The sequence below is a fragment of the Paenibacillus polygoni genome (assembly GCF_030263935.1).
In the GTDB taxonomy this organism is placed as follows: domain Bacteria; phylum Bacillota; class Bacilli; order Paenibacillales; family Paenibacillaceae; genus Paenibacillus; species Paenibacillus polygoni.
On record NZ_CP127162.1, the window covers coordinates 992,844 to 1,050,514 of the forward strand.

Consider the following 57,671-nt stretch of genomic DNA (forward strand, 5'->3'; position numbering starts at 1 on the left):
TGCAGGGATTTAGGTTATGCTGCCTATAGATGAATTTACCAAAAGGCATGTCTTATTTAAATTTTTTCCAATCCATCGAACTATTCTCGAGCAGGTGTTCAAAATCGTTATCCAGGCGTTTTTGTTCTGCTTTTTTCTTCTCTTCTGCAATACGTTTGGCCTCTTCCTGACGAGCAGCTTCGGCTGCTTTGATCTCGGATGCCTGTGCGTTAAGCTTCCCAAGAACTTCTTCACTAAGCAAATCTTTTAGTGTGGCTGCACTTCCTTCTTGAGCAGAAGACCGCTGTGCAGACTGTGAAGGTCTGGATCCATTCTTTTTCTTCACCATGACGATCCCTCCATTTCGCTTCTGTAAAAAGTATAACAGGAATCGTAAGGTGTTGAAACTGATTCTTGGTTGAAATCTACACCCTTTCTTTACGAAAGCATAGTCTAAAAAAGAGAACAGAGGAATAGTTATAAGAAATAATGATAGCGCTTTCTTTAAATTGGTGTAAAATATAGAAACAACAAGAGAAGACAGAGTATACAGCTTATTTTGAATACCGATACTACGACTAATTAAACAGTGAAGGGGTCGTTGATATTGGAAGTGAATAATACACAGCTATTAAAAGGGTTAATGTGGGGCACCATTCTCAGTATACCGCTCTGGATCTCGATTATGGGTTGGGTTCGCATCTTGTTTTAAAAATATTTGTTTTCTCGTGTAACACATACATCACATGGTTTAAAAAAAGACCGGCAAGCATAGAGAAGGGGACGAACCCCATTCATGCCTGTCGGTCTTTTCCTTATTGAATCTTTTCCGGTTCCGGATAATCTACACCCAGCGTATCTACGGTTACTTTGGTCATAACCGGCGGATTTTCGGGCCGATCTTTTTTTACCGTTTTCAGATTTGCGATTTCATCAACCACATCCATACCTTCGATTACTTTACCAAAACTAGCATAAATATCATCCAAATGCGCGGAATCAGCTTGTACGATAAAGAACTGGGATCCTGCAGAATCCAGATCATTCCCACGAGCCATCGAAATGACGCCGCGGGTATGAAGCAGGTGGTTCTTCACTCCGTTACTTGTGAATTCACCTTTGATACTATAGCCGGGGCCGCCAGAACCCGTACCTTCCGGATCTCCGCCTTGAATCATAAAGTTTGGAATCACACGGTGAAAGATCGTACCGTCATAAAATCCGCTGTTAGCCAGCGAGATAAAATTGTTCACTGTATTAGGAGCTACCTCCGGATACAACTCTAAGACGATCTTTTTACCATTATCCAGTTCAATGGTTGCCACCGGATGCGAAGCATCTGCGTTTGGAATGCCAATGCCTCCGAATTCAAGCTCATCATTTTGCGCTTCATCTTGTCCACAACCCGCAAGTACAAGCAGAAGGGCGGAAACAATAAATAGAAGTTTGAAACCTTTTGATTTGACGAACATACAAGCTCCTCCTTGATTCATGTCGAATAGGATTATCATACCCCAAAACTGGACACACAGGAAAGAACCCTATCTGAATGGAAAGGGTTCTTTTCTCTCATTTTACTATTTTAGGAACAAAACAGTAACCAGATGTAAGATATTCGTTTATACTATTTAAAAGAATCATTTTCATCATACCTTTAAATAGTTACCAAGAAACTTTTAGAAACAAGCTCTGGTTTTAGGTTTGATCCGGATTTCCGACTCCATTAATGAGATCGGTTCCATGCATGGCATCAGGATCAGGAGATACGGGATCGATGGGACTGTCTTTTGCAATCTCATCTGCATCGGGTACAGCTGCAAGATCCGGCTCGGATGAACGAAGAAGCTCTTCATTTGGAGTATTAGCATCTGCTTCCCAGGTGTCATCTGCTGCAGAAATAGGACGCAGATCCTGCATAATCCCTTGCTCAGCTGTCTCTGCATCTGCTGGGTGCGTATCTTCGTCAAGACTGATCGTCTGCTCGGTATACGTATTCACATAATTCAGATCATCTTCTGGTATCATATCCATATTTTCAGTCTCTTGGTTTAACGTTTTATATCGATCATAAGCAAAATCGGCTTCGCTTGTTTTAGGTCTATTATCCATCAAGAATTCTCCTTTCTGATGCTGATGTTATATACTGTCCTTTTAGAACATAGGGAATACATATTTTACGAGGAAATACAGTAGTCCAAAGAAAATAATGATGTAAGCCGCATACTTGATGAAGGTGGATGCTACTAAACTTGAATCGGATTTTTTCTGAACATCTCTTCGTTCAACCTCTACATTCCGATGTGATTCATTCATTTTCGTCTCCTCCTTATCTTCTCATAACCTATGCTCATAGTTTGTTCTTGCCCATTCTTAAACCGATTTGAGGGAGCTTGAATCAGAGGAAGAACAGAGGTAATGATGTAAAGAGAAATATGTACGGAGAAAGGGAGAATTGATTAATGGAGTGGTTTACTTTTGGGAATATGGTAGAAACAATTCGAATTGGACAAAAAGCATCAACACCAGGTTTTTCAAGAACGGTCATTCGTACTCCTAGCGGTTTATATTGGACTGGCGGGATATGGAATGGGAAAATTGTGGAGATCAGAGATTATTTATTCTCAGACATCTGGACGATCTACGAAGATGAAGAGAGTCTGGTATGGGAAGAGTACAGAGAGCCTATGGAACGTAAGATTGTAGAAATGATTACGAATCAATATGAGGAAGAACGAGCCCAAAGACGAGAAGAGAAAAAAGCGAAATCTACTCAGACGTTATGGAAAAATAAAGATGTGTTTTAATCCTTGTAAGGTAAAGAAGAAAAGGAATTCATATAATAACTGAATTATTGAGGTGTGAATAATGAAGATTGTTCCTAGGGTATCGTTTGTCATCATCTTGTGTTTACTATCGGTACTCTTCATATTACCACCACCCGTCAGTCATGCAGCAGAGGAAGGTCAGTCCCGAAAGTTACCTTCTTGGGAGATGGCTTGGCCTCAGAATTGGACAGGTCATACGATAGATGAACTAACCTCTGGGGACGATGAGTGGACAACCATTCAAGCTGATTCCCCCATAGAACAACAGCTATCGTCCTCGCCGCATACTGCTTGGATCAGAATAAAGCTGCCCGAAGATATAAAAGATGATATGGCCATTTATTTTAAACGTATCTATGGTCAGCAGATTAGAGTCTATAAAGACGAACATATTTTGTATGAGCAAGGATCTCAGCATCAATTTAATAGAAATCCATTATTAATACCCTTACATAATCAAGATGCGGGGGGAACTATTGTTATCTGGACGCATAGTGATTATTTTAAGGTCGGTGTCGATCCGTCCATTTGGATCGGTTCTTCTGCGAGCCTGAATAAGAAATATGTGAGCGATGGGATAGATGAACTGGTCCTTGGGAGTATACTGCTCGTTTTGTCCGTTATTATCATCGCATTTTCGATGTTTATGTATAAGTTGAAATATAAGTTATGGCTTGGAATATCCGTACTCATTGGTTGTTTAGGATTCACCATCTCGATGAATTCCAGTACAATTTATACTTTTTATCCGGATATGACACAGCTATTTTACTATTCTTTTTTAATTTGTTTTGCCATAGAACTGCCTGTGCTTGCTTATTGCTTTGAACAAATATTTACTTCAGACGAGGCAAAACGAATCATACGCAAGCTGAGAAACTATCTAGTAGCTTATACCCTGTTTTATATATTCTGTACGGCAGCATGTCTGCTGTATCCAGAGATGTCCCTTTTTATGAGGTTTATAACAGGCCCTGTTTTTGGGGTGATTTATGTAATTGAACTGTTGGTCTTGCTATATGTGACGATCAAAGAGGCGATAAAAGGGGAAAAAGGGGCAACCTTGCTTTCCATTGGTTTTGGTATATTTGCACTCACCACCATAATAGAATGGTTTTTATATTATTCCGTACCTTGGTATGAGTTAGATCTATCGAAATGGACCATTTTTATTTTTGTCTGTTCGATTTTGACGGTGAAAGGCCAAAGGTTGCTTGGAAAGTATGAAGAAGTTGTGCGTTATACAGAGGAACTAGAGGCGGTTAGTAATGAACTGCAGCGTTCTGAAAAAATCAAAATCATCAGCGAACTCGCTGCCTCGGTTGCTCATGAAGTACGTAACCCGCTGCAGGTCACACGGGGATTTTTGCAGCTGATGAGCAAGCAGGATGATGACAAGAATAAAAAGTATGTAGGCATTGCATTAGATGAACTGGACAGAGCATCGGATATCATTAATGATTTCTTAACTTTTGCGAAGCCTGAATTTGATCATATTGCACTTATTAATCTATCGGAAGAGTTCAATCATATTGAAGGAGTCCTCATCCCGATGGCGAACCTCGAGGGAGGCATAATCATCATGGACATCCCAAATAACTTGTGGATCCGGGGCAATTCTTCCAAGTTCAAACAGGCTTTTATTAATATTATGAAGAATAGCATAGAGGCGCTGCAAGGCAGCGGAGAGGTGAGGGTTAAGGCTTATCTTGCAGGAACGGAAGTAGTCATTCATGTTCAGGATAATGGAATAGGTATGAACCAAGAGGAACTGGAGAGACTCGGTGAGCCTTACTTTTCTAATAAAACAAAAGGAACTGGACTTGGTATGATGGTGACCTTCCGGATTATTGAAGCGATGGACGGCACGATTGAATATAGCAGTGAAAAAGAAGTAGGAACAGAAGCAGTTATCCGCTTTCCTTCCGGCGTATAAAGGAGTAATAACAAGCTTAGTTCTACTTATTTTTCTTGCAATGGATAAAAAAGGGGTCTGTTCGTCCACAATAACAAGGTGTAAGTCATTATAAGCACCAGGAAGGTGGACAATACAAGATGAAGAAATATCTCGTTAGCATTCTATCTGCAGCATTGCTTGGATCTTTACTCATGGGACAGGGCAGTTATGTCATGGCGCAGCCTAACGTTGTACTTACGGAGACCGAGAAGCCGAATACGGCGGACTGTGGACGTACAGGTCATTACCTGTATTTTATGGAAGAGACAGCTACGATTTTAAAGATAGATACAAAGACGCTTGCGGCAGAGATGCAGCAAGGAAAGACCATTGCTGAGATTGCGAAAGCGAAAGGCATGACAAGCCAGCAGCTTGAAGAGCAATTAAAGCCAGCTGTGGAGAAGCGTGTTGATGAAGTAGTAAAAGCAGGCTGCTTAACCAAAGAACAAGCAGTTTCGATGAAAGAGTCGATAAGTGAAAGATTAAATAAAGTAATTCATACACCGATTGGTGAACTGAAACAGAAACATACCAGCCGCAGTAAAGGACAAAGTAAGATCAACCGAGAATCCATAGCGAAGTTTCTTGGAATGACGACAAATCAGCTTGATCAGGAACTGAAGCAAGGGAAGTCGTTAGCAGAGATTGCCCAGGCCAAAGGAATCAGTGAAAAGCAGCTTATTGATCATCTGAAGGAAGAATTGACTCCAGATCTAACGAAATTCATCCATCGTAAAATGCAAATGAATCCAAGACCTGGTCATGAAGCCATGTCTCCCGAAAAAAGCTAATAAGATTCTAATTTGCTTTAACAAATTTGCACAAAATAGAACGGCCTGTTCTCCATCTCCTTAAGGGGAGGGAAAGAACAGGTCGTTTTATTTATGCAATCATTTTGATTGATTAGATTTGCTTGACAGTATCCACTTCTGGATTTAGTATTTTTCCTTATACTGCTCCGCTTCTAATCATTATATGGTGCTTATCTATCTTATCAGTTTACTCGTGTGGTTTGAGGTAGGATACCTGATGGATATCGTGATAAGTAAAATTGCAGATTTCATAAGATCGATGAAATAGAATTAGCTCCACTTAAGTCTGTTCAGGAGCCAATGTTCTACACTATTATGGGGAGTAGGAGGCGGTATGGGATGTTTTACCGCAGAGTAGGGAGCAGCGGACTGAAGGTTAGTGAAATCAGTCTGGGAAGCTGGCTTACATATGGAGGATACGTGGAACGGGACAATGCCATTCTTGCCATTGAGGAGGCGTACGATCTAGGAGTCAATTTTTTCGATACGGCAAATGTATATGAACAAGGGGCTGCGGAGGAACTAATAGGGCAAAGCCTTGCTCCTTATCCAAGGCAATCGTACGTTCTTGCTACAAAAATGTATTTCCCGATGGGAGAGGGACCCAATGATCAAGGATTATCTCGCAAGCATATCATGGAACAAGCACATGCGAGTTTAAAACGTTTGGGACTCAGCTATATTGATATTCTCTACTGCCACCGGTTTGACCCGGAAACACCGCTGGAAGAGACATTGCGTGCGCTGGATGATCTGGTGACCCAAGGTAAAATTCTATATATCGGTGTAAGTGAATGGACGGCAGCTCAAATGGCAGAAGCCCACGCGATCGCAAGCAGATATCTGCTGGACCGAATTATCGTTAATCAGCCCATGTATAATATGTTTGAACGGTCTATTGAAGAGGAGATTATTCCCTTCGGCGAGGAAAAAGGAATCGGACAAGTCGTTTTTTCGCCCCTGGCTCAAGGTTTATTAACTGGGAAATATAATTCCGCCACAGAACTTCCTGAGAACAGCCGCGCGGCAAAGCTGGATTTTGTTCGTGACGGGATAACAGAAGATAAGATTGTAAAAGTAAAACACCTGGGCAGAATCGCTGAGGAACTCGGGATATCTATGCCCCAGCTGGCGATTGCCTGGATCTTACGACAAAAGAATGTGGCCAGTGCGCTGGTCGGAGCAAGCCGCCCGCAGCAAGTTGCGGAGAATGTCAAAGCTTCCGGCATCAAGCTATCAGCAGATGTACTGCAGCAGATCGAATATATCTTAAGTAAATAATTGAATCCATTTAGAATCGCTTACGTTCTTTTCATCAGGACTATAGGTAGGTCAAAATCGTGCAATCCATCATTAACGAGGAAAAGCCTCACTAGAGTTATACACCTGTGCATAACTCTAGTGAGGCTTTCTCTGTTTGTTTATTCTGTTAATGAATTGGTGACAGGTGTTTTCAAGCCAGGTTCGATCTTATCTTGCTTCGTCGTCGTGGCAGGTATTCTTCTCCGTCCAAGTCCCACCAAATAACGAGAAAATGGCAGACGAGACAGTCCATAACTAATGAGAAGAGAAACGATGACCGTTAGTGCGAAGGTAAGCAAAGTGAATCCAAGATGGTAACCTGCCAGTTGAAGCGGCCGTGTAAAGGACGAAATCCAGTAAATTACTAGTGCATGTACCAGATAACCACCAAAGGAATATCGGCCAACCCATGTAAAGAGTTTATAGAATGTGCTCTTCACCGATAGTAGATGCAAGATACCATAGATCAGAAACATTTGCGATAAGATGAGTACAAATGTCGTTGGTTTTAGATAACTAGAGATATTTAAATTCATTGTTTCTCCAGAACCCCGCAGTACATCATAGGCAAGATACACAAAGAGAAGGATGGATAGCAGTGCATTCCAAGGCAGTATTTTTACCATCACGCTCCGGAACCGATCAAGCATAAATGCACAAACAGCGCCAAGAATGAAATAAAAGATATACATAACAAAAATACTAGTACGATGGTTAAGCAAAGTCTGTCCTATTCCTGGGGCCACTGCCCACTGACCCATACGATAATAGGAGAGATATAGAAGATAGCCATAGGCAAGACCGCTAATCAGTAAGATCGCGAAGACGATTCTATTTTGTTGTTTGTGCTCCATTTCTTTCAGCCTGTTTCTGATCTGAATTGCGATCCTGCGGAACAATGGAAACAGCAGATAGAACTGAAATACCATAATAATAAACCATAGGTGATACCCAGCTTGTGGTGCAAACAACTCTCTAACCAGACTCTTCCAGGTTTCTGCATCCAGCCAATTGGTATACATCATCAATCGAACGGATATCCAGTATACCAATGTCCATAGAATAAACGGCACATAGATATCGCCAAACCGTTTACGAATGAAAGAAGGGTAGTGCAGTTTTTGCTCATAATTATAGAACAGAAGCACGGCGGATAGAAAAACAAAAGTCGGTGTTCCAAATCGCGTAAAATGGTATACGATCATGAGCATGATAGAATCCGCGGGGAGGATGTCTGCTCGGTAGATATATTCAGCCAGACTATGCTGCATGACGATTGCTAGAAAGGCAAGCCCCCTAAAAGGAGTCAGCTCCTCAATTCTTGGTTTTTTCAGGGTAATAAACCTCCAATCCGGGCAAAGAAAACTTGCCCATCTCCTTATAGTAATGAAGAAAGATTAAATTCATATGAAAAAGATTCCCCTTAAAGAAGTAACAATTTGCTGCGGTGAAAGCCCAGAGAAATAAATAGTTACAAAAAGGTAAAAATCAATACCGAACTTCTTGTAACTTTTAATAAACCGGTTCCAAAGGCGTTAGTAATTGTTTCCACTGACGTAAACAGATAAGTAATACATAGGTCTTAAGAACTATGTAAAATAATATTTGTATATCGTTAATTTTTGTTGGTATATCAGATTATGAGTTCATTTTTTTAAATAAAAAGTCTGTGAATATTTGGTTTATTATTAAAAAATACTCTATAATATTATAGGTATTAGGAACTATATTAGTAAAAATAAATTTGTTACTAAAGTCTGATGATGAAGTTTGGATCCTCGCCTAAAATGGGACAAGTCAATGGTCACTGAAGCCATTAGAATAGACAAAAACTTATGACTTCCAGGAGGATTACGACATGAAGGTTACAAAAAAGATACTTACTGCATCCATTGCGGCAGTCCTGTTACTTGGAACAGTGAACATGCCTGCTTTTGTAAATCAAGCCTACGCGGCAACGACAACATTAGAAGTGATCTACGGTGTTAACTTTAGAAAAGGACCAAGTACTTCTTCTGATGTTATTCGGATGCTTCAAAAGGGAGAAAAAGTTACATTAGTTAGTAAATACAGCTCAAGTTATTGGAAAGTAAAAGATTCCAATGGCGTGACGGGTTATATTTCTTCCTCTTCTAAATATACAAAAACAGTCAGCGGATCATCCCAAAGCGGAAGTAGCGACTCATCGAGCAGTTCATCCAGCAGCGCAACCGTGGAGAAAGTCATTTCTGCCGGTATGAAATATCTAGGTACACCATACAAGTATGGTGCAGACCGAAACAGTACGAAATATTTCGATTGTTCTTCCTTTGTAAGACGTGCTTTTATAGATGGTGCGGGTGTGACGCTCCCAACGGATTCCCGCAAACAAGCTACTTATGTAAAAAATAAAGGAAATACGAAGAGCAAAATCTCAAGTCTTAAACGTGGAGATCTGATGTTCTTCATGTCCTATAAAGGTTCAAGTTCATCTTCTTACTCAGGGGTCGATAAGAGTAAAGAGACCGTGACTCATGTAGCGATTTACCTTGGAGATAACAAAATGCTGCATACGTATTCCACTGACTCCGGCGGTGTTCGTGTTGATACGATTACAGGCAAACACTGGCAGTACCGTTTCCTATTCGGAGGAAGCGCACTATAACAATAAACCAAAAAGACAACTCTTCAAACAAAGAGTTGTCTTTTTTTATATAATTCTAGGTTCACTCATGATAAAGCCGCAAAATAATGTTTTGGTTGTAATTTCCGAAACCTTCACCATATAAGGTAAGTCCACCCACATGCTTAGCGTCGTCCGCCGTAGCAAGACGAAAAGTCCACTGATTTCGGTTCACCGGAATATCTGTAATGGTCACATCTGACATTCGCTGTCCATCAATAAAAGTACCCATAGGGGTGACTCTAATAATCTTCAAAAGTCCATATTGGTTCACATCATCGAGCCACCAATCTGGCGTAAATACACCCCGTCCATGTCCTGAATCACCAGGACTTGTCCAAGTTCCAAGTTTTACACCGTTTAGTGTAAAGCTGATATCAGACGGCCAGTTTGGATTCACGCCTGGTGCTTCTGAGCCGATCTCGAAGGAAAGTTCAATTTCGGTAAGTGAATGGCCTTGTAAAACGTAATTTGGGATCTTGTATTCTACAAACCCTTTGCCAAACCAAAGAATATGAGCATTCACTCGCTCGGGGTCAAGAAAATACCTGGGGTCATCGTATTGACCGATTACTTTTTCGGTAGTAGACAGCCCGCAAGTAGGATGAACTTCACATTCAGTATAATGACCAATCGGGATAGATACTTCTTGATATTTGCGAGAATTCTGCGCTTTCTGCGGCATTGCAATTTCGATCCAGTCAACAGAAAGGGAGTTGATTTTATGTGTGCCGCCATTTTTTCGAATCATCTTGGATTCTGTTATGCCGACTTCCTCGAGTTTCCGTACATGCATCGTAACAATGGCGCTGCTTAGGTTTAATTTTGCTGCAAGTTCTTTAATATTGAGCGGCTGCTCTGCAAGTAATTTAATAATGGATAGACGTACATTGCTAGCCAGCGCTTCATAGAGAGGAAGCCACTTTTCATCTGTATTTGCTCTAATCATTTCGATTCTCCCCTGAACGTTCAATAGTTAATATCCACTATTATAGAATTAGCATTCATATAAATCCAATGTTTTTTGAAAAAATAGATTTAAGAGGGTTGATTTTATAATATATTTGGATTTTAATATAAAGTAAGCGGTAACATTTTATAGTAGAATTAATTTTTTTATTAATTTAAAGAGGTGGTAAGCTCATGACAAACAAGGCGAAGATGGTTGTAGATAAAGATTTTACAATTGGGGAAGTAGATAAACGTATTTATGGATCTTTTATTGAACATTTAGGTCGTGCTGTATATGGCGGGATTTATGAACCTGGGCATGAAACGGCAGATGAGTCTGGATTTCGCGGGGATGTTCTTGGGTTAATTCAGGATCTTCAAGTACCGATTGTACGTTATCCAGGCGGGAATTTTGTGTCCGGGTATAACTGGGAAGATAGTGTAGGACCGAAAGAGGAACGGAAACATAGACTGGAGCTTGCTTGGAGAACAACAGAAACGAATGCGTTTGGATTTAATGAATTTGTGGATTGGGCGAAAAAAGCGAATACGGAAGTCATGATGGCAGTGAACTTGGGTACACGCGGGATAGATGCAGCACGCAATATTGTGGAGTACAGCAACCATAAATCAGGCTCGTATTATAGTGACCTGCGTATTAAACACGGGTACAAAGAGCCACATAATGTAAAGACCTGGTGTCTTGGTAATGAGATGGATGGACCGTGGCAGATTGGCCACAAAACAGCAGAGGAGTATGGCAGAATCGCCTTGGAATCTGCGAAAGTAATGAAACTCGTTGATCCTTCCATAGAACTTGTTGCCTGCGGCAGTTCAAGCATTCATATGCCGACATTCCCTGAATGGGAAGCAACGGTACTTGACCATACGTATGATCATGTAGAGTATCTTTCTTTGCATCAATATTATGGAAATCGGGAGCAAGATTCAGCTCAGTTCCTCGCGCGTTCCCTAGAAATGGATCAATTTATTGAAACGGTAACAGCAACTTGCGATTATATCAAAGCTAAAAAACGCAGTAAGAAAAAAATGTTCCTTTCTTTTGATGAATGGAATGTATGGTTCCACTCCAATGAAAATGACAGTAAGATCGAACCTTGGGGCGTTGCACCTCCTCAATTAGAAGACGTATATAACCATGAGGATGCACTGCTTGTAGGCTGTATGCTGATCAGTTTGCTGAAACATGCAGATCGTGTAAAAATGGCATGCCTCGCGCAGCTTGTTAATGTTATTGCTCCGATCATGACAGAGAATGGCGGCGCAGCATGGAAACAAACGATCTATTATCCGTATCTCCACACCTCCGTTTATGGCCGTGGTCAGGCACTTGTTCCGCTGATCCAATCATCGAAGTATGATACAAAAGAGATTACAGACGTTCCGTATCTGGAAGCAATCGCGATACATAACGAAGAGGCGGGAGAAGTCACGATCTTCGCTGTCAACCGTCATCTGGAAGAGTCGCTTCCTGTAGAAGTAGATTTGCGCAGTTTCGGTGACTGCCGTCTGATCGAGCACACAGTACTAGAGTCAGACGACCTGAAAGCTGTGAATACAGCAGCAAATCCGAACCGCGTGACTCCGCATACGAATGGTAATGCAGTAGTAGATGGAACAACGGTTACTTCACAATTGGCAAAAGCCAGCTGGAACGTGATCAGGCTCAAAGTGAGTGTATAAAAAGTACACAATCGTTACTTTTTAAATTTAAAACCTCTGCTCCGGGAAGCTCTCGGGACAGAGGTTTTTCTAATCCACAAAATGTATCGAATCAGACGCTAAGACTTGTTTACGTAATGATGAATCGCATCTCTTAGAAACTGGGCTGCGCCGGGGCCTGCCTTCTCATCATAATAAGAAGTAAACCGCTCATCTGCTACATACATATCGGCAAGGTTTTGATATGCCTCTTTGGAGAATTTGCTCCACGAATACATCAGCCACTGTTTATGTTTCTGAACTAGATGTTCTGCTTCTTCAGATGCGGGGTTATTTGTCGCAAAAGCTTGTTTTAGCAGACCGATGATCTCAACTTCAAGTGCCTGCATCTGGTTATAATCTTGTTCACTCATTCCTCTTAATTTGGCATTACTATCGTTTATTTCACGGTCTCCGTATTTCTCCCTGAGTTCCGCACCAAATTTTGTTTCATTTTTCCGAATTCGCTCGGCTTTTAGACCCTCAAATTTCTCTTTGTCCTGCATCTTTCTTCCTCCTTCTTTACTTTCAATGGTGAGCTTCACCGTATGGAGCAATTGTTCGAGATGGTCTCGTTTTCTAGTGAGTTTACTATAATGTGCTTTCAAAGCAGTTACCGGATCAAAATCAGGTTGTTCTAGGATCTTTCGGATATCATCCAGACTCACTTCCAGCTCACGATAGAATAAGATTTGCTGAAGCCGGTCCACCTCATGCTCTCCATAAATCCGATAGCCAGATGCATTGATTCTTGCTGGCGGCAGCAAGCCAATTTGATCGTAGTACCGAAGTGTGCGGCCGCTGACACCAGATAATTCCGCGAGTTGATGAACGGTATATTCCATGGATGCTCCTCCCTTACAGATCCCATCGTAAACGTATACGTAGCGTATAGGTCAATAACTAATTTACTGAGATTATAAAAATTTCGCTATGTAAAATAAGCTCCGCAGTACTCCCGATCGGAAGCAGCTGCGAAGCTTATCTTTAATCCGTATTTTGCTCAAGTATACAAATTAATTCTGTTTTTCATTCTTTTGTGCGGAGGGTTGTTTTTCAAATACTTCAGCCGCTTCTTCAGCAGAAAACTCAGTATCAAAAGCTCCTGGTTCAGGCATCTTATTCAGCTTCGTATTGCTAACCTCTGCTTTAGTTGGTTCATTACTGGATGAATTACGCATAGGAACACCTCCTTTATACCGAACATCAACAGTATTTTTCCAAACATGTCTCTATTCTATACCACAATTTACTGTGATCTAAGCAGAGGAGGGGAGAGAAGGTTACCGTTGCAAAGAAGACGTAGCGAAACCCTCAATTATATCTTTCAGCTGCTTACGAAGTGTGTGTTCGGTTGAACACTCAATTTCAATGACAGGCTCTGACGTAGGATCAGGCTGAATATTATGGATGCTGTAGAAATGCTCTTCAACATTTAGCAGTAACAACATCTGTTCTGGAGTCGGCATTTCTTTATCACCATAATGAAGAATGCTGAGATTATCTAGGTTTTTTCCTGATTTTATGAAAGCAGAACTCCAGGCCTGGATGAGTTGTTGTTCAGGTTCGGTTAAAGCCCATTCACTTACGAGAGTAGAGACATCTGTATCCGGCGTAATAGCAGTGAGTGCATTCCATCTAGATTCAGATATACGAAGTTTGGTTGCTTCTGCAGGAAGTAAACGTTCCTGACTGAGATAAAATCGATATAACTCTTCTTCCCATTCGGCAGGTTCTGTCCAAGTAAACAGATGAATTCGCTGATTTACGGCGAGATGGTACAAGTATTGACCATGCTGTTCTTCTTCTCCGGCATGAATCGTGAGTACTTTTTCTTGATCATTCCTAAGCGAATAGCTCCGGAGCATCCTGCGGCTTCTTGCAAAATGAATGAGCATTTCCAGCAGATCCGGCACGAATTCAATTTCCATCTCTTCTAAGCTGACAATAAGTCCTTTGGAAAGAAGACTATGAGAAGCAGCCTGAAGGATCAGTTCCCATTCACGCTCTGATAGTTCTCCGTACATCGGCTTCAGTAAGCCGGCAGCAACGTCTTCGGCTCCCATCGATGCGAGTGCAAAGCCAAACTCTTCTATGGATAACGTGATTAATGGTTTGTCCATAATTCCTCCTATAATTGGTTATGATGAAAGCTCAGCTCAGATCATTGGCAGATATGTAGTTGTTTGTGTTTGTTGTGTACTTATTTTATACTTGCCCCATTGTGGACAAGGCGAAGTGTTTTCAGTGTGCTGTTTAGTTCGTTAGTACTTAGTACATGGTAGGTGTTGATATCCACATGTTCTCTATTTTTTAGCTTCAGTCGATAGAAAGGAGGGACCGACTGCACCCACTTATTCATGGAAGATTCGTGAAGCTCTATTTTCTGAATTGAACTCCAAGGAATGAGGGTTCCGTCATTCAGCACGATATGGTTATGATCGTAAGAGAACAATGGTTTCTTAGAGAAACTAAAGCGCAACATCACTATGAGCTGAGGACCAACAAACCAGAAACCAATCAGCATACCACTGGCATAGTAAATGGTTTCAGCTATACCCAGGTTATCTCCAGTAAGGGCATATACGAGCAAAAAACAGCCGGAAATGATGATGAGAGCAGCCATTGCTTTTCCGAAAGCTAGTTTTCGTCGATAGGATATTGAATGCATGGGTTTAGCCTCCAGTTTCTTATGAGATGGGGTATTTTTATTCTATACTTGCCCCATTATGCACACGGCGAAGTGTTTTCAGTGTTCTTTTTAGTTCGTCAGTACTTAATACATGGTAGGTGTTGATATCCACCTGTTCTTTATTTTTCAGCTTCAATCGATAGAAAGGAGGTACCGACTGCACCCACTTATTCATGGAAGATTCGTGAAGCTCTATTTTCTGAATTGAACTCCAGGGAATGAGGGTTCCGTCATTTAGCGCGATATGGTTTTGATCATAAGAGAACAATGGCTTCTTAAAGAAGGTGAGGCTCAAAAGTCGAATGAGCTGAGGACCGAAAAACCAGAAACCAATCAGCATACCACTGGCATAGTAAATGGCTTCGCCTATACCCAGGTTATCTTCAGTAAGAGCATATACGAGCACAGAACAGCCGGAAATGAGAATGAGAGTTGACATTGCTTTTCCGAAAGCTAGTTTTCGCCGATAGGATATCGATTGCATGGGTCAACCTCCGGTCTTTGCGATAACTTCGTATTTTTGAATCATTTAAAGAAACCGCTAGCCCAGCGGATGGCACCTTCGGCTGCACTTGCCACATGTTTACCGGCGAATGACCCCACAGCACCTCCAACATAAGCGCCTACTGCCGTTCCTACCGGTCCAAATGCAGTTCCAAGGGTTCCGCCAACAAGGGCACCTGCGCCTGCAGCTGCTGATTTAATAACGACATTGGAGGCAGATACGGCAACGTCTGTTCCGGTGAGGGTTCCGCTCTTTATTTTCCCAGCAGTTTTGATACCTTCATCAAAAATATTGAGTCCTACGTTAATAGGGAAGAGTTTCTTGCTAATCATCTTTGGAATCGCTGAAATCTTCATTCCATACTGGCCTTTTTGTACTCCAGCTACCACATTACGAGTCCACTCTGGAAAACTGCTTGCTTTACTAAGACCCAGCCCGATTTTCCCTATTTTGAGGTTTCCAGCCCATTTATCGAATCCTTTCAATCCCTTCATAACAAGACCGGGCTGACGAAATTGCTTATCTATTCTTCTTGCCATATTTCTTAGGAAGGTGTCGGGGCCTTTTCCGGTTACCCATTTTGCATTATGGATGACTGCTCGGGTTGGATTTTTCGCACTCCGTTTGAATTCAACGGTCTTTGTTAAGACGAGTGTGCTCGCTAGTCCACTGTATAATGCAGTCCCAGCCATAGCTAGATTTCCGCGTAAACCATTGACGGTACTCCATGCACTCGAACCATTATCAAATGCATCCGAAAGGGTCTCTTTCGTTTGTTCTTGCCATGCGTCTTTGCTGTTTCCTTCTGTCCTAATTCCGGTATCTTGTGAACCATCTGCTTCCGCAAATTTAACGGAGATGGAATGAAGATCGGTACCAATTGAAGATACTCTAGAAGTAAATGTCTCCATCTGGGTACGAGCAGTCTGGAAGTCCTGATAAAATCGTTCCTGGGTTATGCCAGACCACTGGCTTTGCAGGGAGAGAATATTCGCATTTAGACTTGTAACCATGCTTTTACTGATCTCAGACGCTTGCGTAAATTGTTTGGAGATTTCGAGAATACGTTCTGGGGGGACCACAATTCTTGTCACTAACCATTCACCTCATCATAAATATTGAACAGAAGAAGGATACCATCAATATATGGTACATTTACCCAATAATTCTAATGTTAGAATCATCCGGTTGGCAACGGGAAATGGGTTTATTAGCAGAAAACAGGACTTAGGAAAGAGATAAGGTGTAAGCCCAAGGTTCCGTAATGTTTTCATTTACAAATAAAATAGCCCCAGAAGCATGGTAGCTGCTGAGGCATCTATGTTTACTATTTGCATACTTACGTACTTTCGTACGAATAAAGCAGAACTTACCCGGCATCATTTCGTGGCTTTTCCTTGAATATCGTTTCACGTCCCGCTTCTAGTGCATGTTGATATAAATCCTCATACGTTCCTCTCAGCTCCATTAGTTCTTTGTGGGTGCCGGATTCCACGATTCGGCCTTCTTGCATAACAAGAATGCGGTCTGCATGCATGATCGTCGATAATCGGTGAGCAATGACAATGGTAGTTCGCCCGGCAGCTACAGAAGAGAGCGCGCTTTGAACTAATTGTTCCGTATGGGAATCCAGATTTGCGGTTGCTTCGTCCAGTATGAGAATTCGCGGCTGGAACACAACGATACGAGCAAAAGAAATCAGCTGGCGTTCTCCGGCAGATAATCCGCTGCCTCTTTCAGATAGATGCGTATCATACCCGTCTGCTAAACGGCGAATCATGGAATCTGCCCCTACAAATTTGCAGGCTTCGATAACCTGCTCTTTCGGCACATCTTCTCGGAACAGCCGGATGTTGTCAATGATCGAGCCGGAGAAGAGAAAAGGGTCCTGCTGAATCAGCCCGACAATCCGGTGCAGCGTTTCCTGCGGCATTTTACGAATATCAACACCGTCAATCTCGATACTGCCTTCATTCACATCATAGAATCGATTCAGCAGACTGATGACCGTACTTTTACCTGCACCAGTTGTTCCAACAATGCCAATCATTTCACCCGCATGTATCGTAAGATTCAGGTTATGAATGATAGGCTGATTCTCAAGATAACCAAACGAGACATCGTTAAAATCAATCCGTCCGTTCACATCATCTGTTGTCAGGGTGACAGCATCGCTTACCTCCGGTTCTTTCACTCCGGGATCTGTACCGAGTATTGCCCAGATTCGTTCCATGGAGACTGTAGTGGACTGGAATGTATTCCACTGCATCGTAATTTGGTTGATCGGCTGGAAGAACTGACGAATATAACTGATGAATGCATAGAGTACGCCGACTTCCAGTGAAGAACCGAGAACTGCTTTACCGCCTAACCAGATCATAAGTACAAGGGCGATATTCCCTAGAATATCAAAGGTTCGGTTAAAAATGACGTTAGACCGAATCTGCCTTACATTAGCCGAAAAGTAATTTCCGTTCTGCTCGTTAAATTGTTTCATTTGTTCCTTTTCCTGATGATAAGCCTGAATGAGAAACATGCCGGATAAGTTCTCAGCGATAAAGGAAACCAGTCTCGACAAGCGGGTTCTTGCTTGCTGATAGGTTTCACGTAAATATTTGCGGAATAAGACGGCTACAAGAGCAATGAACGGAAGAACAGCTACAGAATATAGAGCAAGAGTCACGTCTAGCTGAAACATAAAAACAATAATCATCACAAGCATCATGCCATCTCGTATCAGACTGAGCAGTACCTGTGTAAAGAAAGAACTGATCGTTTCTGTATCACTCGACACATTGGTGACAAGGCTTCCGCTATGTTTGCGATCAAAAAAGGACATCGACATCTTCGTAATATGAGTGAACAGATCTTTACGGAGTGCAGCTACAATGTTTTGTCCTGCATACTGCAGCAGATTATTTTGAATATATGTGAATATAAAACTAATGACCGACAAGATAAGATACACAAGAGCAATTTGAATGAGAAAAGTTAGCCCCGTTCGGCCCAGTGCCAGATGGTCATCAATCGCGACTTTAATGAGATACGGCTGCGAAAGTTCGGCAGCAATCCCAAGCAAGGAGCAGATAAAAATGAGAACAAAAGTAAAACGGTGCGGCCTGCCATATCGTAATATGGAGCGGAATGCACTTGCTTTCTTTTTCTTATCTTCGTTCATATCCAGACGGCTATGAGGTTGTTTCTCTCTTATTATCGTATCAGACATGATGCAATCCCTCCTCCTGTATACGCGCAAGAGAAGCATACCTGCCTTCCAGGTTCATCAGTTCTTGATGCGTACCTTGCTCCATAATTCGTCCTTCTTCAAGAACGACAATCACGTCCGCATGTTTCACCGCACTGATTCGGTGCGAGATGATTAAGGTCGTTTTATGCTTACGATCTTTTTTTAATTGGTTTAGAATACCGGTTTCGGTTACGGCATCCACTGCGCTCATACTGTCATCTAGAATAAGTAAAGGTGAGTTTTTCATGAGTCCTCTAGCGAGACTTGTACGCTGCCTTTGCCCGCCTGACAAGGTGACACCTCGCTCGCCGAGTGGAGTTTCAAACGATTTAGGGAACTGAATGATATTATCGAATATCATCGCTTGTTTCGCAGGTTCCTCCACCTGACTAATTGTAGCCGTTCGATTGCTGAATGCGATATTGTCGCGAATCGTTGTGCTGAACAAGAATCCGTCTTGAGGTACGTAAGCTAATTTGGAGCGCAAACTTTCCAGTGTCAGACTGCGAACATCAGTCCCGCTGACTTTGATTGTGCCGGCAGGAGGTTCATAGATGCGGAGCAATAGTTTTACGAGTGTGCTTTTTCCACTGCCCGTTCGTCCCACGATGCCGGCGGTTTTTCCTGATGGGATAACGAGATTAATATCTTTAAGAGCAAACTCTTTACTGCCTGGATACTTGAAGGATAGTTCCTGAATTTGAATGTCTTCTACCTGCTTCAGCGGTTTTGCATCCGAAGTTTCCCGTACATCGGGAATTTCAGCGAGCAGGCTGTTGACACGTTCAAGAGAAGCACCGGACCTCTGCATCATATTAATCACATTCCCGATCTGCTGGAGAGGGCCCATATTCATACGCAAGTACAGGGTCAGAGCTACAAAACTACCAAGACTGATCGTATTCTGAATCGTCATGTATCCGCCTACCACAATAGATACTACGAGCGAAAATGCTCCGAGCAGCGGAAGCAGTGCCTGGAAAAGAGACGAGAGACGTACCAGCTTCAGCTGTTTATCCCTTATGGCATCTACAGAAGCACCAAAACGGATCCGAGAGATTTCTTCCGTTGCAAACGTTTTGGTAACACGAATCCCGCCAAGCTGTTCTTCTGCTGATTCTGTCATTGATGCAAGCGCTTCCTGAACAGCTTTTGACCTTTTGCGAATACGTGGTCCGAAGTACACTACTAGAAAAGGAATGGCCAGTAGAGGACCTACACTAATCGCAATGAGTGTAAATGGAATTCCGCTAATCATCATCATGACTACACAAGACAGCAGCAGGAATACTGCATTCGTTGTCTGATTAATGCCGTTAGATATCGCTTCCCGGACGGAAGTGACATCATTCATTACATAGCTGAGAAGCTTGCCTGTGCCTTGTTTTGCAAAATATTTGTCACTCAGCTCTGAAAATTTACCGAAAAGTTTCTGCCGGGTAATGAACTCAAATCTTCTGCCGAGCCGCATAATCATAAACTGTCCAAGTCCGAATAAAGCATTGTAGGAGACTGCAATAATGAGCAGCAGCAAGCTATAGCGAATGATTTTATCCATGGTGAGCGTTTGTCTTTGCAGTTCGTCTGTAAATTGACCTACCACACGAGGGAGCAGGGCCTGATCAACATTGGAGATAATGATTAGCAGAATGGCACTAAGGTAGGAAAGCCAGTGAGACTGTACATAGTTACGAAGTAAACTTCGATCATTCACGGATCACTCATCTCCTTATCAGTGTTTGCGGACACAAAAGGGCAGGACGCTGGTCTGTTAAAAAAGCGTCGTGCCCTTTCTAATGTATGTATTTTGATGAACATTATAATCTTATTTTTAAGTAAATTCACCTTAATGTCAAACCATTTCATGGTCAAAAAACAGCTTTTATGAAAGAAGACCGAAGCGGAAAAAAGATTGTAATGAGATTTATCGTCATTGGGAAATATAGAAGTAGTCTTACAGATTGGATGTTAGCATGAAACAAATTTCAGAATTTTCTCGTTTAGAGAATAGAACATATACGAACCATTTTCATATTACCTCTAGTTGCTTTAATCAGGAAATCGTTTCACGCGAGGAAGTTAAAGGTTTATAAATGATGGAGGTAGGTTACGATGAAACGTTTAACCGTGAAAACTTCAGTTGCAGCTTTAAGTTTGTCCCTTGTTTTTGGAGGGATGTCAGCTTATGCTTTTGACGATGTTACATTAGATACACAGGTTCAGATGCTTCAGTCGCTTCGCGATCAAGGGATTGTAAAAGGAGTGTCTTCGAATAAGTTCAATCCCGCAGGCACTTTATCAGAAGCACAAGGTATTCAGATGATTGTGAATGCATTTGATCTGAGCGCAGGAAACGAGACGACAGAGCCGGGAAACCCGAAATGGTATCATGCAGCTTATGATGCAGCAATGGCAGAGGGATTGTCTATACCGGAAATGAGAGACGCAGAAGAGGCTCTTACGAGAGAAGTATTTGCAAACCTCCTATTCGAAGGAATAAACACGACAGGTGAATACCCTGTGATCTTACTTTACAACCACATCGAAGATGAGCAAGAGATCAGACCTGAGTATACATCTTCGATTCAGAATTTACTGAATATGAAGGTAATCAGCCTGGATGATAAGGAACAATTTAGACCTCGTGATACACTCACTCGGATGGAGGCGGCAGAAATGGTCTATGAGGCGAGAGAGTTTATCGATCGATATGGAAAGGGCGGCTCCTCCGATGAAACACCGGGAACTGTGCCAGGAAGCGGTCAGCAGGCAATGGTACCCGAGGTATCCTCCCAAACGATAGACGAGAAGACGGTGAAAGTAAAAATCAGTCTGGAACTCCCTAACCCTGGCTATGGACTTGAGATTAAAGATGTAGAACTTAGTAAGAATGGAAAAGCGATCATCAAGTATGAGATTATTCAACCTGATCCTAACAAAATGTATCCGCAGGTCATTACAGAACGTTCTGCGGAGACGAATATCCCTTCAGGATATACGCCGGAAGTGGCGCCTTTTTCATAACGTTCCGGAATTCGGGCGCTCTGGAATTCCGTCTGACTGTTTCGTTGTTTTGCTTCGCAAAGCCAAAGGCACTGTCAGATGGAATTCCTCCGCTGGCAGGGTAATATAAGAAAACGGGGTTTCTCTGTTTGATGCGACCCCAAAAGACGTCTTCTGTTCACATGTCTTAGACAAAGGGCGTCTTTTTATGTTGCCTTTTTTTCGAGGAACAGGAACATATGCCTATCGGAACCATGTATCCACACCAGTTACACCTACTATATATAACTAATAGTTACAGGCTTGTCTCTTGTCCATACCTTAATTTATATAGACCATAGTTATGTGGATTTCAATTTTAAATAAGCTAACATTTTATAGTATGGTTAATGGTAAAATTAAACAATATAAACAGGAGGGGAGTAAATAACTTTGCTGAAGCTAAAGTTCATCGGTACCATACTTATTATTGCTGTAATACTGTGTGCATGCTCAAAGGATATATCTAATCCATCGGAAACAACAATAACAAAACAAGTGGAAGGAACTTCTTTGCACGTGGAGCCAATCGATTTATTCGCCGGAGAAGCACGAAAGTTCCAGCCTTTTCTTGGCACGATGTCGGGTGCGGTGAAATTTAAGTATAACGGAAGCAAAAATGATATTACTGCTACAATTGAACTTTGGGAAAACGGGACGAAAACGAAGACATACAGTTCAATTAGCACCACAATGCAGGATTCACTAGAGAAGACAAAGGACTATGAAGGCGAATTTATCGCATCGATTAAGACAGTTTCAATTGAAGGCAGTAAACCGCTGTATGAAATTACCTCAGCTTTTGCAAATAAAAATGGTACGTCATCAGCGGTTACTTATATCGATCGTGATAGTAGTCTTAATGGAAGCAATACGATCCAACTAAATCAAACCCTGGATGTTGAAGATAATGAAGCGGTTTCCGTATGGGGGATGCAGGCTACAGACAAGAATGAGTGGGAAACCGTCGATTTTACCCCTGAGCGTTTAAAAACCGCAAGATGGGCTTTGATATTTAAGTTATCTGTAAACTGACGATTAACGAACGAAAAACAATAGTTGAACACAGAAGGGAGCAACTTGCCAATAGGCAGCTGCTCCTTTTTAGTTATGAAAACCAGCAGGATCGTGTAGCAATTCACTTGTCTGGAAGGAATTTACTTATTGGAGGCGAATAGCTATGAATTAGTTATCTGAAAACAGGAGAGATGGTAAGTATGAGGAGCAAGCCAGTTGTGTTAGTGATGGGTGTCTTCCATTTTCGATATGTAGATGACATCCTTGAACCCTATCGTCAGAAAGAAATTCAAGAATTGTCACAGCGGATAGCGGAGTTTCGTCCTACGAAGGTGTGTGTGGAGGAAGTTCTAGAGCGAAATGACGAGCTTAATGAGGAATACCAGAAATTTCTTTCAGGCGATTCAGAACCACTGGCAAACGAGATTCAGCAATTAGGATATCGTATTGCTCGTGATCTAGGACACGAGCAAATTTATGCGACTGATTACATGCATCTGGATCAAGCAGATAAAGACTTATTGGAACATGGCTTTGAAGAAGTAGAAAAAAAACAGCCTGAGCTATACAACGAATCAAACGAGTGGGCGGAACGACTACATAAGATGTTCAAACCCGGAACAGTGCTGGAAATGATCCGTAGTCATAACGATGATGAGATAAATGCTTTCGATCATCAATACTATATTCGGTACAGAGCACGTTTCGGTGAATACCCAGATTATATCGGAAGCTTCTGGTTACGTTGGTGGTACAGGAGAAACTTAATTATTTATTCCAACATTGCTAGATTGGCTACAGAAGATGATCGGATTCTTGTCATTTATGGAAACAGCCATAATTATTTACTTAAGCAATTCATCCGTGAGAGTGGATTATTTGAATTGGAACACATTGATAGGTATCTGAACTAAGATAAATTCGACCTTACAACTATCGGAATCTATGTTTGTTCAGTTAACGAAAAAACAATAGTAGAAAACAGAAGGGAGCAGCTTGCCAGTTGGCAGTTACTCCCTTTTAAGTTATGCAAACCGGCAGAGGCAGATTAGTGCAACAAATGTATCTGACATGCGTTTGTAATATTGAATGCTAAACATTGGAGGTCTTACCTTAGAAGGAGGGATTCGGCATATGGATATATCAAAGAAAAACAAAATGATATATGTTTTAATTTTATTTATTTTGATAACAATGATGGGGATTTATTTTTCAAAAAGTACAAATAAACTTTATGGAAATGATAAAGAATCCATACAAGAAGTGATTAAATCTATTGAGGGTTATGAAGATGAATCAGTTGAGATTTTGGAGCTTAAAGATATTAATGATGCAAGGATAGTTGCTTTTTTATCAAATAATAGTCCAGCATATATTGAATTTTCTAAAAACCAAAAAGGCAATTATGAATGGAGACATATTGAAAAACATGCTGGTCAATCATTTACTACATTCTTAATTCGCACATCCGATCATGTATCACGAAATTTAAAATTTATGATAGTGACTAATCAGGAAAATAATATTGCGAAAATGGAATTAGAGGTAAATGAACAAGTAATTGAACAAAAGTTAAGTATAAATCAGAAGTCTGTTACTTGGATTGATCTACCTAGGGATGGTACCCTTGCATTTAAATATAAATATTTTGATAAGGTCGGTAATCTTCTTACTGATAATTAATTACAAAGGCAGCCGATTGCATTGATCGATTGCTTTTTGTAATTAAGCTAAAAGAGCAGAAGAGTAGTAATTTTGTACAACTAACTGTAAAGCGTTAGTTCGATCACAGCAGGGAGCTGCTTACCACTTGGCAACTGCTCTCTTTTATTATGCAAATGGGCAGGATAGTTTAACAAAAAGAACAGGATACCGAAGCACCTGCTCTTTAATAATGTTATTCAACTATCGTGACAATTACTTGAATAATTCGATTCTGAATCTGACCATCGTCTGTTTGGAAAATCTCCACAGAAAAAGCGCCTCTGGATTACACTGACCAACCCTCTGTCCCTGGGCCTACTCAGCCCTATTGGACGCCGCAGGACTCCGGCTGATTACTATTCAAGGAAGCATGTGTCAATTGCGACGAGCCGTCCGCTCTATGCCATCAGCGATTACTCTATACAGTTGGTGCGGAATTTCGTGTCCCATACCGTCCACCAACATTAGCTCGGCCCCAGGGATGGCAGTAGCCGTGTCTTCGCCACACGCCGGTAGAATCAGGGGATCGTCTACCCCATGAATGACAAGTACTGGTACTTTTATGGTCGCAAGCCGCGGACGACGGTCACCGGCGACAGCCATAGCAGCAATTTGTCGTCCGACACTGCCTGGATCGTAGTCTCGCTGGATTTCCTCCAGAATGAGCGCCCGATAAGAATCCTCTTCAAACGGATAACCGGTGCCGGCGATGCGTTTGGCAAAAGAGAGTTTTTGCGCCAAAAATCCTGCTTCATCCTCAAATGGATTCGGCGCCGGTTTAGTCATCATCGCCATAATTTCTGGGGAAGTTTGCGGAAGAGCAGGATTACCGGTACTGGACATAATGGATGTGAGTGATAAAACCCGTTCAGGGTACTCACTGGCTATAATCTGGGCGATCATTCCGCCCATCGACCTGCCAACGAAATGTGCTCGGTCAATTGATAGGGCGTCGAGCAGTCCAATAGCGTCTTTGGACATGTCATATAGAGTGTAAGGGATGTCTGGTCGCTGTCCCGACATGAGAGCAGTCGCCAGTGCGTTGAAATCCAGTGTCGGATAATGGCTAAAGTGCGTCGAGCAACCTACGTCGCGATTGTCAAAGCGGATTACACGAAAGCTCTTCGCTGCTAATATCCGACAAAACGAATCCGACCATCGGATCATCTGGGTTCCAAGCCCGGCGATAAGGATAATAGCCTCGTCATTTTCGTTACCGAAACTGTCATAGGCCAAATCGATGTTGTTGACTTTCAGGATGTTCATAATAATGTTCTTCTCCTTTATTTTGCTATCGGAAGTTCTGTCATAGGTAGAAGGCGTGAATCTTCGATCGCTGCAGTGCGATGCCCGATACCGGCCATGTACTCTTGATGACTTGAAAAAGCAAGAAACGACTGCGCGCTACTCTGGCGGATAATCATGACAAGGTCCCATCTTTCATCTTCGGGCCCGATAAGAAACTCTCCGCCATCGCCAAGAAACATGATTTCACCTCCGCTTTCATGGAGAAATGGGAGGGTGTGCTCGATATAGCGGTTGAAAGCTTCGGCACCGCTGATTGGGACCTCCGGTGTTAGTTCAGGATTGGCTGTGTAATCGGCAACATCACGAAAACGCATCAGGTTCAACATAACGACGCTGCCCTCAATGCCTCGCTGTATAAACCTCTTGCCGGCGTGTTGTGATGGTTCGATATAGCGAATAGATTTAAACTCTGTCATAGTGAAGCTCCTTTCGTAGTTTCCTTTTTATTCCGAAATAAATTCTATACCTCTACACATGCTTTCTTTTATAAGTCCCCTTCAGGGAATGCATTAGAGGCTAATTTTTTGATATGGTTTCTGATATCAGGTGTCCAGTCATCGATGAAGTGGTAAAAACGATCCAAATCACCAGCATACAGTGCACGCAGAGCTTCTTCATATTGATGGAAGTTCCCAGCCATAGCTGTCATAAAGTTATATGTTGCTTCTTGTGACTCTCGTAACTTACTCTGTTTTCCTCCAGCACGGCGAGCCTCACCAACGAGTCTTCGTAATGTTACCGATGCTCCTCCAGGTTGACTCTTTAGCCATTCCCAATCCCGTGGCAATAAAGTAACCTCACCGGATACAACTCCCAGCTTAGGTCGACCGACCCGCCGTGTAGGTTGATGATTCATTTCGGTACCGGACAAGTCACCAAACTGTTCTCCTAATCGTAAAAGCACGTCATCTGTCTTCCCACGAAAATCAACATCTATTTGTTTCCCCGTGATATCGTCAAATATAAGCAGCTGTGTGAGGTCCCTGTCATCCAGAGCATTCTTCACTGTAGAAACAACGTCCCGTAACGTACCACTGGCGACGACTCTCACACTCAAAAATGCCGTACAGTAAACGCTCGTTTTACCATCTCTCATTCTGTACATCCTCCTTTGAATACTTCAATAATTTTACCCGGGTAAAAATGAGAAGTCAATATTACCCGGGTAGAATATATTTTGTTGTTTGTTATGGAGGGATTAAATGCAAAAGACGCGGCCTAAGAGAAACCGCGCTGTTGAGGTGTTTGCTTTATGTTGTACATGCAGTGTTTTGTCGCAAAACTGCCCCGTTAATTGTGCAACTAAAAAACGGCTGTCGCACCTACCACTATTCAACTAACGGAAAAACGTTAGTGAAAACAAAAGGGAGTATCTTGCCAGTTGGCAGCTGCTCCCTTTTTGCTAATCAGCAGAATAATTGTACAACTCAAATGATAAAACAGTTTACAAATCCAATTCAAAATGGTTACAATACATGAAAATCGTAGGGGGCATAAGTGTGAAAAGAATTGGGTGCTTTCATGCACATTATTCAAATATTGAACACGTTGAAAAAGCTCTAAATATTTTTGATGTAGAATTAATTCATTTTGTAGATCCAGGTCTTGACCGAATAAAAATGGATGCTGATTTCACAAAAGAAATTATTGAAAAGAAAGTTATTGAGACACTTGATTGGATAACAAATTGCCATGTAGATGCTATCTTAATTACATGTACTTTTTTCACTTCAATATTTAATGAAGAATTTCATTATTATCCGATTCCTATAATAAAAATTGACGAGCCATTGTTCGAAGATTATCTGTAAAATGAATCAGCCAATAATAGTTACATTTACGAATCCGAACACTGTTGATGGAACGATGAATCAATTATTATCCTACTCCAGAATGAAGGGTAAAGAGATTGAAGTTAAGTCTTCCCTTCTGGAGAATACCTTTGATTTAATCATGCATGGGAAAAAAAATGAGTACATAGAATCTGTCTCAAATGGATTGATAAATATTATTGAGGAAAATCCAAAGAAAAGCGTGGTTGCAGCCCAGCTTTCTATGGTACCAGCCGCACAGTTAACCGAGAAGAAAACAGATATTCCCGTTAGGAACCATCTAGAGTCTCTGTCTAGATATATGAAGGAAGTTTTAGCCCTCGTACCAAAGACTTAGTTTATTGAACTAACGGAAAAACAATAGTTGAACACATAAGGGAGCAGCTTGCCAGTTGGCAACTGCTCCTTTTTAGTTATGCAAACCAGCAGGTTAGTTTATCAAGAGAGTCTGGTAAAGTTTGATTATTACTGTATTTAACCTTTGTCGGTCTAACTAAATTAGATTATAGTATAAAAATGGAAAATTATTAGGGTTGGGGTATAGGTGAATTCATTATAAAGGGAGTAAGAACATGGAAAATACAAATCTTTTGATGGATGCACACAGTCAGATGGAAAGTGAGCGTATTCTATTACGTCCCGTTTCAATTGAGGATGCGGAGGATATGTACGAACATACATCTGATGAAGAAACTACGCGATACATTTATGATCGACATGTAGATTTAAACCAAACAAAGAAGCTAATAGAGAATTATTTTTTAAAAGAGCCAATTGGTAAATATGCAATTGTATTAAAAGAGACCAATAAAATGATGGGTACGATTGAGTTCAGAGTGCATGAATGGAACAAAAGTGGAGAATTAGGTTATATACTAAGCAGGTTTTATTGGGGTAATGGTTACATGAATGAAGCCGCAAACTTAATACTAGAACTTGCCTTCCATGTTTTAGGTTTAGAGCGGGTATTTTCAGAATCCGATGTAAAGAATGAGGCCTCAAGTAGAATGATGAAACGTTTAGGGATGCAGTATGAAGGGACTCTTCGGAGAAACCACATGGTAAGAGGCGTACTTACTGATAGTGTTCATTATTCTATATTAAAAGAGGAATATGTAAAATAAGGGCATTTTAACTTAGCGGTCTTAACCTATATTGTGGACAGAATCTGTTATATAAAAAAAATTCCGTATTCCTGTCCTGAAATTGAAAGATGAATAATTGAAGTAACGAAAAAACATTAATTGATAATAGCAAGGAGCAGTTTGCCGGTTGGCAGCTGCTCTTTCCTTTTTACTAACTTCGTTTACCTGCCAAAAATATTTATATTTCTAAAGCTAAAAGTGGTTACTCAAAGTCTAATAAGAGAATGAAGAAAATTATAGAAAATGAAGCCATTCTGATCTTTTTAAAGAAGGGAGGAATTTAGAACATGAATGAATGGCATAAAGAAATAAAAAAAGCCCAGCGAGGAGATAAAAATTCATTTTTAGCATTATTTCAGAGCTATCAAAACGATATTTATAGACTTGCTTACATTAATGTGAAAAATGAAGAAGAAGCCTTGGACATTGTACAAGAAACAGCATACCGTTCTTTTAAGTCAATAAAGACACTAAAGGAACCTAAGTACTTTAAAACATGGTTAATGAAGATAGCCATATCCTGTTCAATAGATTTACTTCGTAAAAAGAATAAACTAGTTCCTATAGAGCCTCAAATCATAAATGAAAGTATTACTTCTGAGGTAACACTAGATACCAATATCTTACTTAGCCTGACACTAGAGGATTTGATTGATGAACTCGATGTATCTGAGAAAAATGTTGTCCTATTACGTTTTTATCAAGATTATACCTTCAAAGAGATATCTAACATTTTGGAAATCCCCATAGGCTCAGCAAAAACAATCCTATACAGGGCGTTAAATAAAATGAAAAAGAGTCTTAAGGAGGTGCATTCGGTATGAAACATTTTAAAGATGAAATTGATAACATAAAAATACCCGATTCTATGAACGACAGAGTAAGGGTTGGAGTAGAAATGGCCGAAAATGAAAGGAAGAAAAGAAAGAAATCTAGGCAGGCTATATCATTAGCAGTAGCAGCTTCCATTGTAATTATCATTGGATCAGTAGGAGCCTTAAACGAGACGTTTGCCTCCGCAGTAAAGGGTTACTTCTCAGATATTAAAAAATGGGACGGCACGGTTACAGGGACTGAGTTTAATCAGGCTTCTAACGATATAAAGGTAACCTCAGGGAAGATCAGTAAAGAACAAGGTAGCGTCATTATTCCCATTGAGGTAGAAATCCTGAACAAAATGCAGGCACCCTATGCACTTATTGAAGTGCTCTCAGTTGGTCAATTTGAGATTAAAGATTCAGAAGGGAAATTACTCGATCCTACATCCATTAGATTTGTTTCTAATGCAGATATCCCCGCCGATTATACGATCTCTAATGAGGAAAATCTGCTTGAAGAAGTGAAATCAGAAAATGATAAAAAACGAATATTTAAAGCGGATTTAGTTATTCCATCTCAGGATAATATAGAAGTAATCATCTCAAGTTTTCAAGGACAAGCTAAAGCAGATGCTCCTATAAGGATAACTGGAGATTGGAGAATTAACGTATCAACTAATTAGATCCAGTGACTACTAAGGAGAAATTGACGAGGCCTTGTGGATCATTAATGACGCTCAGGCGAGGAGAAATCAAGATAAACAAATTGCGCTGCGTGCAGTGAGCATGTTAGAAAACACAGATAAGTCAAAAGGGGAACAGAACGAAAGCCTCTTACCTGAGCGTTTTACAATAAAAGAAATCGCACAAAATACGGGCATACCGGCTTCGGCCATCCGTTATTGGAATCAAATTGAACTCCTTGAGGTAGAACGTAATCAAACAAACGGATACCGGTTGTTTAATGCAGAGGCGTTAAAGCAAATCGTTCTCATCAAGACTCTCAGGAACTCAGGTTATAACATTCCGACAATAAAGAAACTGCTGTGTGAGGTGAGGGAACAGAATGTCAGCCTCGCGATTCAAATCGCGAAATCGGCTTTGGAGGAGATGAACAATACGCTGCGTAAGCAGCTTATCGGTATGCATTATCTATATAAACTTCTAAGGGAACTGGACCATATAAGGTAAGCATTGAATTTCATTTAGTAAGGAGTGAGCAAATGAAAGGGAATTGGACTTCAACTGAAAAAACAGTTGTTTTCGGAGGATTACTTCTTGCGGGACTATTTATTGGATCAGGGCTATTTTTCTACTTAGGTATCAAGTTTAATTTCATAAGATTAAATTAGTTTCTGGGTTTTAATGGGAGGTCAGCTGAAGAATGATGTAGAAGTAAGGGGTAGAGAATGGGAGGTGGCAAATGAGTTTTAAAATCTTTGAGAACGAAATGCCGGATATCTATTCCTTGGCTTATCATGCTGAACGTGTAATGGAGACAGATCACATCATTGCTTTACATCATCTGAAAGAGATAGGACAGTTACTTGTTACAAAGATTCTCGAAAATGAGAATGTTAAAGAGGATGATTCTGAACCTTTTAATGATCTATCTGCTTTAATGGAAATCGACATCCTGCCAATTCCGATGGTCACTATGCTGAAAAAGTTAGCGTACTTGGACACTAGAGAAAGCTCTATTTTTATTGAAACCAATAAAGTAAAAACACTGATGCTAGAAATGTATGATCTGACAGCTTGGTATTATAAAACCTTCGTAAACGACCAATTTGTATCGCCTCCATTGCTGCTTGAACCCCAAATAGGAACAGTGGCTGTTCCATCCGAACATGAACGAGAGACAAAACCTAACTTGATACAATCCATAGTTCACATCGACAACAAAAAGGTTGAAGGAGTATGGGAAAGTATACAGGAAGATCGGATAGGTATCGAATATGAATCAGGAGAGACATACCATGGGCAAATCAGGAATGGACTCAGGTGTGGGACCGGGGTTTATCGCTGGTCAGATGGGTCTAAGTATGAAGGACAATGGTTTAATGATATGGAATATGGGTTTGGCGTTAAGGAATACGCTAATGGTGATCGTTACGGTGGAGAGTGGAAAGATGGGATGTTTAACGGAAAAGGTTCTTATGAATGGAATGATGGCACGGTTTATGAGGGTGGCTGGGAAGATAACTTAGAACATGGGTATGGGACCAAAACTCATCGGGATGGTTACACACAAAAAGGATTTTGGACACGTGGTGAGTTCGTCTTCACTAAAAATCAATTGAATCAAAGTAAGCCTTAAAATAACAACCTTTTACATAGTAATAGCGTCTATACTACATGTAAAGTCACCCAAAACACTATGGAGGTTGATTTATATGAAATGGAAATCATTTTTTCTCACTTGTTTTGCCGTGTTTTTTATGGTGCCAACCGTACAAGCAGCTACATCAATATCGGTAGTTGTTAATGATAGACCTTTAGAAACAGACGTTGCCCCTTTTATTAAAAATGGAACTACTTTTGTGCCGTTAAGAACGATTGAGCAGCTGGAAGGAATCTCGATCAAAAGCTGGAACAACAAAACCAAAACACTGGTGATTGCCCATCCGACCAAGTCCATGACATTTAGTGTAAAACCAAATCAGTCGGAGTCGATGCTAATTAAAGATAATCGGGTTATGGTTCCGATTCGATTTATTGCTGAGAATTTCAACAGTGATGTAGCTTGGGACGCAAATACAAAAACGGTCCAAGTAGCAAAGTTAAATGAAAAGACAAAAGCTGATTTGAATTCAGATGATATAACAAAGGCTCGCCTTGCTGCGATTACGATTCCGAGAATTACTACGTTAAAAGAACTCACTGGAGGTCAGAGCAGTGCAGGATCTTTCAAATTACTCTTTCCTGAAGGAGAGTCCAAAGCTTTTTTTTGGATTGATAATGGGATTGCCGAGTATTTTGAAGTTAAAGGAAATGCGGCTTGGCTTACATGGAGTGGTATAATTGGAGGAAATGAAAATAAATTTTGGATAACGAACAGCGGTATATCAAGTGAAGTGGGGCAACGACCTAAGATCAAGGATCGGATGTTTTTCTATTATATTTCTACGCATGCAGGACAATCCCAGTATGGATACCTACCCAGTACCGGAAAAGAGACGATACTTGGAACTAAAGACATGAGTAAGTTAGATGATCTATTTCCCATCCTAGAAGAAATCGAAGCAGATCAGATGAAAAAGACAGAATGAAAAAAAAGAAGCACGGATGTGGTAAACTGTCCTTTACAAGGGGTTTATGAATCTGGTGCTTCTTTTATTGTTACTATAGACAATGTAGGGCGAGAATAATATAAACATAAGCTTGAGAAGAGAAATAATAAGTTAAAGGTGATCAAATATGATACTACATAAAGGTGAAGTGCTATTTCGGCAGGGGGATATGACGCCTCTTTATCATCTCAAATCAGGTATGCTTAAAATCATAAGAATTCAGGAGGATGGCGGCGCATTCCTTGTGAATATTATCGTTCCCGGGGAGATGTTCCCTCATCATAGTTTAATTAGTCCTGGTCCTAGTTTTGGCTCAGCCTTGGCTTTATCTACTTGTGAAATCGAAGTGATTCCGGCTGCAGAGTGGTATCACTCTCTGGCAGTACATCCAGAGAAATACCGGGAGGTAGCTCTAAAGCTTCAAGAGAAACTTCGTATGATGCAGCAGCGAATCGATCAAGTGACCGAAACTGAACCTGCCGAGCGTCTGCGCAAACTCCGTTCATGGATGGAAACGTATATTGCACCTGAAAAAATGACCGATCTCCTAACCCAAGCAGAAATTGGTCAGTTGATCGGTCTTCGTAGAGAGACGGTAAACCGCCTCTTGCGTTCAGGTGAATTTAATTAAATCTAAACCGGTGGTTATAGGGCTTCTTTTGGACCGAAGAATTCATAGTGCAAGTCTTCTTCACGAACACCCCAGCTGATCAAGCTGTCCCGAATACTCTTCATAAAGGAGAGTGGACCACAGAAATAGAAATGTGCGTCCGTTGTAGGTACAATTTCTTGCAGCCAAGCTTGATCAATATGGCCTGTTTTACTGTAACCCGTATCTTCAGGGAGCGGGTTGCTGTAACAGAAGTGGGTAGTCACGTGTTCGCTTACGTCTTCCAGTTGTTTCACTTCTGAGCCCATTGCGTGTACTTTTCCATTATGAGCTGCATGAATAAAGGTGACTTGGCGGTTTGGCTGCTGCTTCACAACCGTATTCATCATACTCATGAGCGGAGTAACTCCGATTCCTCCGCCGATAAAGACGACAGGACGATCATCGTTAAGTTCTAATTTGAATTCACCAGCTGGAGCAGACAGTAGAAGTTTGTCTCCTTCTTTGATTACGTTATGAAGGTAATTAGACACTTTACCATCTGGTGTATTCAAAGCCCCATTTTCACGCTTCACACTAATACGATAGTAAGGTTCATGTGGTGCAGCGGACAAGCTGTACTGACGAATCTGTGTGTAGGTTTCCCCAGGAACCTGAACTTTTACACTCACATATTGTCCTGGCGTAAAGGAAGCAATTGCTCCTCCATCGGATGGAATGAGATAGAAGGAACGAATAAGTTCGTTTTCTTCCACGATTTTATTTATGGTAAAGGAACGGAATCCAGTCCAGCCGCCTTCTTGACCTTCCGCTTTTTCATACATTTCTTTTTCGATATCAATAAACACACTTGCGATAACTCCATATGCGTTATTCCAAGCATGAATGATCTCATCTGTTGCTGCATCTCCAAGCACTTCTTTAATAGCCAGTAGTAAATATTTTCCTACAATCGGGTAATGTTCAGGGAGTACGCCGAGACTGCGGTGTTTCTGAGCTACCTCTTTAACTGCAGGAAGAACAACTTCCAGCTGATCAATATATTTGGCTGCTGCATAGACCATATTAGCGAGAGCAGCTTGTTGTTTCCCTTTTTTCTGATTGGCGTGGTTGAAGATGTTTAATAATTCTGGATGGTGCTCAAACAGCATTTTATAAAAACATGTAGTAATGTCTTTTCCGTGTACTTCAAGAACAGGTACCGTTGATTTAATAATGGAAATATCGTGACTGCTTAACATATGTAAAAACCTCTTTTCTTCCTGCTTTATTATTGATATCTCCAGTATAAAAGAGGAAATACGTTTCAATTGTGATTCAGATCACAAATTTTATGAACAGATTGCATCCTTTTTTCATTGACATTCGTATATGGAATATTCTGTGTACTTGGCAAAGAGGATATTTGATTTCAGATATTGTTTAAAGGCTTCATTTTTCAGAAGAGAGTGTCTTCTCATGCATTCATACAAAGTACAGGATAGCATATACACCTCTGCAATATCGGGTAATGAGAAAGAGAAACTAACTTTGAGGTATCTAATCGATTGTTTATAGTAGAGAAAATTATTCAGATGGGAGGGCAGCTGCATATGGAGAACAATGGTGGAAAAGATCTTTTATATCTTCTTATTTTTGTCGTGATTAGTTTCTTTGCAGTCATTATTATGTTTCCTTACGGACTTGCTTTGATCGTAGGTATCATTCTATTTTTCCTGTATAAAATGGTGACACTCTTAATAGAGATTAGAAATAAACTGGATCCTAAAGTGAAGCAAGCAGAGGATACACTCGAATAAAAAATAAAAACGCCGGGAAGGACAATGAAGTGCACCCCTTAGAATAGACATTGGAAAAACCCCTGGGTTAACCGATGAAATTCTAGGGGGTGTATTTTTTATGGCAATGAAAGGTCAAAAGTTTAAGACATATTCTGAGGAACTCAAGATGGAGGCAATCCGTTTGCACGTAGAGGAAAAATGGACGTATCGGCAAATCAACGATCATTTAGGAATTCAAGATCAGGGCCGAATGAAACGTTGGATGCGTAAATACCGTGAACAAGGTGAGTTTGGTCTGTTGGATCAACGAGGAAGACGAAAAGAGTATTTAGATCAGGAGCGATATGTCCAGCAGCTGAAACGGGAGAATGCCACGCTAAAAAAGTATTTGAAAATCTGGATGCAGGAGGGAAAGAACAAAGCTTCAGGCTCATCGAACAAACGGCGACCACCGGCCAAATAGCAGAACATTGCCAACTTCTTGGCGTCTCTAGAAGCGGCTACTATGCATATGTAAAGCGGAAGAAGAACGACCGAGATGCCGAGGCTAAACAACTCATCCGTACGGTGTACAAACGCTATGAAGGGAAATATGGCTACCGACAGATCCAGCTATTCTTGTGGCAGGATGAAGGTGTATGGATGAACCACAAGAAGGTACTACGCCTGATGCAAAACATGGGTCTTCAAGCCAGTATTCGCCGGAAACGTCGATTTAACGCGACATACCAGGCAGCCGAGCGTGTTGCTGATAATCTGCTTAAGCGTAATTTCACGGCTGAAAAACCAAACCAGAAATGGGTGACGGATGTGACCCAATACCGAGTAGGCGAGCGCTGGTTGTATCTCTCGGCAGTGAAAGATCTATTTAATAACGAGATTGTAGCCTACCAACTTAGTGAGCGTAATGATAATGAGCTGGTACTTCAAACGTTCGCAAAAGCCTTTTCCAAGCAAAAAGACGTGACCGGACTAGTCGTTCACAGCGACCAAGGGTTCCAGTACACGTCTCATGCTTACCACGACATGCTGCCAAAGGTTGGCGCCCAAATCAGCATGTCTCGCCGAGGCAATTGCCTAGACAACGCCTCTATGGAGAGTTTCTTCTCGCATCTCAAAACGGAAGGACTCTACCCTTATGATATACGAAATCTTGCAGAGGCACAAAGGCGAATGGAGAAATACATCCGTTTTTATAACCGAAGGCGGCCACAACGGAAACTAAAAAAACTGACGCCGGTAGAGTACCGACGCCAGTTTACCGCCTAGGGTCTTTTTTCAATGTCTACAAAATGGGGTCTTGACCAACAAACCTCCGCGGCGTTTCTATTTATACAGTACGATCCGTCCAAGTGGCGAGTTTCTTGTCAGATGGAAGCAGGAAGGTTAAGAAGCCCAGCAGCGGCATAAAGCTGCACACCTGCATGACCGGACTGATGCCTGCCGCATCGATCCAGTTCCCCAGCACAAGCGCACCAAGTCCCCCAAGTCCAAAAGCAAGACCCGTAATCATCCCAGAGACGGTTCCGATTTTACCTGGCACGAGCATCTGTGCATAGACTACGGTGATCGAAAAGCTGGATAACATAATAAAGCCGATGATGGACAGAAGTACGCCCGTCCAGAAGAGATTAGCATAAGGAAGCAGTAAGGACAGCGGTGCAGCAAAAGCCATGGAAGCAAAGATCATATTTCGTTTACCAAAACGGTCGGCAAGCGGTCCTCCAAAGAAAGTTCCGAGTGCACCGGCTCCAAGGAACAAGAAGATATAGATCTGTGCATCTTGAGTAGACAGCGAGAAGGTATCTTTCAGGAAAAAGGCATAGTAACTTCCGATGGAAGATACATACCAAGAACGAACGAATACTAAGATAATCAGGATGAAAAAGGCATATAGGATGTTCTTTTTCACCGCAGGATTCATGACGCCGTCTGCTGCTTTTTTCCTAGCGTATCCACCGCTTTTCAGCGTTTGTCCGTACCATCTAGCAATAAAAATCTGTACTGCAATTCCCACCGCAGCAAGAGCTGCGAAACCGATAGAACCCATCAGTCCAAAGGGGATAAATACCCATCTCGTGAGGAGTGGAGCAAGAGACTGACCTGCATTACCGCCTACCTGAAAAATAGACTGAGCTAATCCCCGGCGATTTCCTGCAGCCATGTGAGAGACTTTAGAACCTTCCGGGTGAAAAGCGGCTGATCCCAGACCGACAAGAATAACGGACATCATGACGGCCATGTAACTGTCGGCAAAGGCAAGAAAAATCATACCTGAGCAGGTAAAGCCCATCCCAATAGGCAAGAGGGCGGGAGTGGGCCTCTTATCGGAAAAATAACCGACTACCGGCTGCATAATGGATGCAGTTATATTTAGTGCAAAAGCAATCCAGCCCATCTGGCTGTAACTGATGCCCATGGAGTCTTGCAGTACAGGGAAAATCGCAGGAATAACCGACTGAACCGAGTCATTAAGCAGATGAACGAGACCGATCGCAATCAGAATCCGGTAGATTGTCTGAGAACCGGCATCAGGACGAGGAAGCGGCCGAGAAGCAGAACCGGTCTTCGTCAGTGAATTGAGTGACATGTAAGGTCTCCTTTTCCTATGTAATTCAGTAAAAACGGAACTGCTAACAAACTAAAAACAGTAGATCTCTACATCATATGACATCATTTACTTATCAAGCAATCCCTATATTGGAGGAAAAAAGGAAAAAGAGGTGCCTCACTTCGTAGTGAAACGACCTCTTACCTCCGTTTGCTTGCAATCTTAACAGATTAGCGATTATCAATATTTTCAGGATACATATCATGTTGGAACAAACGCTGAGTCGCAAGTTCCTCATATTTTGTACCTGGACGACCATAGTTGCAGTAAGGGTCAATCGAGATTCCGCCTCTTGGCGTAAATTTACCCCATACTTCAATGTAACGCGGGTCCATCAGTTTAATTAGATCATTCATAATGATGTTAACAACATCTTCATGGAAATCTCCGTGGTTTCGGAAACTGAACAAATACAGTTTGAGTGATTTACTTTCCACCATTTTAATGTCAGGAATATAGCTGATGTGGATCGTTGCAAAGTCAGGCTGTCCTGTAATCGGGCATAGGCTTGTAAATTCTGGAGTGTTGAATTTCACAAAGTAATCCCGGTAAGGATGCTTGTTATCGAAAGTTTCCAAAATGCTTGGATCATATTCAAATTTATACTTAGTTCCTTGGTTGCCTAGTAGTGTAATATCTTGTAGTTCATCGGATTGACGTCCAGCCATGTTCATATCTCCTTCATACATCTTAATATTTTATATTTATACGCCGCGTTTATTTCCCCATACCAGCGTATGGAGCTGCGGCAAGACACGTACATCGTTCATATCAGAGAGATTCATCGTCTGATCAATGAGCCATTCATAACGGTGGAGAAGAGAAGACGCAAGATTCTCTGTATCTCCCGTGCCTACGTCTGGATTCCCGGTCTGCAAATACATAGCAACCCCAGGATAACGACGATGGACTTCTCTCGCGTAAGCGAGATCCTGCTCATCGAAGATGACAACTTTCAGACTGTAGGCTTTATCCGAAGGTCGATCCGCGAGGCGCTTCACTATATCATCTAAGGTATCCCAGTTTGTGTTCATACCAGAGCTTGGAGGCTTTGGTGAGATCGTTACTTCATTAATATCCATAAGCCAATCCTGCCAGCGTGACCCTTGAGTCTCTACTGCTGTGCGGATTCCGCGCTCCTGAAGCAGTTCTACAAGGGAACCGATCTGAGGCAAGATGGCAGGGTTACCGCCAGAGATTGTGACATGCGAGAACCTATCTCCTCCGATGGAAGTAAGCTCTTGCCAAATCTCTTCTTGACTCATTTGACGAATCTGATCTTTTGCAGTGCCATCCCACGTAAAAGCAGAATCACACCAAGAGCAGCGGTAGTCGCAGCCAGCGGTACGAACGAACATCGTTTTCTGACCGATCACCATGCCTTCCCCTTGTACGGTAGGTCCAAAGATTTCGAGGACAGGAATGGGACGCGTATTACTCATCAATCATCCACTCCCGTCTTACTTCTGCGTAGCTGGTAGGTGTCTCATAGAGACGCACAAATTCAGTACGTCCGCTGTTAATTTGGGAGCAGTAAGGTTCGCTTTGCAGAGCCGCTTCCATCTGTTCATAGATCCACACGACCATATTCTCTGCGGTGGTATTCATCAGCGGTAAGGTTTCGTTCAAGTATTGATGGTCAAGATAACCTTCAATTTGCGTTTTCCAGATTTCTTTTACATCGCCAAAATCAACGGTAAGTCCTGTCTCACCGGGAATGCCGCTAATTCCAAATACGACTTTATAGGTGTGACCATGCAAGTTTTTGCATTTGCCTTCATAGCAGTGCAGATGGTGCGCAGCATCAAAAGTAAATTCCTTGCTGATAAGGACCCGTTTACGGTGATAGCGCAGCTGCTCCTTTTGAATATCTTCTCCGATGCGTTGCAACTTCTCTACAATCCGAAAAGTACCGGGCTCAGGTCTCATTGCTTTTCACCGCCTGTAGCAGTAGAAGAAGGTTTTTGATCACGTTCAGCAGTATATTCGTCAAGACCTGCTTTACGAAGTTTACATGCAGGGCATTCGCCGCAGCCGTCGCCCATAATCCCGTTATAGCAAGTAAGCGTACGCTCACGTACAAATTCAAATGCACCGAGTTCATCCGCCATTGCCCAAGTCTCCGCCTTGTTCAGCCACATGAGAGGGGTATGAAGAACAAAATCATAGTCCATTGCCAGGTTTAAAGTGACATTCAGTGATTTTACAAATACGTCACGGCAGTCTGGATATCCGCTAAAGTCAGTCTCACATACACCGGTAATAATGTGACGTGCGCCTTTTTGTTTGGCAAGAACAGCTGCAAAGCTTAGGAACAAGTGGTTTCTTCCATCAACGAATGTGCTTGGCAGTTCGCCTTCTTCTTGTGAAATCTCAATATCACTGCGAGTGAGGGCATTCGGTGCAAGTTGATTGAGCAGGCTCATATCAAGAACCGTTTGCTCCACACCGAGTTCACGAGCGATATCAGCAGCCACTTCAATCTCCTGTTTATGGCGCTGTCCATAATCAAAAGTGACAACTTCCACTTCAGCAAAATGTTTCTTTGCCCAGAACAGGCAAGTCGTGCTATCTTGTCCGCCGCTGAATACGACGATTGCTTTTTCATTTGTAAACATAAAAAAACCTCTCTATCTTCTAGGATTAGTAAACACGAACGAATCGCGTTTCATCAGCGGAAGAAAAGAGAAGTTCCTTACTCGATCAACAAAAAAACAGGCCGCTACCAAATGGAAGGGCACTTATATAGATTGACAAGGCATCATTTACGAACACGAAAATGAGCAACCAGCCACTTTATGAAAGAAAATAAAGCTGCTGACTGCACAGAGAAGGTAAATAGCCTGCTTATTAGACAATCTGTATAGTTTTTTATAGAGGGAGTTCGCGAACCTCTCCCATGGAAATCAGATATCCCGCATGATGATCCATGGATTTATATTTGTAGTTGTCGTTAGTTTTTATCGTACTCGTAGTATTATAGCAGAAAATAGGCACAATAGAAGACCTTTTACTTAATCAATACATTTCCAAAAGGTAACACTTCGCGCAAAATTCGTTTAAAAAGCCCCTCGTCATTGTTTATATCACTCTCCAGTTTCCGATTTTCTCGGCCCGCCTGAAACAGAACCGTACCTCGCCCGGTCATCTTCCAGTGGTAGTTCATATGCTGACTCGCTAGGTGGTTTCCATATACGGTGAGTTCCAGTTTTGCATTTTCCGGATAAGCGATGACACTGCTCGCATCCACATAGAGCGGGGCAGTGGGATGAAGTTCTTGTTCACAGACTTGACCTTGCGTGAGAATACCGATCACTCCGTTACCCGAAAATTTCATTTTAATTGCATCTCTGGTGATCAGCATATTCTTGACCTTAAGAATTTTTGTCTGCATTTGAATCCCTTCACTATAGAAGAATAAATGCCGGAAGTCGTACAGCAGATCACTTTCTTTTTCAAGTTTGATCGATTTCATGCTGAACCCAGGGGGCAGGGCAGTGACAAACTGGCATGGACCGCTAATCTCGGACTTTATCAGCTTATGTTTACGGTACATTCCGCTAATATTCATGAGACGATCATTTCTGCCCGTACCGGACCCGCGGTAAGCAACAATCTGCTGTGGATGAAGTACATGGATTTTGTCTCCTTCTGCTAAAGAAAAAGTAACAGCTTGTCCGGTAACCATAGAAGCTTCATGTCCTTGAGATATTTGCATTTTTTGTTCTGTTCCTTTCTAGAAATAGAGAAGCCTGGATGTAAACTATAATCTTGAATGTCTTTGCATACGATAACGAATGATACGGACAAGCACGAAGTAGAAAAGAATAAGGCCGATAGCTGTTATTACCGTCGTCGTTACTCTTTTTTGTGTCTTCATTCGTTGTTCTTCTGCTTTTTGCAGCTGACTAACCATGGAAGTAAGGCTTTCATTTTGCTCCATGAGATACTGATTCTGTGCGATCAATTCTTCATTATGAGCCTGGAATGATTCTATATTTTCTTTGGCGCTGCTCAGTTCTGTCATCGTCTGTTCATAGCTCTGCTGTAATTTATTTACTTCCTCCGGCAGATTTGAAAACTGTTCAACTCCGTTATATACATTTTCCCAAAACCCGGCCTGAGCCCGCTCATCTGAAACCATGAGAAGCAGACTGTACATGACTAGTGTCATGAGTAGAAGCTGCCGCTTTTTTATCATAGATCCACCACCTTATATATCCTATTAAACTAAAATAAAGAAAGAATAGTAGGGAATACTGTTATTTTATACGTTCATATGTTTTTTATTGTTTCATATAATGCCTTTTTTGTGGATATATAATATATCAAAAATAAAATAATTTATATGTTTAAACGTACTTCAAATAGGTTAATTAGAAGAAAAAGGTCTTAATTCGGGAAAAAATGAACTGTGGTTGTCATATATAAGGAGGAAATATAGAAATGGAAAGCAGAGTAGATAAAAAAGTGTATAAAACAATTCGTGTTACGGTTAATGAAAAACCAGTTGGAAAAGCATTAGTTATGGACGGGGTCACTTACGCTCCGATTAATAAAAATAAAAGAACCGTAGAAATGAAACGTCGTTAATATCAAAATGCTTCATAATGAGCAACATCGGATAGGAAAGAACGGTCAGATCGGAAACGGGTATAGGATTCAAATTCCCCGTGTTCGGTTTTTTATTATGAAAAAAGATAGGGTGAAAAACACAGATCTGTGAGATTTGTGTTTTTTTGTCATATAAGGTCGAAAAATAACGAATGGATGGTGTAAAGACACAAAAATTTGCAACTATTTGTATAAGAACATATGTTCCCTGACAATCAGTTGTCTTTTTATCCTGCTAGTATTTAAGTAAAGCAACTGAGGGGAGAGATTGTAGTGAGTTCATCTTTGGATGTATTTTATACTTGGAACCGCGAAGCTATTCCCGTTTCTGGCGAAAATTCACTGTTTTTGCTGATTGAATGGCGCAGTGGACCACCGGCCAAGAGACAACTGAAAACACAGCCTAAACTGTTATTCCGTGAAGTGGAATTGCTAATTAAACCTGAGAAGGACATGCAGATTAAAACGGTTCATGGGGTGAGGGCAAAGGAATCGGACGCTGGCTGGGTAATTGGTCTTGGTAACGCATATAAAGGAAAAACAAAATCTTTCTTATTAGAATTTGAGGTAAGTTCTCAATCTCCAGGGAAAAAACCGGCATGTTCCGCCTATTGGAGTGCACTGAAGACTAAGCAAGACCAACGGATTTTACTGCGAAGAGAACAAATAAATTTGCTTGTATCTACCCACTTTGGGGTAATTGGAAGAGAACCAGACCCACGGGTACAGAAATATGTAATACTCAGTCAATCCACTGTAATTATGAAGCAGAGCCTCAGGGCATTTGAAAGAGGCAGAAGTGAAGAAGGAAAAGAGATTATAAAAAGACATACCGATGGATTATTGATTCAAGCTGCACGGACGGGCGATGTAGAGTATTATCGAGAGGCTCATATTCTGAGTCGATTATGCCTTTATTATGAACAGACTCATGAGAAATCTTGTTATGATCCCGTGGATGTGGAAGAAGAGCAGAATCTCGGTTTTCAAGTATCTTATGGCAAGGATTATTATGATAAAGAAGCAAAATAAGCAACAAGATTGCTGTTTAGGTATCCGTATTATTCAGTACTTAGCAGATAGCATCTAGATTAATAACGGAATATACATAATGAAAACAAGCGTAATAACCGATATAAGTCCAAAGAACTACTAATCTGTTAACATCGAATTAGTTCTTTTTAACTATAGTATTATTATAGGGGGCATCGCATGACAGAGCGACTCATACGATTGATGCGTATTATTACCTTGGTGCAGGCAAAGCCTGGAATTCTAGCAAGAGAGTTAGCAGAACGTTGCGAAACATCAGAGCGTACAATTTACCGGGATATGGATGCACTTAGTGCCATGCATATTCCGGTTGTAAATATGGGGCACGGACGTGGATATCAGTTTATTAGCAGATTTGCACTTTATCCCCTGAATTGGTCAGAGGAAGAAACGACAGCCTTTGCAAAACTGGCAGATGTTATGGATGAAGTCAAACCATTGTTACCTTCTGCTTTTGAAAGTGCCTATGAGAAAGTGATGGCCGTAAGTCTAAAGAAGAAAACAGAACGAGTCGAATGGGCTGAACAATTTGCCGAAGTCATTCGGCTTGGAAAAGCAGAGGAACACTGGCAGGATGAAAGGGACAACAAAGTCATTGTCAGTATTATACAAGCTTCTTTGTCACAGAATACAATCCAGGCTGTCTATGATTCGCCGATTAAGGGCGTTGAAGGGTTTGTTAGTATAGAGCAATCTAATCGAAAACTAACAATCGATCCGTATCATTTAGTACCGAAGGGAAATCATTTTTATGTAATCGGATATTGTCATAATACAGAAAGAGTAGAGTCATTTCGAATGAGCTGCTTTCTTGAAGCGGAGATCATGCCTCAGACCTTCCGGAGAGAAATATATGCCCAAAACATCTCCATGAAAGACACATTTTCTGTCAATGCAGGGGTGGAACGAACCTTGTTTAAAGTGAGGTTTTATAAGGAAGCTGTGGAGAAGATGAAACGAAGTGAGTTTCTGGTAAAGCCTAAATATATACATGAACCAGATGGCAATATGATACTGGAAGTCATGGTGAATAACAGTGAAGAATTTATGGACTGGCTTATGCCTTATGGACCTGCTGCCGAAATACTCGAGCCCCCGTATTACCGAGATCAATTACGAGAGAGGCTCAAGAATTGGCTTTGTTTCTATCAAGAGGAGTAACCCGTTTCGTATTAGGAATCAGATGGTCTAAGCAAGTTGGCAAGATCTCCAAAGGGATTATGTTTATCATCATCTCCGCTCGAATATACAAGTTTGGATTTTGTTCCTTCTTCGTCGGCGGCACTGTTCTCCGCAAGCTTCAAGTGTTCAAAGTGATGAATAAATATTTTCGCTGTATTGATGGCGTCATCAAGAGCGCGATGCTGGGTGCCGTCAAATGGAATACCACACATCGTAAGAGCCTGACTTAGTCCAAGCTGGCGGGAGCCGCCTTCTTTACGAAGTGCTCTTGAGATTTGTTTTTGGATATCATTATGGTTCCTGATCCAGTCCACTTTTACCTGGTGCGTACGGCAGTGAGATAAGAATTTACTCTTGTCGTCTGGTCCCCAGGAACAGAGATAATAGGTATCTGGCAACCATTCGATAAATTGCTGAACGGCTTCGGGAAATAGAGGAGCTGCATCAATATCTTTCTGCGTAATACCGGTGAATTGGATCGTATCTGTGGATAAAACGGATTTGTTGGAAGGCCGTACATAGGTATGAAATGAATCAACAACCCCTAGCTTTCCTTCATCATCCATCGGGGCAACCTTCACTGCTCCGATATCAATAATTTCGGAAGAATACCGAGTACTGCGGCTTACCGTAAATTCAAGATCGTAGATAATGTAATTCATCAGAAATAACTCCTTTCTCTATTTTTTTGAATTCATGTGAATCAAAGAAAATGATTCATTTACAGGCTTATTTTAAGATTCTCAGATCTATTGTACTATATTACTTGTTAGATGTTAGACTGTCAGCGTATTTTCTATCAATTTCTTGGCAAGAATATTGCCTATCTAATTCTATAGATTTTGTGTTAATGTAGCGATTGACTTTTATGGCATGATCCAGTAATATTTTCGAAAAATGTGAAACAGCGACGATCAAGGACATAGTATAGGATGGCGACAAATTTCATAAGAGAATGAGATCCCGCAGGCTGAAAGGTCTCTGAAATTTGAACTTATACTCCTACCTTGGAGCTGCAAGTGAATCTGTAGAAGATTTCATTTGCCGGGTTAGGCACGTTATGCCGTAGAGAAGACCATTCTTTTGTATGTTGACACGTGAAGCTGGGTAACCGTTTACGTATTCCACTGCAGAGGAATGACTTAAATTAGGGTGGTACCACGACATTTTCGTCCCTTGACGAAAGTGTCTTTTTTTATTTTACATTCTAATAGGAGGAGGGGATAATCATGCGTCAGAGTCAGTTGTTTATTCCAACACTGAGAGAAGCACCTGCAGAAGCGGAAGCGCGAAGTCACCAAATCTTGCTGAGGTCAGGTATGATTCGGCAAACGGCATCCGGTATCTACAGTCTTTTACCGTTAGGCAGAAGGGTCCTTCATAAAATAGAACAAATCGTTCGAGAAGAAATGGATGCCATTATGGCTCAGGAAACGCTGCTTCCCTCGCTGCAACCGATAGAGCTATGGGAGGAATCAGGTCGAAATCGTGATTATGGACCGGAGCTGATGAGATTATCTGATCGGCATGACAGATCATTTGCCCTTGGGCCTACTCACGAAGAAGTAATTACCGCACTAATCCGTGATGAAGTTCATAGTTATCGTCAGCTGCCGCTTACACTATATCAGATTAGTACGAAGTATCGAGATGAACGAAGACCTCGTTTTGGTGTACTGCGCGGCCGCGAGTTTCTTATGAAAGACGCCTATTCTTTTTCCGCTAATTGGGAGGAGCTTGACCGAGTATACGAAGATATGACTCAGGCATATACAAGGATCTTTACTCGGGTAGGACTTCACTTCACGAAAGTAGAAGCAGATGCAGGAACGATTGGAGGAAGCGGCGAAACACATGAATTTATGGCGCTTGCGGACATTGGTGAAGATACAATTGTGACTTGTACCTCATGTGACTATGCAGCGAATCTGGAGAAGGCGACTTTTAAAACCGATGTAGATGCTGGAAGAGCGGAGACGTTTACTGGGGTGTCCGAATCTAAGAAGTCAAAGGTTCATACCCCAGACACGAAGACTATACAGCAAGTTGCTTCATATCTAGATCTCGAACCTCAGAATATCATCAAAACCCTGCTGTATGAGGCAGATGGGGTCCCGGTTGCAGTACTGATTCGGGGAGATCATGAGGTGAATGAGATTAAGTTGCAGCATGCACTTAAAGTAGAGCAACTGGAGATGTTAGATCAAGAAAAACATAAGGATCTACAGCTTCCTGTGGGATACCTCGGACCATACGATCTTTCTATGAGAATCATTGCCGACTATGCTGTTACTTCGATGGATCTTGCGGTGACTGGGGCGAATGAAGTGGATCATCACTATATTCAAGTGCAGCCTGGTCAAGATTTCACATGGGATGTAGCGGCCGATATCCGGAATGCCGTAGAGGGCGATTTATGTTCTTCATGCGGTTCTGCGCTTACGTTCGATCGTGGAATTGAAGTCGGGCATGTATTCAAACTGGGTACAAAATATAGTGATGCGATGGGGGCGACCTTCCTTAATCAGACAGGGACTCCTCAAAAACCGATTATGGGCTGCTATGGCATTGGGATTTCTCGGCTGCTTGGAACGATTGCTGAGCAATATTCGGCAGATGGTAAGATGAGCTGGCCAGTCGCTGTTGCTCCCTACCATGTGCATCTCATTCCGATATCTGTAAAGGATGAGATACAGATGGCACTCGTTCACGAACTTGAAAGTTCGCTGACTGCCCTTGGCGTGGAGGTGCTCGTAGATGATCGAAATGAGCGTCCGGGCGTGAAGTTCAAAGACGCTGATTTAATTGGGCTGCCGATACGAGTTATTGTAGGAAGAGATGCAGCAGACAGACAAGTCGAATGCAGTTGGCCAGTGAACTCCCAAGATGCAGAGAACACAGAACTGTCTAGTTCTAAGCACATGTCTGTGGAAGAAATGCTTGAGGCAGTGAAAATGCATATTTTCCCAAAAGCAGACTAGTCAAAATGATTAATATACTATATTCTATTAAAAAAGGGTTTGACCTCAGCATATAACGATTTGTCCTAAAGCATAGGGCCTTGATTTCAATCAAGGCCCTTTTTTGTGTCTTTTTAGGGTGGTTGTGTAAATATAGCAGGTATTTCTGAAGCTGTTTTTTAATTTTTAACATGCTGAGAGATAGAAAAAAGGGAGGTCTCAAAACACAAGGAAAAATATGTATTTAAATACGTTAAAAGGTAAGTGTTGCGAACCGATAAAAAGAATAAGGAAAAATGATACAAAGTATAAAAATGAGAAGATAGGGAGTTAAAAAGCATGAAAAAGTTAGTTTTATCGATGTTGTTAGGGTCTTTGGTATTTGCTTCGATACCTGTTGGTGGTGTAGAAGCGGCAGGTACTACATCCGTAGAAGTATTATTAAATACAAAGAAAATGAGTTTCCCTGATGCCAAACCTTTTCAGGATTCACAGGGAAGTGTAATGGTTCCAATTCGATTTGTATCTGAAGCGTTAGGTGCAAAGGTGAGTTACAGCAAAAGTGGAAAAATGACTGTGGTTGGAGTTACCAATAAAGATCATACGGTGAACATGACCGTGGGACAAACCACCGCTTTGATTGATGGAACAAAGAAAAGTTATGGTACCAAAATTATATTGAAGCAAAATCGGACCTTTGTCCCCTTACGATTGGTGAGTGAAGGGTTGGGGCAGAAAGTGGAATGGGATAAGGTAGGACGCTGGGTTTGGATTGGACAAAAGAATTTTAGGAGTACGGATGACAAGGAATTTAAACTAAAATCCATGAACGAACTCAAAACTTATTTTGCTAAGACGTCTAACCGACTTGAGAATATGTATGGAGAGAAGTTTGAGGGAGTTAAAGTCATAATTAGAAACCAACTGCCTATTCAATTAGGTGATGGTCAAGTTATTTATAGTATTGACTTAGTGAAAATCAATGGAAAAGAATATATAAAGATTCGAAGTACAGAGAGAGGAACACCTATTGATTTTCTAACAAAAAGTGACTTTGTTAAGGGGCGTTTTAGTTTAGATAGTTTATTCGAGAATAACGGAGATTCAACGGCTAACAACTATTATCCAGTAATTAGTAATTCCGATAAGTTTCAAAATGGAACTTATGTATCATCTGTTGATCCTACTAAGTTTAAGTTCAAGAATGTAGATTATATTACTTTCGCTACAAGTAAACCAAGAGAATATATCGTAGCAATTGCCAATCCGTTCAAGTAGGGAGATCTAAGGACTCTATGCTAAAAAAAACAATTAGTTCATTACTTAGTATCGTTTTCATTCTGTCTTCTGTACTTCTGATTAGGACTGAAACAGCTGATGCTATAGGGTCTACAAGGCTACTTCAAGACCCTGATAATCCCAATGTGTATTATTTTGTAGGCATGGTTTATTTTGAAGTATGGAAAAATCAAGCGGGAGAGTGGACAAATAATAAAAGACCAAACCAGAGATATGATATTGACGGATCTGATTATACATTTACATTTAACTCCAACCAGAAAATTAAAGATATACAGGTAAGTAAATTTAACTTTGGTTGGAAATACGCACAAGATACTTTTGACGCTTCTAGGACTGGTGAGCTTGCGAAAAATAATATTGAATACTATCAAAGAGCAACTTCTTCAAGTTATAGCTTTACATCACCTGTTGTCTGGTCAGGTAAAGGAACGAACACAGGTGTCGTTCCTATATATGTTCAGAGCGGGTTACTCACAGCAACACTTGAGCCTGTAGACAGAAGATTAGAAGAAGAACTTGAGAATGATGCACATTTTGCTTCTAACGTGGAAGGATGGCGTTACTTCTTCCCAACCCTTTTCCGAATCGAACTAGAACCTGAAGAAGGTAAAGCAATCATAAAACATTACACTACCACGGGTAAGTCTCTTGATGGAGTGTCTGGTTTCAAGAATCGTGAAGAGAAGATAGAGAAAGATAAAGCTTATAACTTTCCTCATACGACAGGGACGGCAGATTATCCATACATAGGTTATAAGAAAAGTACCGTTGCTTCACCAAGTGGAGGTGACATTCTACCAGGGGATCCTCCTAAATTGACTTATGATGCAAGTTTCCCAATCTACTATGTGAATTTCTATTACGAACCAAAAATAGATCCGCCACCGTCACCGCCCTCTGATCCAAGTGGAGGTGGAGTCTGCACTTATAATATAAATTCACCATCTCAAGTGGCTTCGCCTGTATCCTCTTTCATGGAGCCGGGTGCACAAGGACATATACTCGCGGATAACAACGCAAATGGTAGACAGTTTGATGCAACGCTTGGTATTCCAACGTCGGAGAACCTATACGCAAATACGTGGGCTATGAACTATTTGTATAGGCATACCTTTGGTCAGCAGAAAGGGAAAATCACGTATACCTGTAACGTAGAAGCAACTTACGTCTTAAAGTGGAAGGAAAAACAACCTGATAAAGTAGATGAAAAAGGCAATAAGACGCCGCAGCCTGATATAGATAAAACGGATACGGAAGTGAAAAGCTATCCTTTTTCTTTTACACGAGATTACTCATACTGGAAGATCGATAATCTTGAAGTCTATCAGATCAATGAAGCCACAATGAGTAACTATGCTTTACCAGGTGGAAACGTAACCTTACGCCCCAAAGGGTACAGTCCTCCATCTCTACATATGGAGCATGCTGAAGAGGTAGAGGAGCATGTGACACCAAAAGAAACGGGCGATATCCGTTTTACACCGGAAATCGTTGATCAAGGGGGATATTCTAGGCCTTCTTCTCCTGATGATACAGCGAAGATAAAGGCGTTAGCTGAAGGCCAAACCAAACCTCCTGATGTGAAAAATGATGCCCTGCAGTTTTCTTATGGCGGCAGTACTACCACAGTAATGGACGGAAGCAAAGTCTCACAGAATGGACCGACTCCTTCGAAAATACCGAATCCATCTAAGATGGGATCGTTTAAGGAAACGGGAGAACAGGTACTTTTCCAAGACCGGTTACTGGTCAGCCGTTCTTTAATGAATCAAGCGAATACGGCTTCTTCTGGAAGCATTCAGTATGGCTTGCTCCCTACTACGGTAGGCGGCAGTGGTGATAAGACGTATCCCGTATCTCCAATCAACACAGTTACTGTCCATACTCCTGTTGTGAACTACTCTTCTGTAACAGATGATCAGGAGCATAACCAAAAGACAAAACCAAATGCGGATCGAGCTGCTTTTATCTTAGACCGACCATTTAAAGTACGAATGCCTACAAGTGGACAGCATGTCAATTACCCTGGATATGGTGATCGTGATTATGCGAAGTATGTAAGAAGTAAGGAAGTCTACTTTCCCTTTGATGTGTACAGCGGCGATCAGCGGACTTTCTATCCAAAGAATACTTGGATTCCTGTCCCGGTAACTCAGCTCGAAATGGAGTTTTTCCTGCCGGTGTGGGTAGATGAAAATGACTATACAGTATGGTTCCGTACCATCGCCGAGAACGCACCCGCTGATTTTAGCCATCAGCGAGATGCGAATACGAATCTTGCCCATCATGTTGCCACAGATTCAGCAGAAGTTGAAGTCATTGGGCGGTTATATGATTTTCATATTACAGACATTGCAGATTATGAATGGGAGAATGTATTCCGTAGCAGCCTAGGAAGTGATGTACCTTCCGGTTTTAGCTACTGGACCGGACTGAAAGGGATTGACGGAGCAGCAAGAGGCAATAAACTGCCTTATGTCCTGCCTGTGAGACCCGGAAGCCATCCGGTCCCAAGTTATGGGAATGTAGCTGTGAACACAGGATATCATTTCAAGTTTGATGTAAAGACCAAAGGGAATATGTTTTCATCCGCCGATGGAATACGAATTACACCTGCCTTTTATTATGTAGCCGAGGATGGTACAAAGAGACAGGAAGTTGATCTGTATTACAGTAAAGGTAACAAACACTTTATACGGATTGGTTCGGAGCAAGATGAAGAGAAAAGATTCGTTGTACTAAATACACGTTTGCGTAACGTACCTCTCACGGAAATGGCGGATACGGCAGCTTATCGTTATGCAAAAGAATTATCTGATGCCGATCGTCACCAGACTCCAAAAGATATCTACACAGCGCAGTATGTAACAGGAACCGCCAAAACCCCTGCTTGGTCGGGCCGGTATTCCTGGATGTTATTATCCCGTGATATGCGTACGTTCATGGGTCCAAAAAACAAACTGCCTGAAGGTGTGGATACGTATAGGGCGAGTGCTTCGATCCAGCATTGGTATGGCGAATATAGCTTGCCAGCAGATGTAGTAGCGGTGAAGAAAGGAACTTCACTAGAAAAGTATGCAAGAGCTAAAATGCTAGATGACCAATCCGATGTACTTCTGAACAATGGGTATATCATTGTTAACTTCAATATGGAGAGTATCCAGAATGGAGACACTGCAAATCCTCACTTGCAATACATTCACTCTCCGCTAATGAACCAGTGGAGGTTAGAAGGATATGAGCGTGGGTTTGTGACGCCTAGAGGGTATACATTTTCATCATTGGATGGAGATGTGCTGTATTATAATAGCGATCTTTCGAGCCGAGATGATTTCTCCTCTGAAGTTCCTCATTAGTTGAAGATGAGAAGGTACTAGTTAGCATTCGTTGCCAAAATAAAGCACCAAAAAGGCCCTGCATTTGCAGGGCCTTTTTGAGCATGCTGTGTTAAACTTCTAACGATACACTTATGATATTTTTCGCCTTACTTATGTGGTACCATTCAAAATCTTGCTTACAAACTGTTACTAATTGACTACTTTTTTGTCTAAAACTTACATATGGACTTGCCTACGAGCTACATAATCGCGACTTCTTAACTATATTATCGGTTATATGCTGAAAATATTAATAGATTAGTGAAATTATTTTAGAAAAAACAGGGTACAAGCATGACTTTTGATCTATATTTTGATATTAAGACGCAACAGGGAGCTTTAATGTCTGTCCTGGATAGATCCAGTGTGCATTTTTAAGTTTATTGAGTTGTTGAAGGGTCTGCCAAGTGGTGTTGTATTTAAGGGAAATGGAATACAAGGTGTCCCCTGATTTTACAACATATACGGATGGCTTTTCTGCAACAGGTTTAGACGGTTTGCTTGGTGTAGCTGGTTTTTCGGGTGTAACAGGAACCACGGGTGCTGGTTTTTCTTCTGCTGGCGGAGCAATAACCGGTGCTGTCCCTTCTGAGATTCGGCCGTCTGTCGTAACCGTTCCTTTACCTAACTTTTGCAAATGTGTAATTAATGCTTCATCCAGAGAGCCGTACATTCCTGCTTGGCTATATTTCTTGAACATATCGTATTCATCGCCGCCGATGGACGTAAAATCATTGGTTGCCAGGGAATAAACGGCATTCGGATCAATTGCTTTTCCGCCAACCATCACGGAGTGAACCCGGCTTCCAGCTTCTTTTGAAGGGTCGATTTTAAAAGTGAAGCCGGAGATTTGCGGGAATCCGCCGCTTGCTTCGGGATAACTTTTTACCCCATTTTCCAAGGCTGCAATGAGGTCTTCGCCTTTGACGTTTAAAGTGACAATCTGGTTGCCAAAAGGAAGCACGGTAATCACTTCGCCTTTAGTCACTTCCCCTTTTTCAATGGAAGCACGAATACCGCCGCCGTTCGTTAAGGCTACATCCGCACCTGATACATCACGAAGGGCATCTGCAATGAGGTCTCCTAGATTGGTTTCCCCAGTGCGTACTTTCTCACGACTACCTTCCAGATCAGTTGAGATGTTTGCTACCACTTCGTCTAGAATCGGCGCTTGTTCTTTGGTGATGGAATCAACTAGAGCAGCTACTTTTTCATTAGGAGCAATTCCTGCAGCTTCTTTTTCATCAATGAGGGAGGCTTTTTTCTTAACTACATCACCGCCGTCAACCCATAGATCTACAACTCCAACATATTTAGTGTATTCACCGGCACTGGCAATTAATGTCCCATTATCCGCCACAATGCCATCTTCGAGCGTTGTGTGGCTATGACCGTCGATATAAACATCGATTCCATCGACTTCTTTTACCACATCAAACGTATTATCTGTATCCGAGTCATCCTGCCCGATATGAGCAAGTGCAACGATCACATCTACTTTGTTACGAAGTTCATCAACGTATTTTTGCATTTCATCCGATGGATCGGTGAACTGAATACCTTCTACGTTTTTCGGATTTGTTTTATAAGCAGTTTCCGGTGTAGTGAGGGCAATAATTCCGAGTTTCACCCCATCCACTTCTTTAATGATATATGGATCAAAAAGGCCTGTGTTATTCTTTTTCTTCACGTTGGCACTAATCATAGGAAAATTGAGTTCTTTACTCAGCTTCACTAGATGCTCCCATCCATAATTGAACTCATGGTTACCGGGAACGATGGCATCATAGCCCATTTCATTCATGACTTTCACGATACTTTCTCCGCTTACGAGCGTAGCGAAGGTTGTTCCGTGAATTGCGTCACCGCCATCCAGAAAAAGCGTGTTTGGGTTATCCTTACGGTACTTATCCGCAATTCCTGCTACTTTGGCATAACCCATGATGGGAGAATCTTCTACCGCCCTAGCGTGTGTATCATTTGTATGCAGGATGGTGATGTGAGTTCCTTTCTGTTCAGATGCGGAAGCCGTGCCTGAGGTTACAACCGCAGCATTAGCTAAACCCACTGTACTGAAAAATAATGCGGACATAGCAATCATCGAAAATGTCTTTTTCCATGTAAACATATCGTTTCAACCCTCCCAATTTTTATCTCAAGCACATTTTACCAAATAACTATAAAGAATAGTTTGTTTTTTTAATCAATTTTTGAATGAATGGAAGGTTACACCATAAGAGATAAGAAGTAGAATATATATAGTATGGACTGTTTTGAATACGAGTTAACGTAAAATAAATATTTTAATGAAAGGAAAATTACAATTATGATTAGAGGATTGTTTGAAACACATCTGCATGTACGGGATCTAGCACGCTCTGCTGCATTTTATGAAGATCAGGTTGGACTAGAACTCGCCCATACGGATCGCCGGGGAGCCCGGTTTTACTGGATTGGCGGAAAAGGAAATGCCATGCTTGGTTTATGGAAGAGGGAACCTCATGAGATTGTTAGGCAGCATTTTGCTTTTGAGGTGCCGCTGTCTAAATTTACAGAAACGATCGATACGCTCACCCAAAAAGGAGTGATTCTCGATAATTTTGTAGGCGACAAGACCGGAAGACCTTACGTGTTTGGCTGGATGCCAGCTGTCTCTATGTTTGCAGAAGACCCCGATGGTCATTCGATTGAGTGGTTGTCCATGCTTCCAGGAGAAGCGAGACCAGAACCTGGCGTAATCCCTTGGGAAGAGTGGAATAAATTATAATTTAAAAAAGGGTATGTAAATACTCATGAACACACATGGGGTGAGATAAAATAAATAAGAGCGCGCGTCTATTTTTAAGACGGGTGCTTTTTTCAATATAAAAGTGAGCTCTGTAGTCATTCTGTCATAGGACCGCTCTTTTCAAGTTGTTATTCACGAAGATAAATTACTTATAAGTTTAACTTATATAATAGAAGAAACACGTTTTTTTTGAGGGGATAAAATCTGATTTTTCGTGATAAAGTTGAAAAATTAAAAATATCTATGAAAATCTTACACAAGGGATAGACGAGTGCAAATGATTTCAGTAGAGTGGGTAAAAAGAAAAGATAAACCAGTGGATTGGATGCCCTGAAATAACGGAGGAAATCATATGGACAAATTACGTGAACACAGACAATATGCAGAAATAGATAAACTCGAAGGTTCGCGGGCTACTTACGAAAGAGACTATTCCCGCTTAATTCATTCACCGACGTTTCGCCGGTTACAAGGGAAATCCCAGGTGTTCGGTGCAGGCACAGGTGACTATTATCGCACAAGGCTTACTCATTCACTTGAGGTGGCGCAGATTGCAAGGGAAGCGGCCCGAAGTCTGCTGCGGAAATATCCCGATGCGGAGCTTGGAAGGGCAGATAACCCAGGGCTCGTTATCGATCCTGAAGTCGTAGAATGTGCTTCGATAGCTCATGATTTTGGCCATCCGCCCTTTGGTCATAAAGGAGAAGAAGTTCTCGATAATATTCTGACGAACCTGGTTCAGGAGAAAACGCAGTCCATTGTGGATGTAAATAAAACAGGCAAGGCATCACCAAACCAAGTGCAAAAAGTAACTGAAGCCATGCGCAGAAAATATGAGCACTTTGAAGGAAATGCACACAATTTTAGGCTCATGATGTTCCTTGAAAAGAGAGAAAACATAGATGGACTCAATCTGTCGGATGCGGTGCTGCTTGGAGTTAATAAGTACCCTTATCCCGGCATAGAGAACAAGAAGGGGATGTACTGGCATGAGTGGCAATACATCAGCGATATTCGCAGTGAGTGGAAAATTCCGAAAGGGCAAAAGACACTAGAAGCCCAGCTTATGGACCTCTGTGATGATATTGCTTACTCGGCTCATGATTTAGAAGATGGCATTAAGGCAGGAAAAATCGAAGTTCACGAACACTTTTTGCATGACCCGCACATTAAACGGCTTATTGTTGATAAGATCATGACGCTTGATGATGCATTCTGGTTGGGGTGGACAAAAGAAGCCATTGAACCAAAAGTAGAAGAGGTACTGAATAGTTTCCTTCGAATATGGGAAGAGAAGATCCCCGGCTGTGACCATGATTTTTCTCGTACCCGCCGGGAAGTAAAAGCGTATTGGGTGAGTCTGTTTGTCAGTTCCTTAGGGATTATTGATACCGGAGACTGGAAAAAGGTTACCTTTGTCAAGGAAGGAAAAGAGGATCTTGATCTGCTCCGTACAGTGAGTGTGCTGAAAAGCTTTGCGTGGGTAACGATGATCAAAGATCTTAGAGTTCAGCGTCTGCAAAAAAGAAGTGAATGGATTCTTCGGCGCTTATGGTATGCATTTAACGATCCTGCAACTTCAAAATCGATCATTCCATCGGATTGGCTGCAAAGGTTTGAAAAAGACCAAGCCCGCCCCAATCCAATATGGACATGGGAACACATGATTATCGATTATATTGCAGGGATGACAGATGCTTTTGCTGAGAAAATATACAATGAATTATACGGTCTAAAAGTTGGCTCAATCTATGATCTAGATTAAATAATGTAAAAAAGACTATTCATAGGGATATACTTGGTGTATATTGGATACAACCTCCATATAAGAGAAAAAGAGGGGCTAAATAAATTTCATGGAAACAGGTGTACGGTGCAAATAGGCAGCCGTACTTAATAGGGAAGACCGGTGAGATACCGGCGCGGTCCCGCCACTGTAACAGAGATGCGGCATGCATAGGCCACTGGTTCTTGAAGAACTGGGAAGGCGCATAGCTTACGAATCTTTCTCTGGAGCCAGGAGACCTGCCTGTTTTGACAACACTGCTGTACCTACGGAAGATAGGAAGGTGTTAAGATGGCTGCCTGTCTGATCAAGACCCAGGGGCGTCTTTACCCTAGTTAAGTAAGGAAACAGCAACGTTTTTACGTTACATGTGCAGACATCCGAGTTCTGCATTTCGTAAATAAAGACGGAACCGTTCTCTAGGGAAGACGTCCCTTTTTGCCATTTCTAACAAAGCCGAAAATGAAATGAATTCATCATAATATACCCATACGGAGGTAAGGAAATGAGTCAATGGATCAGTAGTAACCTAGGGTATCCAAGAATTGGTGCCAATCGCGAATGGAAGAAAGCACTCGAATCTTTTTGGGCAGGGAAAGTAAGCGAATCTGATTTTCTTGCGGAATTAAAAGGAATTCGCCTTGGACATTTGCGACTACAACAAGAGAAAGGAATCAATCTGATTCCCGTAGGCGATTTCTCACTTTATGATCATGTCCTTGATACAAGTACAATGTTTGGCATTGTTCCAAAGCGCTATGGGTACGAAGGCGGAGAGGTATCTTTGGATACTT

Annotated in this window: 58 protein-coding genes and 2 riboswitches (1 of these 60 only partly in view); of the genes, 31 read left to right on the forward strand and 27 right to left on the reverse strand. The window is 41.6% G+C overall.

The window, feature by feature from the left end:
- Window positions 1-52 precede the first annotated feature (52 nt).
- The 4 genes from QPK24_RS04745 to QPK24_RS04760 form a co-directional block, all read right to left on the reverse strand.
- Window positions 53-328, reverse strand: a complete 276-nt coding sequence (locus QPK24_RS04745; protein WP_285746582.1) for a YqkE family protein — start codon at window positions 326-328, stop codon at window positions 53-55.
- A gap of 466 nt (window positions 329-794) precedes the next feature.
- Window positions 795-1,451 (reverse strand): peptidylprolyl isomerase, encoded by a 657-nt coding sequence (locus tag QPK24_RS04750; RefSeq protein ID WP_285746584.1) that lies wholly within the window; start codon window positions 1,449-1,451, stop codon window positions 795-797.
- A 223-nt stretch (window positions 1,452-1,674) separates the two neighbouring features.
- Window positions 1,675-2,088: a hypothetical protein gene (locus tag QPK24_RS04755; protein WP_285746586.1), complete on the reverse strand. Its 414-nt coding sequence runs from the start codon at window positions 2,086-2,088 to the stop codon at window positions 1,675-1,677.
- Between the two features lie 42 nt (window positions 2,089-2,130).
- Window positions 2,131-2,292: a hypothetical protein gene (locus QPK24_RS04760; RefSeq protein ID WP_201450680.1), complete on the reverse strand. Its 162-nt coding sequence runs from the start codon at window positions 2,290-2,292 to the stop codon at window positions 2,131-2,133.
- A 146-nt stretch (window positions 2,293-2,438) separates the two neighbouring features.
- Here QPK24_RS04760 and QPK24_RS04765 point away from each other — a divergent pair, with 146 nt between their 5' ends.
- The 4 genes from QPK24_RS04765 (at window position 2,439) to QPK24_RS04780 (ending at window position 6,854) form a co-directional block, all read left to right on the forward strand.
- Window positions 2,439-2,783, forward strand: a complete 345-nt coding sequence (locus QPK24_RS04765) for a hypothetical protein (protein ID WP_285746589.1) — start codon at window positions 2,439-2,441, stop codon at window positions 2,781-2,783.
- A gap of 61 nt (window positions 2,784-2,844) precedes the next feature.
- The gene (locus QPK24_RS04770) at window positions 2,845-4,740 is read left to right on the forward strand and encodes a sensor histidine kinase (RefSeq protein ID WP_285746591.1); all 1,896 of its coding nucleotides are present in this window, start codon (window positions 2,845-2,847) and stop codon (window positions 4,738-4,740) included.
- A 119-nt stretch (window positions 4,741-4,859) separates the two neighbouring features.
- Window positions 4,860-5,552 carry a hypothetical protein gene (locus QPK24_RS04775; protein WP_285746593.1) on the forward strand — a complete coding sequence of 231 codons (693 nt, stop codon included), beginning with the start codon at window positions 4,860-4,862 and terminating at the stop codon, window positions 5,550-5,552.
- 360 nt (window positions 5,553-5,912) lie between these two features.
- Window positions 5,913-6,854 carry an aldo/keto reductase family protein gene (locus QPK24_RS04780; protein WP_285746595.1) on the forward strand — a complete coding sequence of 314 codons (942 nt, stop codon included), beginning with the start codon at window positions 5,913-5,915 and terminating at the stop codon, window positions 6,852-6,854.
- A gap of 140 nt (window positions 6,855-6,994) precedes the next feature.
- Here QPK24_RS04780 and QPK24_RS04785 read toward each other — a convergent pair whose 3' ends face one another.
- Window positions 6,995-8,263: an acyltransferase gene (locus tag QPK24_RS04785; RefSeq protein ID WP_407082991.1), complete on the reverse strand. Its 1,269-nt coding sequence runs from the start codon at window positions 8,261-8,263 to the stop codon at window positions 6,995-6,997.
- Window positions 8,264-8,733: 470 nt separating this feature from the next.
- Here QPK24_RS04785 and QPK24_RS04790 point away from each other — a divergent pair, with 470 nt between their 5' ends.
- Window positions 8,734-9,519 carry a C40 family peptidase gene (locus QPK24_RS04790; RefSeq protein WP_285746599.1) on the forward strand — a complete coding sequence of 262 codons (786 nt, stop codon included), beginning with the start codon at window positions 8,734-8,736 and terminating at the stop codon, window positions 9,517-9,519.
- 61 nt (window positions 9,520-9,580) lie between these two features.
- Here the strand turns inward: QPK24_RS04790 and QPK24_RS04795 are convergent, their stop codons facing one another.
- The gene (locus QPK24_RS04795; RefSeq protein ID WP_285746601.1) at window positions 9,581-10,486 is read right to left on the reverse strand and encodes an ArsR/SmtB family transcription factor; all 906 of its coding nucleotides are present in this window, start codon (window positions 10,484-10,486) and stop codon (window positions 9,581-9,583) included.
- A gap of 194 nt (window positions 10,487-10,680) precedes the next feature.
- Between QPK24_RS04795 and arfA the strand changes: the two genes are divergently transcribed.
- Window positions 10,681-12,192 carry an arabinosylfuranosidase ArfA gene (gene arfA / locus QPK24_RS04800; RefSeq protein ID WP_285746604.1) on the forward strand — a complete coding sequence of 504 codons (1,512 nt, stop codon included), beginning with the start codon at window positions 10,681-10,683 and terminating at the stop codon, window positions 12,190-12,192.
- Between the two features lie 98 nt (window positions 12,193-12,290).
- Here the strand turns inward: arfA and QPK24_RS04805 are convergent, their stop codons facing one another.
- From QPK24_RS04805 to QPK24_RS04840, 8 genes are all read right to left on the reverse strand, one after another.
- The gene (locus tag QPK24_RS04805) at window positions 12,291-13,055 is read right to left on the reverse strand and encodes a MerR family transcriptional regulator (protein ID WP_285746606.1); all 765 of its coding nucleotides are present in this window, start codon (window positions 13,053-13,055) and stop codon (window positions 12,291-12,293) included.
- A gap of 171 nt (window positions 13,056-13,226) precedes the next feature.
- Entirely contained in the window at window positions 13,227-13,391 is a 165-nt protein-coding gene (locus QPK24_RS04810) for a hypothetical protein (protein WP_285746608.1), read from the reverse strand.
- Between the two features lie 102 nt (window positions 13,392-13,493).
- A complete protein-coding gene (locus tag QPK24_RS04815) occupies window positions 13,494-14,333 on the reverse strand; it encodes a hypothetical protein (RefSeq protein WP_285746610.1) in 840 nt (279 codons plus the stop codon).
- Window positions 14,334-14,413: 80 nt separating this feature from the next.
- Entirely contained in the window at window positions 14,414-14,881 is a 468-nt protein-coding gene (locus QPK24_RS04820) for a DUF5381 family protein (protein WP_285746612.1), read from the reverse strand.
- A gap of 37 nt (window positions 14,882-14,918) precedes the next feature.
- Window positions 14,919-15,386, reverse strand: a complete 468-nt coding sequence (locus QPK24_RS04825) for a DUF5381 family protein (RefSeq protein WP_285746614.1) — start codon at window positions 15,384-15,386, stop codon at window positions 14,919-14,921.
- A 41-nt stretch (window positions 15,387-15,427) separates the two neighbouring features.
- Window positions 15,428-16,501 (reverse strand): WXG100 family type VII secretion target, encoded by a 1,074-nt coding sequence (locus QPK24_RS04830; protein WP_285746616.1) that lies wholly within the window; start codon window positions 16,499-16,501, stop codon window positions 15,428-15,430.
- Between the two features lie 275 nt (window positions 16,502-16,776).
- Entirely contained in the window at window positions 16,777-18,633 is a 1,857-nt protein-coding gene (locus QPK24_RS04835) for an ABC transporter ATP-binding protein (RefSeq protein WP_407082950.1), read from the reverse strand.
- On the reverse strand, window positions 18,626-20,368 hold the full coding sequence (locus QPK24_RS04840; RefSeq protein ID WP_285746618.1) for an ABC transporter ATP-binding protein: 1,743 nt from the start codon (window positions 20,366-20,368) through the stop codon (window positions 18,626-18,628). The genes QPK24_RS04835 and QPK24_RS04840 overlap by 8 nt, the downstream gene beginning before the upstream one ends.
- 398 nt (window positions 20,369-20,766) lie before the next feature.
- Between QPK24_RS04840 and QPK24_RS04845 the strand changes: the two genes are divergently transcribed.
- The 4 genes from QPK24_RS04845 to QPK24_RS04860 all read left to right on the forward strand — a co-directional run bounded on the left by QPK24_RS04845 (window position 20,767) and on the right by QPK24_RS04860 (window position 24,396).
- On the forward strand, window positions 20,767-21,678 hold the full coding sequence (locus tag QPK24_RS04845; protein ID WP_285746620.1) for an S-layer homology domain-containing protein: 912 nt from the start codon (window positions 20,767-20,769) through the stop codon (window positions 21,676-21,678).
- Between the two features lie 411 nt (window positions 21,679-22,089).
- Window positions 22,090-22,731, forward strand: coding sequence for a hypothetical protein (locus QPK24_RS04850; RefSeq protein ID WP_285746622.1), 642 nt, complete (start codon window positions 22,090-22,092; stop codon window positions 22,729-22,731).
- Between the two features lie 182 nt (window positions 22,732-22,913).
- Window positions 22,914-23,627 carry a DUF5694 domain-containing protein gene (locus QPK24_RS04855; RefSeq protein WP_285746624.1) on the forward strand — a complete coding sequence of 238 codons (714 nt, stop codon included), beginning with the start codon at window positions 22,914-22,916 and terminating at the stop codon, window positions 23,625-23,627.
- 220 nt (window positions 23,628-23,847) lie between these two features.
- Window positions 23,848-24,396 carry a hypothetical protein gene (locus tag QPK24_RS04860; protein ID WP_285746626.1) on the forward strand — a complete coding sequence of 183 codons (549 nt, stop codon included), beginning with the start codon at window positions 23,848-23,850 and terminating at the stop codon, window positions 24,394-24,396.
- A 396-nt stretch (window positions 24,397-24,792) separates the two neighbouring features.
- Here the strand turns inward: QPK24_RS04860 and QPK24_RS04865 are convergent, their stop codons facing one another.
- The 3 genes from QPK24_RS04865 to QPK24_RS04875 form a co-directional block, all read right to left on the reverse strand.
- The gene (locus QPK24_RS04865) at window positions 24,793-25,683 is read right to left on the reverse strand and encodes an alpha/beta fold hydrolase (protein ID WP_285746628.1); all 891 of its coding nucleotides are present in this window, start codon (window positions 25,681-25,683) and stop codon (window positions 24,793-24,795) included.
- Between the two features lie 17 nt (window positions 25,684-25,700).
- The gene (locus QPK24_RS04870; RefSeq protein WP_285746630.1) at window positions 25,701-26,141 is read right to left on the reverse strand and encodes a DUF1330 domain-containing protein; all 441 of its coding nucleotides are present in this window, start codon (window positions 26,139-26,141) and stop codon (window positions 25,701-25,703) included.
- A 68-nt stretch (window positions 26,142-26,209) separates the two neighbouring features.
- The gene (locus tag QPK24_RS04875; RefSeq protein ID WP_285746632.1) at window positions 26,210-26,821 is read right to left on the reverse strand and encodes a DUF2239 family protein; all 612 of its coding nucleotides are present in this window, start codon (window positions 26,819-26,821) and stop codon (window positions 26,210-26,212) included.
- Window positions 26,822-27,224: 403 nt separating this feature from the next.
- Here QPK24_RS04875 and QPK24_RS04880 point away from each other — a divergent pair, with 403 nt between their 5' ends.
- The 9 genes from QPK24_RS04880 to QPK24_RS04920 all read left to right on the forward strand — a co-directional run bounded on the left by QPK24_RS04880 (window position 27,225) and on the right by QPK24_RS04920 (window position 33,444).
- Window positions 27,225-27,536, forward strand: coding sequence for a hypothetical protein (locus QPK24_RS04880; RefSeq protein WP_285746634.1), 312 nt, complete (start codon window positions 27,225-27,227; stop codon window positions 27,534-27,536).
- 1 nt (window position 27,537) lies between these two features.
- Window positions 27,538-27,894 carry a hypothetical protein gene (locus tag QPK24_RS04885; protein ID WP_285746636.1) on the forward strand — a complete coding sequence of 119 codons (357 nt, stop codon included), beginning with the start codon at window positions 27,538-27,540 and terminating at the stop codon, window positions 27,892-27,894.
- Between the two features lie 235 nt (window positions 27,895-28,129).
- Entirely contained in the window at window positions 28,130-28,681 is a 552-nt protein-coding gene (locus tag QPK24_RS04890) for a GNAT family N-acetyltransferase (protein ID WP_285746638.1), read from the forward strand.
- Between the two features lie 308 nt (window positions 28,682-28,989).
- Window positions 28,990-29,526 (forward strand): sigma-70 family RNA polymerase sigma factor, encoded by a 537-nt coding sequence (locus QPK24_RS04895; RefSeq protein WP_285746640.1) that lies wholly within the window; start codon window positions 28,990-28,992, stop codon window positions 29,524-29,526.
- Complete coding sequence (locus QPK24_RS04900) at window positions 29,523-30,203, forward strand: hypothetical protein (protein WP_285746642.1); 681 nt, start codon at window positions 29,523-29,525, stop codon at window positions 30,201-30,203. Before QPK24_RS04895 ends, QPK24_RS04900 begins: the two co-directional genes overlap by 4 nt.
- Window positions 30,204-30,237: 34 nt before the next feature.
- Window positions 30,238-30,711, forward strand: coding sequence for a MerR family transcriptional regulator (locus QPK24_RS04905; RefSeq protein WP_285746644.1), 474 nt, complete (start codon window positions 30,238-30,240; stop codon window positions 30,709-30,711).
- 232 nt (window positions 30,712-30,943) lie between these two features.
- Window positions 30,944-31,840 (forward strand): MORN repeat-containing protein, encoded by an 897-nt coding sequence (locus QPK24_RS04910; protein WP_285746646.1) that lies wholly within the window; start codon window positions 30,944-30,946, stop codon window positions 31,838-31,840.
- Window positions 31,841-31,916: 76 nt separating this feature from the next.
- Entirely contained in the window at window positions 31,917-32,792 is an 876-nt protein-coding gene (locus QPK24_RS04915; RefSeq protein WP_285746648.1) for a copper amine oxidase N-terminal domain-containing protein, read from the forward strand.
- 148 nt (window positions 32,793-32,940) lie between these two features.
- The gene (locus tag QPK24_RS04920; RefSeq protein ID WP_160032380.1) at window positions 32,941-33,444 is read left to right on the forward strand and encodes a Crp/Fnr family transcriptional regulator; all 504 of its coding nucleotides are present in this window, start codon (window positions 32,941-32,943) and stop codon (window positions 33,442-33,444) included.
- A 14-nt stretch (window positions 33,445-33,458) separates the two neighbouring features.
- Here QPK24_RS04920 and hmpA read toward each other — a convergent pair whose 3' ends face one another.
- Window positions 33,459-34,664, reverse strand: a complete 1,206-nt coding sequence (gene hmpA, locus QPK24_RS04925) for an NO-inducible flavohemoprotein (protein ID WP_285746651.1) — start codon at window positions 34,662-34,664, stop codon at window positions 33,459-33,461.
- Between the two features lie 351 nt (window positions 34,665-35,015).
- Here hmpA and QPK24_RS04930 point away from each other — a divergent pair, with 351 nt between their 5' ends.
- The 3 genes from QPK24_RS04930 to QPK24_RS04940 all read left to right on the forward strand — a co-directional run bounded on the left by QPK24_RS04930 (window position 35,016) and on the right by QPK24_RS04940 (window position 36,473).
- Window positions 35,016-35,222: a hypothetical protein gene (locus QPK24_RS04930; protein ID WP_285746653.1), complete on the forward strand. Its 207-nt coding sequence runs from the start codon at window positions 35,016-35,018 to the stop codon at window positions 35,220-35,222.
- 100 nt (window positions 35,223-35,322) lie between these two features.
- Complete coding sequence (locus QPK24_RS04935) at window positions 35,323-35,667, forward strand: helix-turn-helix domain-containing protein (RefSeq protein ID WP_285746107.1); 345 nt, start codon at window positions 35,323-35,325, stop codon at window positions 35,665-35,667.
- Entirely contained in the window at window positions 35,664-36,473 is an 810-nt protein-coding gene (locus tag QPK24_RS04940) for an IS3 family transposase (protein ID WP_249716869.1), read from the forward strand. The genes QPK24_RS04935 and QPK24_RS04940 overlap by 4 nt, the downstream gene beginning before the upstream one ends.
- Window positions 36,474-36,534: 61 nt before the next feature.
- On the opposite strand, the gene QPK24_RS04945 is transcribed toward QPK24_RS04940, so the two are convergent.
- The 7 genes from QPK24_RS04945 to QPK24_RS04975 all read right to left on the reverse strand — a co-directional run bounded on the left by QPK24_RS04945 (window position 36,535) and on the right by QPK24_RS04975 (window position 42,016).
- Entirely contained in the window at window positions 36,535-37,794 is a 1,260-nt protein-coding gene (locus tag QPK24_RS04945; RefSeq protein WP_285746655.1) for an MFS transporter, read from the reverse strand.
- Window positions 37,795-37,985: 191 nt separating this feature from the next.
- Window positions 37,986-38,483, reverse strand: a complete 498-nt coding sequence (queF, locus tag QPK24_RS04950) for a preQ(1) synthase (protein ID WP_160032376.1) — start codon at window positions 38,481-38,483, stop codon at window positions 37,986-37,988.
- A gap of 36 nt (window positions 38,484-38,519) precedes the next feature.
- On the reverse strand, window positions 38,520-39,257 hold the full coding sequence (gene queE / locus QPK24_RS04955) for a 7-carboxy-7-deazaguanine synthase QueE (protein WP_285746658.1): 738 nt from the start codon (window positions 39,255-39,257) through the stop codon (window positions 38,520-38,522).
- Complete coding sequence (queD, locus tag QPK24_RS04960) at window positions 39,250-39,744, reverse strand: 6-carboxytetrahydropterin synthase QueD (RefSeq protein WP_285746660.1); 495 nt, start codon at window positions 39,742-39,744, stop codon at window positions 39,250-39,252. The genes queE and queD overlap by 8 nt, the downstream gene beginning before the upstream one ends.
- Entirely contained in the window at window positions 39,741-40,433 is a 693-nt protein-coding gene (gene queC / locus QPK24_RS04965) for a 7-cyano-7-deazaguanine synthase QueC (protein WP_285746662.1), read from the reverse strand. Before queC ends, queD begins: the two co-directional genes overlap by 4 nt.
- A gap of 239 nt (window positions 40,434-40,672) precedes the next feature.
- Window positions 40,673-40,716: riboswitch (PreQ1 riboswitch) on the reverse strand.
- 109 nt (window positions 40,717-40,825) lie between these two features.
- Entirely contained in the window at window positions 40,826-41,533 is a 708-nt protein-coding gene (locus tag QPK24_RS04970) for an AIM24 family protein (protein WP_285746664.1), read from the reverse strand.
- A 45-nt stretch (window positions 41,534-41,578) separates the two neighbouring features.
- Window positions 41,579-42,016, reverse strand: coding sequence for a hypothetical protein (locus QPK24_RS04975; RefSeq protein ID WP_285746667.1), 438 nt, complete (start codon window positions 42,014-42,016; stop codon window positions 41,579-41,581).
- Between the two features lie 245 nt (window positions 42,017-42,261).
- Here QPK24_RS04975 and QPK24_RS04980 point away from each other — a divergent pair, with 245 nt between their 5' ends.
- From QPK24_RS04980 to QPK24_RS04990, 3 genes are all read left to right on the forward strand, one after another.
- Window positions 42,262-42,408: a hypothetical protein gene (locus tag QPK24_RS04980; RefSeq protein ID WP_191797045.1), complete on the forward strand. Its 147-nt coding sequence runs from the start codon at window positions 42,262-42,264 to the stop codon at window positions 42,406-42,408.
- 294 nt (window positions 42,409-42,702) lie between these two features.
- Window positions 42,703-43,461 carry a hypothetical protein gene (locus QPK24_RS04985; protein ID WP_285746671.1) on the forward strand — a complete coding sequence of 253 codons (759 nt, stop codon included), beginning with the start codon at window positions 42,703-42,705 and terminating at the stop codon, window positions 43,459-43,461.
- Window positions 43,462-43,641: 180 nt separating this feature from the next.
- A complete protein-coding gene (locus tag QPK24_RS04990; protein ID WP_285746673.1) occupies window positions 43,642-44,643 on the forward strand; it encodes a helix-turn-helix transcriptional regulator in 1,002 nt (333 codons plus the stop codon).
- A gap of 11 nt (window positions 44,644-44,654) precedes the next feature.
- Here QPK24_RS04990 and QPK24_RS04995 read toward each other — a convergent pair whose 3' ends face one another.
- The gene (locus tag QPK24_RS04995) at window positions 44,655-45,326 is read right to left on the reverse strand and encodes a 3'-5' exonuclease (RefSeq protein WP_285746675.1); all 672 of its coding nucleotides are present in this window, start codon (window positions 45,324-45,326) and stop codon (window positions 44,655-44,657) included.
- Between the two features lie 567 nt (window positions 45,327-45,893).
- Here QPK24_RS04995 and QPK24_RS05000 point away from each other — a divergent pair.
- From QPK24_RS05000 to QPK24_RS05010, 3 genes are all read left to right on the forward strand, one after another.
- Window positions 45,894-47,645, forward strand: coding sequence for a proline--tRNA ligase (locus tag QPK24_RS05000; RefSeq protein WP_285746677.1), 1,752 nt, complete (start codon window positions 45,894-45,896; stop codon window positions 47,643-47,645).
- Window positions 47,646-47,963: 318 nt separating this feature from the next.
- Window positions 47,964-48,902, forward strand: coding sequence for a stalk domain-containing protein (locus tag QPK24_RS05005; RefSeq protein WP_285746679.1), 939 nt, complete (start codon window positions 47,964-47,966; stop codon window positions 48,900-48,902).
- Between the two features lie 17 nt (window positions 48,903-48,919).
- On the forward strand, window positions 48,920-52,282 hold the full coding sequence (locus QPK24_RS05010) for a DUF5704 domain-containing protein (protein ID WP_285746681.1): 3,363 nt from the start codon (window positions 48,920-48,922) through the stop codon (window positions 52,280-52,282).
- Between the two features lie 340 nt (window positions 52,283-52,622).
- On the opposite strand, the gene QPK24_RS05015 is transcribed toward QPK24_RS05010, so the two are convergent.
- Window positions 52,623-54,431: a 5'-nucleotidase C-terminal domain-containing protein gene (locus QPK24_RS05015; protein WP_285746683.1), complete on the reverse strand. Its 1,809-nt coding sequence runs from the start codon at window positions 54,429-54,431 to the stop codon at window positions 52,623-52,625.
- Between the two features lie 198 nt (window positions 54,432-54,629).
- On the opposite strand from QPK24_RS05015, the gene QPK24_RS05020 reads away from it, so the two are divergent.
- The 3 genes from QPK24_RS05020 to metE form a co-directional block, all read left to right on the forward strand.
- On the forward strand, window positions 54,630-55,070 hold the full coding sequence (locus QPK24_RS05020; RefSeq protein ID WP_285746685.1) for a VOC family protein: 441 nt from the start codon (window positions 54,630-54,632) through the stop codon (window positions 55,068-55,070).
- A gap of 373 nt (window positions 55,071-55,443) precedes the next feature.
- Window positions 55,444-56,856, forward strand: a complete 1,413-nt coding sequence (locus QPK24_RS05025) for a deoxyguanosinetriphosphate triphosphohydrolase family protein (RefSeq protein WP_160032362.1) — start codon at window positions 55,444-55,446, stop codon at window positions 56,854-56,856.
- A gap of 82 nt (window positions 56,857-56,938) precedes the next feature.
- Window positions 56,939-57,138, forward strand: a riboswitch (cobalamin riboswitch).
- A gap of 244 nt (window positions 57,139-57,382) precedes the next feature.
- Window positions 57,383-57,671, forward strand: the start of a protein-coding gene (gene metE, locus QPK24_RS05030; protein WP_285746689.1) for a 5-methyltetrahydropteroyltriglutamate--homocysteine S-methyltransferase. Its footprint extends 2,009 nt past the window's final position; 289 of the gene's 2,298 nt are visible here — the first part of the coding sequence; its start codon is at window positions 57,383-57,385; its stop codon lies off the right edge, out of view.

Coding starts and splice junctions, on each gene's coding strand:
- QPK24_RS04745 (WP_285746582.1), bottom strand. CDS start 328: ATGGTGAAGAAAAAGAATGGATCCAGACCTTCACAGTCTGCACAGCGG.
- QPK24_RS04750 (WP_285746584.1), bottom strand. CDS start 1,451: ATGTTCGTCAAATCAAAAGGTTTCAAACTTCTATTTATTGTTTCCGCC.
- QPK24_RS04755 (WP_285746586.1), bottom strand. CDS start 2,088: ATGGATAATAGACCTAAAACAAGCGAAGCCGATTTTGCTTATGATCGA.
- QPK24_RS04760 (WP_201450680.1), bottom strand. CDS start 2,292: ATGAATGAATCACATCGGAATGTAGAGGTTGAACGAAGAGATGTTCAG.
- QPK24_RS04765 (WP_285746589.1), top strand. CDS start 2,439: ATGGAGTGGTTTACTTTTGGGAATATGGTAGAAACAATTCGAATTGGA.
- QPK24_RS04770 (WP_285746591.1), top strand. CDS start 2,845: ATGAAGATTGTTCCTAGGGTATCGTTTGTCATCATCTTGTGTTTACTA.
- QPK24_RS04775 (WP_285746593.1), top strand. CDS start 4,860: ATGAAGAAATATCTCGTTAGCATTCTATCTGCAGCATTGCTTGGATCT.
- QPK24_RS04780 (WP_285746595.1), top strand. CDS start 5,913: ATGTTTTACCGCAGAGTAGGGAGCAGCGGACTGAAGGTTAGTGAAATC.
- QPK24_RS04790 (WP_285746599.1), top strand. CDS start 8,734: ATGAAGGTTACAAAAAAGATACTTACTGCATCCATTGCGGCAGTCCTG.
- QPK24_RS04795 (WP_285746601.1), bottom strand. CDS start 10,486: ATGATTAGAGCAAATACAGATGAAAAGTGGCTTCCTCTCTATGAAGCG.
- arfA (WP_285746604.1), top strand. CDS start 10,681: ATGACAAACAAGGCGAAGATGGTTGTAGATAAAGATTTTACAATTGGG.
- QPK24_RS04805 (WP_285746606.1), bottom strand. CDS start 13,055: ATGGAATATACCGTTCATCAACTCGCGGAATTATCTGGTGTCAGCGGC.
- QPK24_RS04810 (WP_285746608.1), bottom strand. CDS start 13,391: ATGCGTAATTCATCCAGTAATGAACCAACTAAAGCAGAGGTTAGCAAT.
- QPK24_RS04815 (WP_285746610.1), bottom strand. CDS start 14,333: ATGGACAAACCATTAATCACGTTATCCATAGAAGAGTTTGGCTTTGCA.
- QPK24_RS04820 (WP_285746612.1), bottom strand. CDS start 14,881: ATGCATTCAATATCCTATCGACGAAAACTAGCTTTCGGAAAAGCAATG.
- QPK24_RS04825 (WP_285746614.1), bottom strand. CDS start 15,386: ATGCAATCGATATCCTATCGGCGAAAACTAGCTTTCGGAAAAGCAATG.
- QPK24_RS04835 (WP_407082950.1), bottom strand. CDS start 18,633: ATGTCTGATACGATAATAAGAGAGAAACAACCTCATAGCCGTCTGGAT.
- QPK24_RS04845 (WP_285746620.1), top strand. CDS start 20,767: ATGAAACGTTTAACCGTGAAAACTTCAGTTGCAGCTTTAAGTTTGTCC.
- QPK24_RS04855 (WP_285746624.1), top strand. CDS start 22,914: ATGAGGAGCAAGCCAGTTGTGTTAGTGATGGGTGTCTTCCATTTTCGA.
- QPK24_RS04860 (WP_285746626.1), top strand. CDS start 23,848: ATGGATATATCAAAGAAAAACAAAATGATATATGTTTTAATTTTATTT.
- QPK24_RS04865 (WP_285746628.1), bottom strand. CDS start 25,683: ATGAACATCCTGAAAGTCAACAACATCGATTTGGCCTATGACAGTTTC.
- QPK24_RS04870 (WP_285746630.1), bottom strand. CDS start 26,141: ATGACAGAGTTTAAATCTATTCGCTATATCGAACCATCACAACACGCC.
- QPK24_RS04875 (WP_285746632.1), bottom strand. CDS start 26,821: ATGAGAGATGGTAAAACGAGCGTTTACTGTACGGCATTTTTGAGTGTG.
- QPK24_RS04885 (WP_285746636.1), top strand. CDS start 27,538: ATGAATCAGCCAATAATAGTTACATTTACGAATCCGAACACTGTTGAT.
- QPK24_RS04890 (WP_285746638.1), top strand. CDS start 28,130: ATGGAAAATACAAATCTTTTGATGGATGCACACAGTCAGATGGAAAGT.
- QPK24_RS04895 (WP_285746640.1), top strand. CDS start 28,990: ATGAATGAATGGCATAAAGAAATAAAAAAAGCCCAGCGAGGAGATAAA.
- QPK24_RS04900 (WP_285746642.1), top strand. CDS start 29,523: ATGAAACATTTTAAAGATGAAATTGATAACATAAAAATACCCGATTCT.
- QPK24_RS04910 (WP_285746646.1), top strand. CDS start 30,944: ATGAGTTTTAAAATCTTTGAGAACGAAATGCCGGATATCTATTCCTTG.
- QPK24_RS04915 (WP_285746648.1), top strand. CDS start 31,917: ATGAAATGGAAATCATTTTTTCTCACTTGTTTTGCCGTGTTTTTTATG.
- QPK24_RS04920 (WP_160032380.1), top strand. CDS start 32,941: ATGATACTACATAAAGGTGAAGTGCTATTTCGGCAGGGGGATATGACG.
- hmpA (WP_285746651.1), bottom strand. CDS start 34,664: ATGTTAAGCAGTCACGATATTTCCATTATTAAATCAACGGTACCTGTT.
- QPK24_RS04930 (WP_285746653.1), top strand. CDS start 35,016: ATGGAGAACAATGGTGGAAAAGATCTTTTATATCTTCTTATTTTTGTC.
- QPK24_RS04935 (WP_285746107.1), top strand. CDS start 35,323: ATGGCAATGAAAGGTCAAAAGTTTAAGACATATTCTGAGGAACTCAAG.
- QPK24_RS04945 (WP_285746655.1), bottom strand. CDS start 37,794: ATGTCACTCAATTCACTGACGAAGACCGGTTCTGCTTCTCGGCCGCTT.
- queF (WP_160032376.1), bottom strand. CDS start 38,483: ATGGCTGGACGTCAATCCGATGAACTACAAGATATTACACTACTAGGC.
- queE (WP_285746658.1), bottom strand. CDS start 39,257: ATGAGTAATACGCGTCCCATTCCTGTCCTCGAAATCTTTGGACCTACC.
- queD (WP_285746660.1), bottom strand. CDS start 39,744: ATGAGACCTGAGCCCGGTACTTTTCGGATTGTAGAGAAGTTGCAACGC.
- queC (WP_285746662.1), bottom strand. CDS start 40,433: ATGTTTACAAATGAAAAAGCAATCGTCGTATTCAGCGGCGGACAAGAT.
- QPK24_RS04970 (WP_285746664.1), bottom strand. CDS start 41,533: ATGCAAATATCTCAAGGACATGAAGCTTCTATGGTTACCGGACAAGCT.
- QPK24_RS04975 (WP_285746667.1), bottom strand. CDS start 42,016: ATGATAAAAAAGCGGCAGCTTCTACTCATGACACTAGTCATGTACAGT.
- QPK24_RS04980 (WP_191797045.1), top strand. CDS start 42,262: ATGGAAAGCAGAGTAGATAAAAAAGTGTATAAAACAATTCGTGTTACG.
- QPK24_RS04990 (WP_285746673.1), top strand. CDS start 43,642: ATGACAGAGCGACTCATACGATTGATGCGTATTATTACCTTGGTGCAG.
- QPK24_RS04995 (WP_285746675.1), bottom strand. CDS start 45,326: ATGAATTACATTATCTACGATCTTGAATTTACGGTAAGCCGCAGTACT.
- QPK24_RS05000 (WP_285746677.1), top strand. CDS start 45,894: ATGCGTCAGAGTCAGTTGTTTATTCCAACACTGAGAGAAGCACCTGCA.
- QPK24_RS05005 (WP_285746679.1), top strand. CDS start 47,964: ATGAAAAAGTTAGTTTTATCGATGTTGTTAGGGTCTTTGGTATTTGCT.
- QPK24_RS05010 (WP_285746681.1), top strand. CDS start 48,920: ATGCTAAAAAAAACAATTAGTTCATTACTTAGTATCGTTTTCATTCTG.
- QPK24_RS05015 (WP_285746683.1), bottom strand. CDS start 54,431: ATGTTTACATGGAAAAAGACATTTTCGATGATTGCTATGTCCGCATTA.
- QPK24_RS05020 (WP_285746685.1), top strand. CDS start 54,630: ATGATTAGAGGATTGTTTGAAACACATCTGCATGTACGGGATCTAGCA.
- QPK24_RS05025 (WP_160032362.1), top strand. CDS start 55,444: ATGGACAAATTACGTGAACACAGACAATATGCAGAAATAGATAAACTC.